This window comes from Kitasatospora sp. NPDC056184 (genome assembly GCF_042268405.1).
Lineage (GTDB): Bacteria > Actinomycetota > Actinomycetes > Streptomycetales > Streptomycetaceae > Kitasatospora.
In genome coordinates this window covers 155,960-212,732 of record NZ_JBHJUI010000003.1, presented here as the reverse complement: position 1 = coordinate 212,732, position 56,773 = coordinate 155,960, and the positions used below count along the sequence as shown (strand labels likewise).

General features: G+C 73.3%; 49 protein-coding genes and 1 tRNA gene (1 of these 50 only partly in view). 25 read left to right on the top strand and 25 right to left on the bottom strand.

Annotated features, from left to right (window positions below; translation table 11 throughout):
* A protein-coding gene (locus tag ACFC0B_RS08650) for a LuxR C-terminal-related transcriptional regulator (RefSeq protein WP_376084377.1) crosses the window boundary here: on the bottom strand, positions 1-333 show its 5' portion. The gene continues 285 nt to the left of window position 1, outside the view; the window shows 333 of its 618 coding nt (coding positions 1-333); the start codon lies at positions 331-333; its stop codon lies beyond the left edge, outside the window.
* A gap of 707 nt (positions 334-1,040) precedes the next feature.
* Between ACFC0B_RS08650 and ACFC0B_RS08645 the strand changes: the two genes are divergently transcribed.
* Positions 1,041-4,181: an AAA family ATPase gene (locus tag ACFC0B_RS08645; RefSeq protein WP_376083932.1), complete on the top strand. Its 3,141-nt coding sequence runs from the start codon at positions 1,041-1,043 to the stop codon at positions 4,179-4,181.
* A 92-nt stretch (positions 4,182-4,273) separates the two neighbouring features.
* Here the strand turns inward: ACFC0B_RS08645 and ACFC0B_RS08640 are convergent, their stop codons facing one another.
* Genes ACFC0B_RS08640 through ACFC0B_RS08630 form a run of 3 tightly spaced genes read right to left on the bottom strand, consistent with a single transcriptional unit; the run spans position 4,274 to position 7,699 of the window.
* The gene (locus ACFC0B_RS08640) at positions 4,274-4,906 is read right to left on the bottom strand and encodes a hypothetical protein (RefSeq protein ID WP_376083930.1); all 633 of its coding nucleotides are present in this window, start codon (positions 4,904-4,906) and stop codon (positions 4,274-4,276) included.
* Positions 4,893-6,542, bottom strand: a complete 1,650-nt coding sequence (locus ACFC0B_RS08635) for an extracellular solute-binding protein (RefSeq protein ID WP_376083928.1) — start codon at positions 6,540-6,542, stop codon at positions 4,893-4,895. The genes ACFC0B_RS08640 and ACFC0B_RS08635 overlap by 14 nt, the downstream gene beginning before the upstream one ends.
* Positions 6,543-6,580: 38 nt before the next feature.
* On the bottom strand, positions 6,581-7,699 hold the full coding sequence (locus ACFC0B_RS08630; RefSeq protein WP_376083926.1) for a hypothetical protein: 1,119 nt from the start codon (positions 7,697-7,699) through the stop codon (positions 6,581-6,583).
* A 295-nt stretch (positions 7,700-7,994) separates the two neighbouring features.
* On the opposite strand from ACFC0B_RS08630, the gene pyk reads away from it, so the two are divergent.
* Entirely contained in the window at positions 7,995-9,422 is a 1,428-nt protein-coding gene (gene pyk / locus ACFC0B_RS08625; protein WP_376083924.1) for a pyruvate kinase, read from the top strand.
* Between the two features lie 46 nt (positions 9,423-9,468).
* Here the strand turns inward: pyk and ACFC0B_RS08620 are convergent, their stop codons facing one another.
* Positions 9,469-10,254 carry a transposase gene (locus tag ACFC0B_RS08620; protein WP_376083922.1) on the bottom strand — a complete coding sequence of 262 codons (786 nt, stop codon included), beginning with the start codon at positions 10,252-10,254 and terminating at the stop codon, positions 9,469-9,471.
* A gap of 102 nt (positions 10,255-10,356) precedes the next feature.
* A tRNA-Leu gene (locus ACFC0B_RS08615) sits at positions 10,357-10,439 on the bottom strand.
* A gap of 91 nt (positions 10,440-10,530) precedes the next feature.
* Between ACFC0B_RS08615 and ACFC0B_RS08610 the strand changes: the two genes are divergently transcribed.
* On the top strand, positions 10,531-11,208 hold the full coding sequence (locus ACFC0B_RS08610; RefSeq protein WP_376083920.1) for an ANTAR domain-containing response regulator: 678 nt from the start codon (positions 10,531-10,533) through the stop codon (positions 11,206-11,208).
* 51 nt (positions 11,209-11,259) lie between these two features.
* Here the strand turns inward: ACFC0B_RS08610 and ACFC0B_RS08605 are convergent, their stop codons facing one another.
* The 6 genes from ACFC0B_RS08605 to ACFC0B_RS08580 form a co-directional block, all read right to left on the bottom strand.
* Positions 11,260-11,976, bottom strand: coding sequence for an ABC transporter ATP-binding protein (locus ACFC0B_RS08605; RefSeq protein WP_376083918.1), 717 nt, complete (start codon positions 11,974-11,976; stop codon positions 11,260-11,262).
* A complete protein-coding gene (locus ACFC0B_RS08600) occupies positions 11,973-12,815 on the bottom strand; it encodes an ABC transporter ATP-binding protein (protein ID WP_376083916.1) in 843 nt (280 codons plus the stop codon). Before ACFC0B_RS08600 ends, ACFC0B_RS08605 begins: the two co-directional genes overlap by 4 nt.
* A 7-nt stretch (positions 12,816-12,822) precedes the next feature.
* Positions 12,823-14,754, bottom strand: a complete 1,932-nt coding sequence (locus ACFC0B_RS08595) for a branched-chain amino acid ABC transporter permease (RefSeq protein ID WP_376084376.1) — start codon at positions 14,752-14,754, stop codon at positions 12,823-12,825.
* A 5-nt stretch (positions 14,755-14,759) separates the two neighbouring features.
* Positions 14,760-15,689: a branched-chain amino acid ABC transporter permease gene (locus ACFC0B_RS08590; RefSeq protein ID WP_376083914.1), complete on the bottom strand. Its 930-nt coding sequence runs from the start codon at positions 15,687-15,689 to the stop codon at positions 14,760-14,762.
* A gap of 131 nt (positions 15,690-15,820) precedes the next feature.
* Positions 15,821-17,056, bottom strand: coding sequence for a branched-chain amino acid ABC transporter substrate-binding protein (locus tag ACFC0B_RS08585; RefSeq protein WP_376083912.1), 1,236 nt, complete (start codon positions 17,054-17,056; stop codon positions 15,821-15,823).
* 544 nt (positions 17,057-17,600) lie between these two features.
* On the bottom strand, positions 17,601-18,014 hold the full coding sequence (locus ACFC0B_RS08580) for a PaaI family thioesterase (protein ID WP_376084374.1): 414 nt from the start codon (positions 18,012-18,014) through the stop codon (positions 17,601-17,603).
* 386 nt (positions 18,015-18,400) lie between these two features.
* Here ACFC0B_RS08580 and polA point away from each other — a divergent pair, with 386 nt between their 5' ends.
* The 5 genes from polA to ACFC0B_RS08555 all read left to right on the top strand — a co-directional run bounded on the left by polA (position 18,401) and on the right by ACFC0B_RS08555 (position 24,914).
* The gene (gene polA, locus ACFC0B_RS08575) at positions 18,401-21,082 is read left to right on the top strand and encodes a DNA polymerase I (RefSeq protein ID WP_376084373.1); all 2,682 of its coding nucleotides are present in this window, start codon (positions 18,401-18,403) and stop codon (positions 21,080-21,082) included.
* 88 nt (positions 21,083-21,170) lie between these two features.
* Positions 21,171-21,860 carry a hypothetical protein gene (locus ACFC0B_RS08570; RefSeq protein WP_376083910.1) on the top strand — a complete coding sequence of 230 codons (690 nt, stop codon included), beginning with the start codon at positions 21,171-21,173 and terminating at the stop codon, positions 21,858-21,860.
* Between the two features lie 107 nt (positions 21,861-21,967).
* Positions 21,968-22,705, top strand: coding sequence for a hypothetical protein (locus tag ACFC0B_RS08565; protein ID WP_376083908.1), 738 nt, complete (start codon positions 21,968-21,970; stop codon positions 22,703-22,705).
* A gap of 200 nt (positions 22,706-22,905) precedes the next feature.
* Positions 22,906-24,048: a DUF3103 family protein gene (locus tag ACFC0B_RS08560; RefSeq protein ID WP_376083906.1), complete on the top strand. Its 1,143-nt coding sequence runs from the start codon at positions 22,906-22,908 to the stop codon at positions 24,046-24,048.
* A gap of 104 nt (positions 24,049-24,152) precedes the next feature.
* Complete coding sequence (locus tag ACFC0B_RS08555) at positions 24,153-24,914, top strand: GNAT family N-acetyltransferase (RefSeq protein WP_376083904.1); 762 nt, start codon at positions 24,153-24,155, stop codon at positions 24,912-24,914.
* Positions 24,915-25,042: 128 nt separating this feature from the next.
* On the opposite strand, the gene ACFC0B_RS08550 is transcribed toward ACFC0B_RS08555, so the two are convergent.
* Positions 25,043-25,210 carry a hypothetical protein gene (locus ACFC0B_RS08550; protein ID WP_376083902.1) on the bottom strand — a complete coding sequence of 56 codons (168 nt, stop codon included), beginning with the start codon at positions 25,208-25,210 and terminating at the stop codon, positions 25,043-25,045.
* A 64-nt stretch (positions 25,211-25,274) separates the two neighbouring features.
* Between ACFC0B_RS08550 and ACFC0B_RS08545 the strand changes: the two genes are divergently transcribed.
* Entirely contained in the window at positions 25,275-25,742 is a 468-nt protein-coding gene (locus ACFC0B_RS08545) for an NUDIX domain-containing protein (RefSeq protein ID WP_376083900.1), read from the top strand.
* A gap of 204 nt (positions 25,743-25,946) precedes the next feature.
* Complete coding sequence (locus tag ACFC0B_RS08540; RefSeq protein WP_376083898.1) at positions 25,947-27,134, top strand: glycosyltransferase; 1,188 nt, start codon at positions 25,947-25,949, stop codon at positions 27,132-27,134.
* A gap of 50 nt (positions 27,135-27,184) precedes the next feature.
* On the opposite strand, the gene ACFC0B_RS08535 is transcribed toward ACFC0B_RS08540, so the two are convergent.
* The 4 genes from ACFC0B_RS08535 to ACFC0B_RS08520 are packed head-to-tail and all read right to left on the bottom strand — an operon-like array spanning position 27,185 to position 30,477.
* Positions 27,185-27,844 carry a formyltransferase family protein gene (locus tag ACFC0B_RS08535; RefSeq protein WP_376083896.1) on the bottom strand — a complete coding sequence of 220 codons (660 nt, stop codon included), beginning with the start codon at positions 27,842-27,844 and terminating at the stop codon, positions 27,185-27,187.
* Positions 27,841-28,965 carry a DegT/DnrJ/EryC1/StrS family aminotransferase gene (locus ACFC0B_RS08530; RefSeq protein WP_376083894.1) on the bottom strand — a complete coding sequence of 375 codons (1,125 nt, stop codon included), beginning with the start codon at positions 28,963-28,965 and terminating at the stop codon, positions 27,841-27,843. Before ACFC0B_RS08530 ends, ACFC0B_RS08535 begins: the two co-directional genes overlap by 4 nt.
* Before the next feature lie 34 nt (positions 28,966-28,999).
* Entirely contained in the window at positions 29,000-29,998 is a 999-nt protein-coding gene (gene rfbB, locus ACFC0B_RS08525) for a dTDP-glucose 4,6-dehydratase (RefSeq protein ID WP_376083892.1), read from the bottom strand.
* Entirely contained in the window at positions 29,995-30,477 is a 483-nt protein-coding gene (locus ACFC0B_RS08520; RefSeq protein WP_376083890.1) for an ATP-binding protein, read from the bottom strand. The genes rfbB and ACFC0B_RS08520 overlap by 4 nt, the downstream gene beginning before the upstream one ends.
* 196 nt (positions 30,478-30,673) lie before the next feature.
* Between ACFC0B_RS08520 and ACFC0B_RS08515 the strand changes: the two genes are divergently transcribed.
* On the top strand, positions 30,674-31,966 hold the full coding sequence (locus ACFC0B_RS08515; RefSeq protein ID WP_376084371.1) for a tetratricopeptide repeat protein: 1,293 nt from the start codon (positions 30,674-30,676) through the stop codon (positions 31,964-31,966).
* 53 nt (positions 31,967-32,019) lie between these two features.
* Here the strand turns inward: ACFC0B_RS08515 and hrpB are convergent, their stop codons facing one another.
* Positions 32,020-34,527, bottom strand: a complete 2,508-nt coding sequence (gene hrpB / locus ACFC0B_RS08510) for an ATP-dependent helicase HrpB (RefSeq protein WP_376083888.1) — start codon at positions 34,525-34,527, stop codon at positions 32,020-32,022.
* A gap of 3 nt (positions 34,528-34,530) precedes the next feature.
* Positions 34,531-35,385 carry a class I SAM-dependent methyltransferase gene (locus ACFC0B_RS08505; protein ID WP_376083886.1) on the bottom strand — a complete coding sequence of 285 codons (855 nt, stop codon included), beginning with the start codon at positions 35,383-35,385 and terminating at the stop codon, positions 34,531-34,533.
* 417 nt (positions 35,386-35,802) lie between these two features.
* Here ACFC0B_RS08505 and rpsA point away from each other — a divergent pair, with 417 nt between their 5' ends.
* The 4 genes from rpsA (at position 35,803) to coaE (ending at position 41,085) form a co-directional block, all read left to right on the top strand.
* Positions 35,803-37,293: a 30S ribosomal protein S1 gene (rpsA, locus tag ACFC0B_RS08500; RefSeq protein ID WP_376083884.1), complete on the top strand. Its 1,491-nt coding sequence runs from the start codon at positions 35,803-35,805 to the stop codon at positions 37,291-37,293.
* A 231-nt stretch (positions 37,294-37,524) separates the two neighbouring features.
* Complete coding sequence (locus ACFC0B_RS08495) at positions 37,525-39,765, top strand: MMPL family transporter (protein ID WP_376083882.1); 2,241 nt, start codon at positions 37,525-37,527, stop codon at positions 39,763-39,765.
* Between the two features lie 24 nt (positions 39,766-39,789).
* Positions 39,790-40,431: an MBL fold metallo-hydrolase gene (locus tag ACFC0B_RS08490; RefSeq protein ID WP_376083880.1), complete on the top strand. Its 642-nt coding sequence runs from the start codon at positions 39,790-39,792 to the stop codon at positions 40,429-40,431.
* A 60-nt stretch (positions 40,432-40,491) separates the two neighbouring features.
* A complete protein-coding gene (coaE, locus tag ACFC0B_RS08485) occupies positions 40,492-41,085 on the top strand; it encodes a dephospho-CoA kinase (protein ID WP_376083878.1) in 594 nt (197 codons plus the stop codon).
* On the opposite strand, the gene ACFC0B_RS08480 is transcribed toward coaE, so the two are convergent.
* Positions 41,069-41,842, bottom strand: a complete 774-nt coding sequence (locus ACFC0B_RS08480; RefSeq protein ID WP_376083876.1) for a hypothetical protein — start codon at positions 41,840-41,842, stop codon at positions 41,069-41,071. The genes coaE and ACFC0B_RS08480 overlap by 17 nt on opposite strands.
* Positions 41,843-41,919: 77 nt before the next feature.
* Here ACFC0B_RS08480 and ACFC0B_RS08475 point away from each other — a divergent pair, with 77 nt between their 5' ends.
* Positions 41,920-42,933, top strand: a complete 1,014-nt coding sequence (locus ACFC0B_RS08475; protein ID WP_376083874.1) for a LysR family transcriptional regulator — start codon at positions 41,920-41,922, stop codon at positions 42,931-42,933.
* On the opposite strand, the gene ACFC0B_RS08470 is transcribed toward ACFC0B_RS08475, so the two are convergent.
* Positions 42,885-43,292 (bottom strand): hypothetical protein, encoded by a 408-nt coding sequence (locus ACFC0B_RS08470; RefSeq protein WP_376083872.1) that lies wholly within the window; start codon positions 43,290-43,292, stop codon positions 42,885-42,887. The genes ACFC0B_RS08475 and ACFC0B_RS08470 overlap by 49 nt on opposite strands.
* A 79-nt stretch (positions 43,293-43,371) precedes the next feature.
* Entirely contained in the window at positions 43,372-45,003 is a 1,632-nt protein-coding gene (locus ACFC0B_RS08465; RefSeq protein WP_376083870.1) for an alpha/beta hydrolase, read from the bottom strand.
* Positions 45,004-45,223: 220 nt separating this feature from the next.
* On the opposite strand from ACFC0B_RS08465, the gene ACFC0B_RS08460 reads away from it, so the two are divergent.
* Together ACFC0B_RS08460 and ACFC0B_RS08455 are read left to right on the top strand one after the other, a co-directional pair.
* Positions 45,224-45,694, top strand: a complete 471-nt coding sequence (locus ACFC0B_RS08460; protein WP_376083868.1) for an SsgA family sporulation/cell division regulator — start codon at positions 45,224-45,226, stop codon at positions 45,692-45,694.
* A 173-nt stretch (positions 45,695-45,867) separates the two neighbouring features.
* Positions 45,868-46,962: an RCC1 domain-containing protein gene (locus tag ACFC0B_RS08455; protein ID WP_376083866.1), complete on the top strand. Its 1,095-nt coding sequence runs from the start codon at positions 45,868-45,870 to the stop codon at positions 46,960-46,962.
* Between the two features lie 50 nt (positions 46,963-47,012).
* Here ACFC0B_RS08455 and ACFC0B_RS08450 read toward each other — a convergent pair whose 3' ends face one another.
* Entirely contained in the window at positions 47,013-48,029 is a 1,017-nt protein-coding gene (locus tag ACFC0B_RS08450) for a hypothetical protein (RefSeq protein WP_376083864.1), read from the bottom strand.
* An 83-nt stretch (positions 48,030-48,112) separates the two neighbouring features.
* Positions 48,113-48,847 carry a class I SAM-dependent methyltransferase gene (locus tag ACFC0B_RS08445; protein ID WP_376083862.1) on the bottom strand — a complete coding sequence of 245 codons (735 nt, stop codon included), beginning with the start codon at positions 48,845-48,847 and terminating at the stop codon, positions 48,113-48,115.
* Between the two features lie 276 nt (positions 48,848-49,123).
* Here ACFC0B_RS08445 and ACFC0B_RS08440 point away from each other — a divergent pair, with 276 nt between their 5' ends.
* Positions 49,124-49,756 carry a hypothetical protein gene (locus ACFC0B_RS08440; protein WP_376083860.1) on the top strand — a complete coding sequence of 211 codons (633 nt, stop codon included), beginning with the start codon at positions 49,124-49,126 and terminating at the stop codon, positions 49,754-49,756.
* Here the strand turns inward: ACFC0B_RS08440 and ACFC0B_RS08435 are convergent.
* On the bottom strand, positions 49,740-50,825 hold the full coding sequence (locus ACFC0B_RS08435; protein WP_376083858.1) for a DNA alkylation repair protein: 1,086 nt from the start codon (positions 50,823-50,825) through the stop codon (positions 49,740-49,742). The two genes, ACFC0B_RS08440 and ACFC0B_RS08435, sit on opposite strands and share 17 nt — an antisense overlap.
* Before the next feature lie 148 nt (positions 50,826-50,973).
* Between ACFC0B_RS08435 and ACFC0B_RS08430 the strand changes: the two genes are divergently transcribed.
* From ACFC0B_RS08430 to ACFC0B_RS08405, 6 genes are all read left to right on the top strand, one after another.
* Entirely contained in the window at positions 50,974-51,582 is a 609-nt protein-coding gene (locus tag ACFC0B_RS08430) for an HAD-IA family hydrolase (protein WP_376083856.1), read from the top strand.
* Positions 51,583-51,689: 107 nt separating this feature from the next.
* Positions 51,690-52,691, top strand: coding sequence for a DUF4129 domain-containing protein (locus ACFC0B_RS08425; protein WP_376083854.1), 1,002 nt, complete (start codon positions 51,690-51,692; stop codon positions 52,689-52,691).
* Positions 52,688-53,239: a hypothetical protein gene (locus tag ACFC0B_RS08420; protein WP_376083852.1), complete on the top strand. Its 552-nt coding sequence runs from the start codon at positions 52,688-52,690 to the stop codon at positions 53,237-53,239. The genes ACFC0B_RS08425 and ACFC0B_RS08420 overlap by 4 nt, the downstream gene beginning before the upstream one ends.
* A gap of 170 nt (positions 53,240-53,409) precedes the next feature.
* Positions 53,410-54,477: an AAA family ATPase gene (locus ACFC0B_RS08415; RefSeq protein ID WP_376083850.1), complete on the top strand. Its 1,068-nt coding sequence runs from the start codon at positions 53,410-53,412 to the stop codon at positions 54,475-54,477.
* Positions 54,474-55,817 carry a DUF58 domain-containing protein gene (locus ACFC0B_RS08410; RefSeq protein ID WP_376083848.1) on the top strand — a complete coding sequence of 448 codons (1,344 nt, stop codon included), beginning with the start codon at positions 54,474-54,476 and terminating at the stop codon, positions 55,815-55,817. Before ACFC0B_RS08415 ends, ACFC0B_RS08410 begins: the two co-directional genes overlap by 4 nt.
* A complete protein-coding gene (locus ACFC0B_RS08405) occupies positions 55,814-56,353 on the top strand; it encodes a hypothetical protein (protein WP_376083846.1) in 540 nt (179 codons plus the stop codon). Before ACFC0B_RS08410 ends, ACFC0B_RS08405 begins: the two co-directional genes overlap by 4 nt.
* Positions 56,354-56,773: the final 420 nt, after the last annotated feature.

Below are 56,773 nucleotides of genomic sequence, written 5' to 3'. Positions count from 1 at the left end.
GCCCCGGGCCGCCGCCAGCACCGCCCGGCCCAGCCGCTCCGGCGTCGCCTCCCGGCGCCACAGGATCGCCGCCACTCCGCACTCGACGGCCTCCATCAACTCGGTCTCGCGCAGCCGCTCGACCACCAGCACCACCCGCTGCCCGGCGCCGCGCACCAGCCGGCGCAGCGCCGCCGTGGCGGCCGCGTCGGCCGACTCGGCGACCAGCACGGTGACCGTGCCCGGCGCGGCCGCACCCGCAGGATCCACCACCGCGACCCCCGGGAAGCGGCGCAGCTGCGCCTCCGCACCCGCCCGGGAGAGCGGATCGGCGGCCTGGACGGCGACCGGCACCGTCGAGGTGCGGGCCGGGACGGCGGCGACCGGCCGGGCCGCCCCCGCCGCACCGCGGACGGCACCGGCGGCGGACGCCTGAGGATGGGCGGCCGCGGCCGCGGCCGGCACCTGCCCGGCGACGGCGACCGCGCGGGACGCCACCGGTCGCTGTGGCGGCACCGTACGCGCGGCGGACGCCGAAGCCCGCACCGCCGTGCCACGGCGGTCGTACTCGGTGTGCAGAACAGTCAAATCTGGCCCCCTCCTGGAGAAGCCGGCCCGGCCACCCGGAGGACCCCGAACCTCGGGGCATTGCGCCCCACCCGGGACGGCCGGCCGTTACGACGGCGATCCGGGAGCGCTGCCCGTGCCCCGGAAACTCCCACCATGCTTCCCGCCGGGGCAGCCTCCCGGCCATCGTGGTCCACCACGAGATCGGGCCCGCCGGGCAGTCCCCGCCGAAGGACGGGGGCAACGCTTCGGGCCCCGCAGGTGGTCATCAGGGCGGCGGACTGCCCGCGCAGCCGCCGGAGGGCGCCCCACCGGGCCGTTCCACCGCGACACACGGGTCCACACCGGCCCCTCACATCACGACGAGAACCGGACTCACCGGTAACGCGTGGTTAGCACGTCAAGCCGATTTCCCGGTACAACGGCGGATACTGCCCGATCGGACACCGACAGGGGGCCGGGAAGGGCAGAAGGGGAAAGAGGGGAAACCGGGGATGAGCACCACCACGTCCACCCACCTCGCGGAACGCGAACCACAGCTGCGGCAGATCGCCGACCGGGCCGCCGCCGCCCGCCGCGGCACCGGCCACGTCCTGCTGGTCACCGGCGCCACCGGCACCGGCCGCACCGCGCTGCTCGCCGAAGCCGCCCGCCGCGCCGCCGCCGAGGGCACCACCGTGCTGCGCGCCCGCTGCTCCGCCGAGGAGACCGCCACCCCCTACGCGGCCGCCCGCCAGCTCTTCGACACCGGCCCGACCCCCGCCGGCCCCTACGGACAGTCCCCCTGGGGCGCCCCGCCGGCCGCGCACCACGCCGGTGCGGGCCCCGGACCCGGCCCGGGCGGTGCCCCGCACGACACCGCCGAGACCACCCTCTGGTCCCTGCTCCGCCTGCACGGCACCCACCACCCGCTGCTGCTCGCCGTCGACGACATCCACCTCGCCGACGAGCCCTCCCGCCGCTGGCTGCGCCAGGTCGCCCGCCGCATCGACCGGCTGCCCGCCCTGCTGATCGCCACCGAACACCGGCAGGCCGCCCTCGACACCCCGCCCGGCCGCTTCACCCGCGACCTGACCCCCGACCTCGCCACCACCCTGCGGCTCGCCCCGCTCGGCACCCCCGCCGCCGTCCGGATCGCCCGGCAGCACCTCGGGCCCGGCACACCCCCCGGGCTCGCCGCCGACTGCGCCCGCGCCAGCGGCGGCAACCCGCTGCTGCTCACGGCGCTGCTCGCCGACCTCGCGGCGGACCCGGCGGACGGGGACGACGGTCCCGCCGCGCCCGTGGCGTCCGCGGCGTCCCCCACCGCCGCGCCCGTCGTGCCGCCCGCCGCCCCCGCCGCCGCGCTGCCCGCCACCCTGCCCGAGCGCTGCGGAGGCCTGCCCGGCAGCGCCTTCACCGATGCCGTCGACGCCTGGCTGCACGGCGCCGGCCACCAGGCCGTCACCGTCGCCCGCGTCCTCGCCCGGATGTCCGAACACCCCGCCGACCCCGCCCCCGGCACCCCGCCCCTCGACCCCGTCCCGCTGCTCGCCGAACTCACCGCCGCCGACCCCGGCCGACTCGCCGGCTGGCTCGCCCACCTCACCCTCCACCGGCACCTCGACACCCCCGGACCCGGCCGCTGGCCCCGCTTCGCCCACCCCCTGCTCGCCGACGCCGTCCTCACCGGCCACGCCCCCGGCCACCGCGCCGAGGTCCACCTCGCCGCCGCCGAACACCTCCACCGCACCGGCGCCCCCGACGAAACCGTCGCCGGCCACCTCCTGCTCACCCCCGCCCCCACCCCCCGCTGGGCCGCCGACACCCTGCGCCGCGCCGCCCGCCAGGCCGCCGAGGCCGACCACCCCGCCGACGCCGCCGCCCTGCTGCGCCGCGTCCTCGCCGAACCCCTCAGCGACCGCCAGCGCGGCCTGCTGCTCACCGAACTCGGCAGCCTCGAAGTCACCCTCGGCCCCGCCGAACGCACCGTCGGCCTGCGCCACCTCGCCGAGGCCGTCCACCTCCAGCAGACCGACGAAGGCGTCTTCCGCGCCGCCAACACCCTCGGCGCCGTCCTCGCCACCCGCGGCGACACCGCCGCCGCCATCGAACTCATGGACGAACTCGCCCACCGCTTCGTCGACCAGGAGGACGTCCTCCACGCCGTCCAGGCCGCCACCGCCCAGATCGCCGCCCACGACGGCCGCAGCTGGCTCCAGGTCGTCGAAGGCGTCCAACGCCTCGCCACCCGCACCCCCCAGCGCCTCGCCCCGCCCGCCTTCTCCCTGCTCACCGAATTCGACGCCACCAGCGGCCTGCTCTCCGCCACCGAGGTCGCCGAACGCATCCGCGAACTCGACGACGCCCCCGTCGACCCGCTCTGCCGCTCCTACCTGCTGGTCTCCCTCGCCACCCTCTCCCAGTGGGCCGACCTCCTCGACCAGGCCGACGAGATCGTCGCCCGCGGCTTCGCCGGCTACCGCGGCGGCCCCCTCGACCCCGGCTACCAGTGCCTGCTCAGCGTCCGCGCCGAGACCAGGATCATGCGCGGCGAGTACCAGGCCCTGCTCGACGACTACGCCCTCACCGCCCCCGGCCCCGCCCCCACCCCCGCACCCTCCGCCGCGCCACCCGCCCCCCCACTCCTCCACCCCACCCCCTGGGGCCCACCCGGACTGCCCCGCCTACGCCCCTGGGGCGCGACCGGCCTCCCCGACACCACCCCCGGACCGTCCTGGCGGACCGGCACCCCCACCGCCACCCGCCCCGCCACCGACGACACCGCACCCGGCCGCTACGCCGAACTCCTCGGCCAGCAGAACGCCCACCTGGTCGCCCAGAGCGTCATCGCCCTCATCGAAACCGGCCGGCTCTGGCAGGCCCACGGCCTCGCCCGCGCCGTCGCCGCCGACCGCGCCCAGGACTCCTGGGAATGGAACGAATACCTCTACGCCCGCGGCCTGCTCCGACTCGCCTCCGGCGAACCCGCCGAAGCCCTCGCCGACCTCCTCGAATGCGGCCGCCGCCAAGGCGAACGCCAGGTCCGCAGCCCCATCGTCACCCCCTGGCGCACCGCCGCCGCCGAATGCCACCTCCTCCTCGGCGAACCCGGCCCCGCCGTCGCCCTCGCCGAGGAGGACCTCCGCCTCGCCCGCGTCTGGGGCACCCCCCGCACCGTCGGCCGCGCCCTGCGCGCCCTCGCCGCCGCCACCGGCGGACGCCACGGCCTCGACCTCGCCACCGAGGCCGTCCACCTGCTGCGCACCGCCGAGATCGACACCGAACTCATCCCCGCCCTCATCACCCACGGCCGCCTGCTCGGCGACGGCGGCCGGCGCGGCGCCGCCCGCCGCGCCCTGCGCGAGGCCGCCGGACGCGCCGAACGCCTCGGCGCCGTCCGCCACCGCGCCGCCGCCATGGAAGCGCTGCGCACCTCCGGCGCCCGCATCGGCCGCGCCGACCACGCCGGCGCGGAGGCGCTCACCGACAGCGAACTGCGCATCTGCCGCCTCGCCGCGGCCGGACACTCCAACGCCGAGATCGCCGCGATGCTCCACCTGGCGGTCCGCACGGTCGAGACCCACCTCACCAACAGCTTCCGCAAACTGGGCGTGCGCCGCCGCCTCGAACTGCCCGGCGTACTGGAGGCCTGACCCGCACAACGGCGGAGCGGCCGGGCCCCCGGTGACCCGGGCCCGGCCGCTCCGCCGTCGCACGTGCGCGCTCCCGCCCGCCCGCCCCGCTCTCAGGACGCCGGGACCAGGGCGGCCATCTCGTCCACCGCCCGGGCCAGTTCGGCCACCGGATCCGCCCCGTCCGGCACCCACGGCTGCCAGGTCAGCGCCCGCAGATAGCCGTCCACCGCCAACGGCAGCCGACGACGGACGATCGGCTCCGTGGTCGGCCCCGGCCCGGCCGTCCGCAGCCGCACCAGCAGCCCCGGCACGTTCGCCGACGGCGGCAGCGGCGCCGACCCGACGAACGCCGCCAACTCCTCCAACTGCGGCCAGAGCCGCGGCACCGGCGGCGCGGCCGGAGGGGTGGTCGGCGTGGCGGCCGGCGGGGTGGCGGGCGGGGTGGCGGGCGGGGTGGCGGGCGCCTCGGGCCGCTCGGGCGGGTCCGCTGCCGGAACCGGCTGCGGCTGCGGCTGCGGCTGCGGCAGGCCCCTCGCCGGGTCGGGCTCCGGCCACAGCGTCACCGTCGCGATGTACGCCCCCACCGCGAGCAGCGGCGGCAGGGCCGTCGGTGCCTGGAGCACGAAGGTGGCCGCCCCGACGCCCACGCTCGCCCCGCCCGCCACGAGGTGCCGGGTGGACACCAGGTAGGCCCAGGCCCGGCTCCACCCGTCACCCCCGCCGCCACCGTTACTGGTAGCCACGGATCTCCTCGAACGCCCCGTCCAGCGAGCCCGTCCCGTCGAACAGCTTGCCGCCGGTCAGGTCCGCGATGCCCTGCAACTGCCCCTTCGCCGCGTCGCCGAACAGGATCGGGAACACCGGCAGCGCCTTCTGGGCCGGCGAGAGCCCGCCGTGGAAGGCCCGGAAGTCCTGCTCCGAGGCCCCCTCGTTGCTCTCCCCGTCCGTCATCAGCACGATCGAGGTGAAGCGGTCGTCCTTGGCCGCCGACTGCTGGCGCTCAAGGGCCCGGTACGCCTCCTCCAACGACGAGTACACCGCCGTCCCGCCCTCCGCCGTCAGCCCCTGGACGTCCCCGTCGATCGCCGCCAGCTCCTGCTGGGCCGCGCCACCGGGAGGCACCGAATGGGTCTTCGTCGACTTCACCTTGGAGGCGAAGGAGATCAAGGTGACCTCCTCGCGGTCCCGGAACCGCCGCGTCCCCCGGGTGTCGTCCGCCCCGGTCAGCCGACCCATCGCCGACTTCAGCGACGCCAGACGCGCTCCGGCCATCGAGCCCGAGGTGTCCAGCACGTACGCCGTCCGCGACGGCCGGCGCAGCTCGTTCTGGTACGCGGACAGCAGACCGTCCGCCACCGCCTTGGTGCCCGGGAACGGCAGCTCGTGCACCCGCTCCGTCGGCAGCCCGGCCGCCGGGGCCACCCCCGGGGCGATCGGACGGCGCAGCGTCAGCTCCGAGATCCGCTTCTGCACCTCCGGCTGCAGCAGGTGGGCGGTCAGCCGCTGGAAGGCTTCCCGCTCCCGCTGCTGGGTCGAACTCAGCAGGGTCAGCGGGTAGTTCGCCGAGACCACGCCGTCGGTCGGGCGGACCACGGTCAGCTTCTGGTCGGCCGGCAGCGTCTTGTCGAGCGACAGCAGCACCGACTCGTAGTTCACCAGGGCCCCGATCGAGCCCTGCTCCGCCCGGGTGTACGCCTGCGCCAGCCAGCCGGAGGAACCCGAGGTCAGCTTCTGCCCGGTGAAGAACTGCTTGAGCTGCGGCGCCGCCTTCTGCACGTCCGCGTCGGTCAGCGCCGACCCCGCCCCCGAGAACGCCGAGGCCACCGCGACCAGCGCCGAGAAGCCCGAGTTGGAGCGGGACGGGTCCGCCATGCCGTAGGACAGCTTGCCGGCGGACGCCGCCTCCGCCAGGTTGCCCCAGGTCACCTTCGACCCGTCGCCCCAGGCCAGGTCGTTGATCACCGAGGAGCGGATCCCGAAGGCGACCGGCGAAGCCATGATCGGCGTCTCCGAGAGCAGCTTCTCCTTGCTCTTGTCGTACAGGTGCAGATACTGGTTCGACGGGAACCAGATGGCGTCGTACTTGCCGTCGGTGTTGCCCGCGGCGACGGCGTCCGCGCCGTCCAGCGAACCCGTCCAGGAGAACTGCACGCTCACCCCGGTGGCTTTCTGCGCCTCCTCCAGCACGGGTGCCATGTCCTGGAGTTCGCTGCCGGCGAGGATGCGCAGCACCCCCGGCTGCGCGGTCGGCGCGGGCTGGGCGCTCGCCGTGGTCGGCGAGTCGCTCGGCGCGGGCTTCGGGTCGGCCGAGGACGTGCACGCCGTCGCGGCCAACAGGGCCAGCCCGACGGCCAGGTGCCGGGCACCGCTCTTCCTCATCCTCACCCTTCCGGTGAATGTGCTTGCCATGTTCCCCGTCACTTGGTGGCCGTGGCCTTGACCAGGCTCAGCAGAATGTCCTGCTTGGGCAGCGCGACCCTCGGCAGGTTGAGATCGGGGTCGAACGCGAAGTTGTTCTTCGTGGGACCGTTGTTCAGCTCGGCGACGTGCGCCTTGAACGGTGACTCGCCGGACGGCGGAGTGGCCGGCCGGAACCCGTGCTCGACCGCCAGCTGGCGGAGCTTCTCGTCCTTCAGGAGAACGTCCGCGAGCTTCTTCCCGCCCTCGGTGAACCCCACGATCGAATGGTCGGAGATGACCGCGGTGTCCGGGTAGAGCAGCACCGTGTCGGGCGGAAGGTCCTTCTTGGCCGCCAGTTCGAGCGCCTGGGACTCGTACGCGAGCACCAGCGGCCGGCCGGTGCCGGAGACGAAGTCCGCGAACGGCTGCTCGGTGGAGGACTGCATCCCCCCTTGCCGGTTGAACGCCTCCTTCAGGTCCTTGCCGACCTTCTGCACGGTCGCCTCGTCCTGCACCGCCTCCCTGTTGTTCAGCAGGAAGGACATCATGGCGACGTACAGCGCCCCGGACGAGGACTTGTCCGGGTCGGTGGTGGTCAGGAAGAGGGAGCCCGCGAGCTCCGGGGGCCTGTTCTCCGGAGCGAGCTGCTCCCACTTGCGGCCCTCCAGGACCGCGCTGAGGAACTTGTCCATCGTGAGCGTCCAGACCTTGGAATCGCTCTGCGCCGCCAGGCCGTTCTTCCTGAGGATCTCGGCGGTCGCCTTGCGCGTGACGACGACCAGCGGCGAGTAGAACGGCCGGACCGGCGTCCCCGTGATCTTGTGGTCCTTCTGGATCGCCTCGGCCGGCGGCAGGCTGGCCGGGAAGGCGAAGTCGGCCGTGCCGCTCTGGACGTCGTTCATCTGCCAGGAGCCGGCGCTCTGGGCGCTCACCTCCAGGCCCTGCTGCCGCAGTTCCTCCTGGACCTTGGGATCGTCGAAGAACGCTTTCTTCTCGGATCCGACCGTGCCGGTGACCTTCACGACGCCCGAACTCGTCGTCCCCCCGGGCAGGTCGTCGGGCGGGTCGTCGGGCCGTCCCACCAGCCAGAACGCCACGCCGCCGGCCATCAGCAGGAGTACCAGGACTCCGACCACACCGCGCTTCATACCGGACGCTTCCCCCTCGTTGGAACCACTTCCGGATCCCGGCATCGCACCGGGGTGAAGAGCGTCCCGCCGCACCACGTGCGGCGGTGGAAGTGACGGTGAACCAGAGGTGAACACGCCTTCACGGAATCGCATCAGGGAGCGGGTGCGGGCGACTCCGGGGTACCTCTCGCACGGGGGTCCGACGTTGTGTCAGATTGTTCAACTCTCCTTATGGCAACGGCCATCCTGTTGTCCGGACCCGCATCGTCGTTACGCGCCGGTAATGCCTACTCTCAGCAGTATGCGCCGAGCAAAAATCGTCTGTACCCTCGGGCCCGCCACCGACACCTACGACCAGATCAAGTCCCTGGTCGACGCCGGGATGGACATCGCCCGATTCAACCTGAGCCACGGCTCGCACGCCGAGCACGAGGAGCGCTACCGCCGGGTCCGCAAGGCCGCCGACGAGACCGGCCGCAGCGTCGGTGTGCTGGTCGACCTTCAAGGCCCGAAGATCCGCCTCGGCACCTTCGCCGAGGGCCCGGTACTACTCGAACGCGGCGACGAGTTCACCATCTCCATCGACAATGGCGTCGAGGGAGACCAGAACGGCTGCGGCACCACCTACCCCGGCCTCGCCGGGGACGTCACCGCCGGCGAGCTGATCCTCGTCGACGACGGGCGGGTCGCCCTGGAGGTCGTCGAGGTGGCCGGACCGCGGGTCCGCTGCACCGTCGTCGAGGGCGGCCTGGTCTCCGACCACAAGGGCCTCAACCTCCCCGGGGTCGCCGTCTCGGTGCCCGCGCTGAGCGAGAAGGACATCGCCGACCTGCGCTGGGCCCTTCGGACCGGGGCCGACCTCGTCGCGCTCTCCTTCGTCCGCAGCGGGCGGGACGTCGAGGACGTCCACCGGGTGATGGACGAGGAGGGGCGCCGGGTCCCGGTCATCGCCAAGATCGAGAAGCCGCAGGCGGTGCAGAACCTCGACTCCATCGTCGACCGCTTCGACGGCGTCATGGTGGCCCGCGGCGACCTCGGGGTGGAGATGCCGCTGGAGGACGTGCCCATGGTCCAGAAGCGGGCGGTCGCCCTCGCCCGGCGGAACGCCAAGCCGGTCATCGTGGCGACCCAGATGCTGGACTCGATGATCAACTCCTCCCGGCCCACCCGCGCCGAGGCCTCCGACGTCGCCAACGCCGTCCTCGACGGCACCGACGCGGTGATGCTCTCCGGCGAGACCTCGGTCGGGAAGTACCCCTCCGAGACGGTCCGCACGATGGGGCGGATCATCGAGGCCGCCGAGCAGGACATCCTCGCCGACGGACTGCCGCCGCTCACCCCGAGCAACAAGCCCCGCACCCAGGGCGGCGCCGTCGCCCGGGCGGCCGCGGAGATCGGCGACTTCCTGCACGCCAAGTACCTGATCGCCTTCACCCAGTCCGGCGACACCGCCCGCCGGCTGACCCGCTACCGCTCGCCGATCCCCGTCCTGGCCTTCACCTACGAACCGGCCGTCCGCAGCCAACTCGCCCTCACCTGGGGCGTGGAGACCTTCCTCGGCCCCTTCGCGCCCACCACCGACGAGATGGTCGAACAGGTCGACGCCGCCCTGCTCTCCCTCGGCCGCTGCGAGAAGGGCGACATCGTCGTCATCACCGCCGGCTCCCCGCCCGGCCTCGCCGGCTCCACCAACCTCGTCCGCGTCCACCACGTGGGGACCCTGGACTGACCCGCCCCGCCGGCGCGGCCCCCCGGGAGGGGGAGCCGCGCCGGCCTCAGTACTTGGGCCCGATGTGGGCGTCCATGAGCGCCACGGAGTCCTTGCGGGCGACGGAGACGTTGACCTGGCCGGTGGGCCGGGGGATCGAGGCCTTCCACTGCACGCCGACGGCGTCGAGCGTGTCGGTGAAGAGGCGGACGATGTCGGCCGAGGTGTTGGTGAAGAAGTAGCGCGGGTACTCGTAGCGGCGGACGACACCGTCGACCCGCTTGGTGGCCCAGTTGGTGATGCGGCAACCGTCGGAGTGGATCAGGCCGCGCAGGAAGTCCCAGGGGTGGGCGTCGACGATCTCCTGCTGCCAGGGCTCCAGGGCTATGGTGCGCTCGTGCTTCTTGCCGGGGCCGTGCTGGGGGAAGTAGCAGTACAGGTGCTTCGAGTAGAGCTTGACCACGTAGCAGCCCGTCCGCCGGATCCGGCAGGGTCTGTTGCGCGGCATCACCTGGCGCATGGCCCGATCGACGGAGTCGATGATGCCGGGCCACTTGGCGTCGCAGGTGATGAAGAGGCTGGGGCTCCGGTGCTGTTCCGGCCAGGTGATGTGGCCGTCGCCGAGGTAGAGGCCGAGGAGGTAGGCGTAGGCCGGGCGGTCGAGTGCGTCACCGAAGCAGTGCGTGCAGGTGGATCGCTTCCGGCCGGGAAGCTGTCCGCGCTTGGCGAGGTCCTGGTGCTTCCACCAGGAGACGGTGCCGGGTGGGACGTCGAACCGGCGGGCCACCTCGGTGTTGGACATGCCTCCGCGAAGGAGGTGGACAGCCTGTTCGCGCACGGAATTCGTGGTCATGTGCGCCACTCTCTTCGGGGGCGCGGGCTGCGTCAGGAGTTCTACCGGGAGCCGCTCGATGTGATGAACTTCCCACGGCCTGGGAATACGAGGAAAATCTTGTGCCGAGTGTGGGATTCGAACCCACACGCCCTTTCAGGCAATCGCTTTTGAGGCGATCGTGTCTGCCCTTCCACCAACTCGGCGAGTCGCGCCCGTGAAGGATACCCTGCGCGCAACGCCCGGCGCAGCTAGGTACCCTCGTGCATGCAGTACCCCGCCGGAACGAGGAGCCCCGTGAGCACCGCCGACGAGCAGGCTGAGCCGCTTGAGACCGATTCGCCCCAGATCACCCGGATTGTGATCGCCGAGGACGAGGCGCTGATCCGTCTCGATCTGAAGGAGATGCTGGAGGAGGAGGGGTACACCGTCGTCGGGGAGGCCGGGGACGGCGCCACGGCGGTCCGGCTGGTGCAGGAGCTGAAGCCGGACCTGGCGATCCTGGACGTGAAGATGCCGGTGCTGGACGGGTTGTCCGCGGCCGAGCAGATCCACGAGCAGCACCTGGCGCCGGTGCTGATGCTGACCGCGTTCTCGCAGCGGGAGCTGGTGGACCGGGCGCGGGACGCGGGGGCGATGGCGTACATCGTCAAGCCGTTCTCCAAGAGCGACCTGGTGCCCGCGATCGAGATGGCGGTGTCCCGGTACACGGAGATGCGGACGCTGGAGGAGGAGATCGCGGATCTCACCCAGCGGCTGGAGACCCGGAAGCTGGTGGACCGGGCGAAGAGCGTGCTGCAGACCAAGTTCGGGCTGAACGAGCCGGCCGCGTTCCGGTGGATCCAGAAGACCTCGATGGACCGCCGGATGACGATGGCGGCGGTGGCCGAGGCGGTCATCGAGGAGGGCGCCGCGCAGGACCGCAAGAAGGCCGAGGAGGCCGAGGGTCCCGCGGGTCCCGCGGAGCAGGAGTAGCGGAAGGGCCCGGCGGTGTGCGCCGGGCCCTTCGTCGTGGAGCGGGGAGGGTCAGTCCTCGCCGAGGTAGGCCTTGCGGACCGACTCGTCGTGCAGGAGGTCGGCGCCGGTGCCCTGGAGGACGATGCTGCCGGTCTCCATGACGTAGCCGCGGTCGGAGAGGGAGAGCGCGGCCTGGGCGTTCTGCTCGACGAGCAGGATGGTGGTGCCGTCGGCCTTGAGCTCGACGATGGTCGCCATGATCTTCTGCATCATCAGCGGCGAGAGGCCCATCGAGGGTTCGTCGAGCATCAGCAGCTTGGGCCGGGACATCAGCGCCCGCCCCATGGCGAGCATCTGCTGCTCGCCGCCGGAGAGGGTGCCGGCGGCCTGCTTGCGGCGCTCGCCGAGGATGGGGAAGAGGCCGTAGGCCCGTTCGACGTCCCGGGCGATGCCGTCGGTGTCGCTGCGCAGGAAGGCGCCGAGGAGGAGGTTCTCCTCGATGGTCATCCGCGGGAAGATGTGCCGGCCCTCGGGGGAGTGGGCGAGGCCGAGGGCGACGATCTTGTGGGCGGGGACGGTGGTGAGGGCCTGGCCGGCGAAGGTGATGCGGCCGGCGGTGGGCTTGAGCAGGCCGGAGAGGGTGCGCAGGGTGGTGGTCTTGCCGGCGCCGTTGGTGCCGATCAGGGTGGTGACCTCGCCCTGGTTGACGGTGAAGCTGATGCCCTTGACGGCCTCGATCTTGCCGTAGGCGACGCGGAGGTCCTGGACTTCGAGGAGTGCGGTCACTGGTCGGTCTCCGTAACGGGGGCGGTGCCTTCGAGCGGGGCGCCGAGGTAGGCGGTGATGACGCGCTCGTCGCTCTGGACGGTCTCGCGGTCGCCCTCGACGATCTTCTGGCCCTGGACGAGCACGGCGGTGCGGTCGCAGAGGTTGAAGATGAAGCGCATGTCGTGCTCGATGACGAGGACGGAGACGCCCCGGTCGCGGATGGCGAAGACGAGTTCCTCGGCGGCGCGGGTCTCCTGGGGGTTCATGCCGGCGGTGGGCTCGTCGAGGAGCAGCAGGCCGGGGTCGGAGGCGAGGGCGCGGGCGATCTCCAGCTTGCGCTGCTCGCCGTAGGGGAGGTTGCGGGCGAGGTGGTCGGCCTTGCCGGCGAGGCCGGTGAACTCCAGGAGTTCCATGGCACTCTCGCGGCTCTCGGCCTCGGAGCGGTGGAAGCCGGGGCCGCGCAGGACGGCGGAGAGCAGGCCCTGGCGCATCCGGCTGTGCCGGCCGACCTGGACGTTCTCCAGGACGGTCATGTTGGCGAAGAGCCGGATGTTCTGGAAGGTGCGGGCGATGCCGGCCTGGGTGACGAGGTGGGGCTTGGGCGGCAGGACGGCGCCCTGGTAGGTGACGGTGCCCTCGGTGGGGACGTAGAGGCCGGTGAGGCAGTTGAAGAAGGTGGTCTTGCCGGCGCCGTTGGGGCCGATGAGTCCGATGATCTCGCCGCGGCCGACGGTGAGGGAGACGTTGTTGACGGCGGTGAGGCCGCCGAAGCGCATGGTGACGCCGGAGACGTCGAGGAGGGGCCCGGCGGTGCCGGGTGCGGCGTCGGCGGCTGCGGGGGCGTTGGTGGTGGTCATCGGGGGGTCACGCCCCTGCCTTGGTGAGGGCGACGGTGTCGCCGGTGGGCTGCGCGGGGATGGCGGCCTCGTGGAACTCCAGCTGCCGGCGGCGGTTGGGGATGAGGCCCTCGGGGCGGACGCGCATGAGGACGATGAGGGCGATGCCGAAGGCGAGCAGCTGGTAGTCGGCGAGGAATTCCAGCTTCTTCGGGATGAGGAAGAGGAGGGTGGCGCCGGCGAGCGGGCCGCTGATGGTGCCCATGCCGCCGAGGATGACGGCGGCGAGCAGGAAGGCGGAGTTGGGTGGCAGGGCTTCGGCGAAGGTGTACTGGTCGGGGGTGACGGTGTAGCTGACGTGGGCCTGGACGGTGCCGGCGAGGCCGGCGAGGCAGGCGCCGAGGGCGAAGGCGAGGAGCTTGAGGCGGAAGCCGTTGATGCCCATGGCCTCGGCGGCGGTCTCGTCCTCGCGGATGGCGACCCAGGCGCGGCCGATGCGGGAGTTGCCGACGCGGGCGAAGACCAGCACCACGAGGGCGGTGACGAGCAGCATCAGCAGGTAGTAGTTGGAGAACCGGCCGAGTTCGACGCCGAAGACGGTGGTGGGCTTGCCGAGGTTCCAGCCGAGGATCTCCAGGTCGGGGATCCGGGGGATGCCGTTGGAGCCGTTGGTGACCTTGGGGCCGGTGGTGCCGTTGAGGTTGAGCATGGTGATGCGGAAGATCTCGCCGAAGCCGAGGGTGACGATGGCGAGGTAGTCGCCGCGCAGGCGCAGGGTGGGGGCGCCGATGACGACGCCGAAGAGCATGGAGACGACGGCGCCGGTGAGCACGGCGGCCCAGAAGGGGAACTGGACGTGGATCGGCGAGGCGGGGGAGCCGGAGACCAGGGCGGCGCTGTAGGCGCCGACGCCGAGGAAGGCGACGTAGCCGAGGTCGAGCAGGCCGGCGAGGCCGACGACGATGTTGAGGCCGAGGGCGACGGTGGCGAAGATCAGGATGTTGGTGGCGACCGAGGTGTACTGGTCGCTGGTCTGGGTGAAGGGGAAGCTGGCGGCGGCGGCGAAGGCGGCGCCGGTGGTGACGGCCTGGTACTTGACGGTCAGCGCGCGCAGCCGGGCGATCAGGCCGGAGCGGCCGAGTGCGGCGGCGACGGAGGCGGCGAGCAGCAGGTAGCCGGTGAAGAGTTCGCCGTACTCGGTGTCGATGCCGAAGGTGATGGCGAACAGGCCGATGGCGAAGGCGACGACGATGAGGCCGACCTCGACCCAGGAGGGCAGTTCGCGGGGGGTGGGCAGCGGGCGCTGGACGGTGCCGAGCCGCAGCCAGGTGTTGGCGAGGTGGCCGACCTGGACGAGCAGGACGCCGCCGGTGGCGAGGGCGAGGCCGCCGGCGAGGGCGGTGAGCACGGGGGCGACCGGCTTGTCCTCGGGGATGGCGTGGGTGGCGAACCAGACGGCGGGGGCGATCGGGACGAGCAGGAAGAGCCGCTGGTCGAGGAAGCGCAGCGGGACGGCGGTGCGCCGGTCCAGGGGCAGTCCGAGGGCGCCGGCGACGGCGAGCAGCGAGCCGGCGGCGAGGGTCCAGCCGCCGGGTTCGAGGTTGGCGAGGCCGCCGAGGTCGTTGGCGATGGAGAGTGCGGAGAACCAGCCGACGGCGAGGGCGCCGGTGGCGGCGAACAGGACGGCGTTGTGGCTGTGCCGGGGGGCGGCCCAGCGGAGTCCGGGGACGCCCTGGGTGGCGAGCAGCAGGAGGAGGGTGAGCAGTCCGGCGACGAGGGCGAGCCATTGGAGGCCGGCGGGGGAGCCGTAGTAGGTGAGGTCGCCGGGGTAGTCGGAGGTCCAGGTCCAGGGCGTCAGGGCGGAGGCGGTGACGGCGAGTGCGCCGAGGCCGGTGAGCAGGGCGGCGGTGCGGCCGGGCAGGGGGATGACCGGGGTGGTTTCGGTGCCGGTGGTGGTCATGGTGCTCACGCCCTGTCCGCGACGCGCTCGCCGAGCAGGCCCTGGGGCCGGACGAGCAGGACGACGATGAGGAGTACGAAGGCCCAGACGTCCTTCCAGGCGCCGCCTCCGAAGAGGTGCATGCCGGGCAGGTGCTGGATGTAGCCGGTGGCGAGGGCTTCGGCGAGGCCGAGGGTGATGCCGCCGAGCATGGCGCCGTAGATGTTGCCGATGCCGCCGAGGACGGCGGCGGTGAAGGCCTTGAGGCCGAGGAGGAAGCCCATCCGGAAGTCGACCTGGCCGCTGCGCAGGCCGTAGGCGACGGCGGCGACGGCGGCGAAGGCGGCGCCGATGGCGAAGGCCATGACGATGATCCGGTCGGTGTCGATGCCCATGAGCTTGGCGGTGTCGGGGTCCTGGCTGGTGGCCTGCATGGCGCGGCCGGAGCGGGTGCGGGTGACGAACCAGCCGAGGGCGATCATGCAGAGCGGGGCGGCGGCGATGAGGAAGAGGTCGCTGCGCTGGATGGCGACGGAGCCGAGTTCCAGGGGGTCGCCGGGGATCTTCGGGAAGACCCGGGCCTTCTTGGCGTCCGGGTAGAAGGCGAAGACCAGTTGCTGCAGGGCGATGGACAGGCCGATCGCGGTGATCAGCGGGGCGAGCCGGGGTGCCGTGCGCAGCGGCCGGTAGGCGAAGCGTTCGGCGGCGACGGCGGTGAGGGTGGAGACCAGGATGCCGGCGATCAGCATCAGCGGTAGGGCCAGCCACAGGGTGGTGCCGCCGGGGAGGGCGAGGTAGGCGGTCAGGGCGCCGAAGCCGCCGACCATGACGATCTCGCCGTGGGCGAAGTTGATGAGCTGGACGATGCCGTAGACCATCGTGTAGCCGATCGCGACGAGCCCGTAGAGGGCGCCGAGGATCAGGCCGTTGGCCAGCTGCTGCGGTAGGTCGTGCACCGCTGGGCCTCCGTTGTGCGTGTGGGGTGTCCGTGGGTGGTGGATGCGGGTGCGCGCGGGGGCACTCGTGGCGCCCCCGCGCGGGTAACTCCGGTGTGCTTCAGTTCGCCTGACGCGAGGTCAGGTTCGGGTCAGCCGTTGAAGGTGCCGGACTTCTCCACGGCCCACTTGCCGTCCTTGACGGTGTAGACGGTGAGCTGCTTGTTGGTGGTGTCGCCGAACTCGTCGAAGGAGACCTTGCCGGTGACGCCCTCGAAGGTGACCTTCTGGACGGCCTCGACGACCTTGGCGCGGGGGTTGTCGGGCAGCTTGCCGTTGTTGACGGCGGCGACGGCCTTGACGCCCTGGATGATGGCCCAGGCGCTGTCGTAGGAGTAGCCGCCGTAGGTCTCGTAGGCGTCCTTGAAGCCGGCGGCCTTGTAGTCGGCGATGAACTTGGCGGCGGTGGGGAGCTGTTCGACGGGCAGGCCGACGGCGGTGGCGAGGTCGCCCTGGCCCTTGGGGTTGAGCTTGATGAAGTCGCCGCTCTGGATGCCGTCGCCGCCCATCAGGGGGATGCTGACGCCGGCGTCCTTGAGCTGGAGGGAGAGCGGGCCGGCGGCGGGGTACTCGCCGCCGTAGTAGACGGCTTCGGCGCCGGAGGACTTGACCTTGGTGACGACGGCGGCGAAGTCGCGGTCGTCGGGGTTGACGTGCTCCTCGCCGACGATCTGGCCGCCGTTCTTGAGGAACTGGCCCTTGAAGGTGGCGGCGAGGCCGGCGCCGTAGGTCTTCTGGTCGTCGATGAGGAAGACCTTGGTCTTCTTGGCGTCCTTGACCAGGTAGTCGGCGGCGAAGGGGCCCTGGACGGCGTCGGTGGTGGCGGTGCGGAAGTAGCTCTTGAACGGGCGGGACTTCTCGCCGGTGGCCCACTTCTCGCCCTGGCTGAGGGCGACGCCGGTGTTGGCGGGGGAGACCTGGACGAGGTTGGCGTCGTTGAAGATCTGCTGCATCGACTGCGCGACGCTGGAGTTGAGCGGGCCGACGACGCCGATGACGCTCTTGTCGCCGACCAGCTGGGTGGCGTTCTGCTGGCCGGGGGCGGGCTTGCCGGTGTCGTCGAGGGCCTTGATCTCGAACTTGACGCCGGGGACCTCGTTCTTCTCGTTGGCCTGCCGGACCGCGAGGTCGACGGAGTTGCGGATGCCCAGGCCGAGGGCGGAGAGGTCGCCGGTGAGCGGGGCGTCGATGCCGATGACGACGGTGGTGGTGGAGCCGCCGCCCTTGCCGCTGTCCCCGGACTTCTTGTCGTCGCGGGAACCGCACGCGGTGAGGGTGAGGGCGCCGATCACGGCAATGCTCACGACAACTGCTGAACGATGACGCACGAGGGTCCCCTTCGGTTCAGGAGGGCGCCGCGCCTGAACGGCGGGAGCCTGGATGCGCGGTGGGCCTGGCCCATTCCGTTTGGCGCGGTGACTGGCCGTGACTCTAGATGTCGGTCGGCGGCTCGGGCAGTGGTGCGGCGAGGCTGTGATTCTCTTGTTATGAGCACACAGAGAAGGCGTCTCAGTATGTGGTCGTTCCGGCCCGATCGATCCGCCAGTGCCGGGGGCTTCTTTCCCAACTCGCCCTATGTAAGGCGTAGAAGGGCAGGTGACTCCTGGCCTCGCCGATAATCGGACATCAGTGTTCAGGGTGTTGGTGGCGGACATGGACGTCCGAATATCGGACGAAGGTGGGGCTGGCAGGCCGCTTTCGTCCGCTTCGATCTCCGGCACTGTCAGTTGCTCGGATGTCCTACTTGTTACGCAGTGTTACGTCGATGGAAAATCCCGGACATGCCGCCGCCCCCTTGTCCAGACCAACGACTGCCCAGGGCGGTCGAAGGTCAAACAAGGGGGCGGGCAAGGGATTTGACGAGAAATCAGGTCAGAGGTCGCGCAGCATGCAGGTGAGGCGGCAGCTGGTGACCCGCTTGCCGGTGTCGTCGGTGATCGCGATCTCGTAGGTGGCGGCCGTGCGCCCCTTGAAGACCGCGGTCGCCACGCCGGTGACCAGGCCGGAGGTGGCCGAGCGGTGGTGGGTGGCGTTCAGGTCCACGCCCACCGCGTACCGGCCCGGGCCGGCGTGCAGCATCGCGCCGACCGAGCCCAGGGTCTCGGCCAGCGCCGCCGAGGCGCCGCCGTGCAGCAGGCCGTACGGCTGCTGGTTGCCGTCCACCGGCATGGTGCCGACCACCCGGTCGCCGGAGGCCTCGACGATCCGGATGCCCAGCTTCTCGCCGAGCAGCCCGCCGGAGAAGGTGGCCGGGTCCACGCCCAGCTTGGCGAAGTGCTCCAGCATCTCCGGCGAGACGTCGAGGAGGAGGGGGGCCTGGGCGGTGCCGTCGGGGGTCGCGCCGGGAGCCGCGTCGGAGGCGGCGGCCGCGTCGGGGGCCGGATCGGTCATGGGGGAGCTCCTGCCGCTCGGGGGTCACGTCGTCGTGCTGCCTGTGATCGTACGACCGTCCTACTCGGCGGTAGAGGCGGTGGCGGGCGGAGGCGGGTGTGGCGCCCGGGGCGCGAGCGCACCCGAGGGGCCCCCGCCCCCGGCATGCCCCTTTTGTCGGTGGCGGGCCCTAGGATCGGTGGCCGGTAGTGGAATCGGCAGGAACGGACGTTGACGTGGCTACGCAGAGTACGGACAAGGGCGCGCCGGGTGGCGGCGGGGCCGGATCGCGGCCCCGCCTGATGCTGCTCGACGGGCACTCCATGGCCTACCGGGCGTTCTACGCGCTGCCCGTGGAGAACTTCAACACCTCCACCGGCCAGCCCACCAACGCGGTGTACGGCTTCGCCTCGATGCTGGCCAACACCGTCCGGGACGAGGCCCCCACCCACCTCGCGGTCGCCTTCGACCTCTCCCGGCAGACCTTCCGCTCGGTCGAGTTCCCCGACTACAAGGCCAACCGGGCCAAGACCCCGGACGAGTTCCGCAGCCAGGTCGGCCTGATCGGCGAGCTGCTCGACGCCATGAACGTGCCGCGGCTGACCGCCGAGGGCTTCGAGGCCGACGACATCATCGCCACCCTGGCCACCGCCGCCGAGGCGGCCGGCTTCGACGTCGACATCGTCACCGGCGACCGGGACTCCCTGCAACTGGTCACCGAGCACATCACCGTGCTCTACCCGACCAAGGGCGTCTCCGAGCTGACCCGCTACACCCCGGAGAAGGTCGCCGAGAAGTACGGCGTCACCCCCCGCCAGTACCCGGACCTGGCCGCGCTGCGCGGCGACCCGTCCGACAACCTGCCCGGCATCCCCGGCGTCGGCGAGAAGACCGCCGCCAAGTGGGTCAACCAGTTCGGCTCCTTCGAGGAACTGGTCACCCGCGCCGACGAGGTCAAGGGCAAGATCGGCGAGAAGCTGCGCGAGCACCTCGACTCGGTCAGGCGCAACCGCGTCCTCACCGAGCTGGTCCGCGACGTCGAACTCCCGCTCGGCGTCGGCGACCTGGCCCGCGCGCCGTTCGACGCGCCGGCCGTCGGCGCGCTCATGGAGTCGCTGGAGTTCCGCAACGCCAACTTCCGCGACCGCGTCTTCGGCATCGACCCGGCCGCCGCCGAGCCCGAGGCCGCCGAGCTGGCACCCGGCGTCGAGGTCGACGGCGAACTGCTCACCGACCCCGGCACCCTCGCCGCCTGGCTCCAGGAGCACGCCACCGGGAAGTCCCCGGTCGCGCTGGCCGCCGTCTACCAGTGGGCGCTCGGCAGCGGCGAGGTCACCGAGGTGGCGCTGGCCGCCGGGGAGACCGCCGCCTGGTTCGACCCGGCGCTGCTCGCCGAGGAGGACGAGCGGGCCTTCGCCGCCTGGCTGGCCGACCCGGCCGCGCCCAAGGCCCTGCACATCGCCAAGCAGGTCATGCGGGCCTTCGCCGAGCGCGGCTGGACCGTCGAGGGCGTCGTCGCCGACACCGCCCTCGCCGCCTACCTGGAGAAGCCCGGCCGCCGCACCTTCACCCTGGAGGTGCTCGCCGAGGAGTACCTGGCCCGTTCGCTCGCCCCGGCCCCCGCCGCCGAGTCCGGCCAGCTCGCCTTCGACGCCCCCGAGGAGGACCCGGCCGCGCACGCCCAGGCACTGATGCTCCAGGCCCGCGCCGTGCTCGATCTCGCCGCGCTCTTCGACACCCGCCTCGCCGAGGTCGGCGCCACCGAACTGCTGCGCGACATGGAGCTGCCGATCGCCGCCCTGCTCGCCCGCATGGAGCGCACCGGCATCGCCGCCGACCGCGACTGGCTCACCGGCCTGGAGGCCCAGTTCGCCGCCGAGATCCAGCGCGTGGTGGAGGAGGCGCACGCCGCGGCCGGCCGCGAGTTCAACCTCGGCTCGCCCAAGCAGCTCCAGGAGATCCTCTTCGGCGAGCTGGCCCTGCCGAAGACCAAGAAGATCAAGACCGGCTACACCACCGACGCCGACGCGCTCACCTGGCTCGCCACCCAGACCGACAACGAACTGCCGGTCATCCTGCTGCGCCACCGCGACCAGGCCAAGCTGCGCACCACCGTCGAGGGACTGCTCAAGACCGTCTCCCCGGCCGGGCGCATCCACACCACCTTCAACCAGATGGTCGCCGCCACCGGCCGGCTCTCCTCGCAGGACCCGAACCTGCAGAACATCCCGGTGCGCACCGAGGAGGGCCGGATGATCCGCCGCGCCTTCGTCGTCGGCGAGGGCTACGAGTCGCTGCTCACCGCCGACTACTCGCAGATCGAGCTGCGGATCATGGCCCACCTCTCCGAGGACGAGGCGCTGATCGAGGCCTTCGCCAGCGGCGAGGACCTGCACACCACCGTCGCCTCCCAGGTCTTCGAGGTGCCGGGCAGCGCCGTCGACGCCGAGATGCGCCGGAAGATCAAGGCGATGTCCTACGGCCTGGCCTACGGCCTCTCCGCCTACGGGCTCTCCCAGCAGCTCGGCATCAAGCCCGCAGAGGCCCAGGGCCTGATGGACACCTACTTCGAGCGCTTCGGCGGCGTGCGCGACTACCTGCACCGGGTCGTCGAGGAGGCCCGGGCCACCGGCTACACCGAGACCCTGCTCGGCCGCCGCCGCTACCTGCCGGACCTCAACAGCGACAACCGCCAGCGCCGCGAGATGGCCGAGCGGATGGCCCTCAACGCCCCGATCCAGGGCTCGGCCGCCGACATCGTCAAGATCGCCATGCTGCGGGTCGACGAGGCGCTGCGCGCCGCCGGCCTGACCTCCCGGATGCTGCTCCAGGTGCACGACGAAATCGTGCTGGAGCTGGCCCCCGGCGAGCGCGAGCCGGTCGAGGCGGTCGTCCGCGAGCAGATGGCCGGCGCCTACCCGCTGCGCGCCCCGCTGGACGTCTCGGTCGGCGTCGGCGCCGACTGGGAGGCCGCCGCGCACTGACGCACCGTCAACAGGCCCCGGGTGCAACCTCGCCGAGGGTACACCCGGGGCCTTTCCGGCATCGGGGAGCGGTCCTACCCTGGTGGGTATGCCCGCCGATGAGGTGCTCCGCCGCGGCCGTGACGGCACCACCGTCGACCTCGTGTTCGAGTCGGGCGGGGGCTCCTGGCCCGCCGCCACGCTCCTGGTGCTGCGCACGCTCGCCGTCCTGCTCGCCGTGGGCGTCGTGTTCCTGCCCGCCGGCATCCTGCTCGTGATGGTCGCGGTGATCGTCGGCGCCACCTTCGTGGGCGCGGTGACCTTCTGCGGGGCGCTGTGGGTGTCCGCCGCGCTGCTCCTGTGGCCGTTCGCCGCGGCCGGCGAGCTGCGGTCGGTCCGCCGGGTGCAGTTCACCCCGGCCCGGGCCCCGACCGAACTGCGTTGCGTCCGGGGTGCCCGCGCCGACGACTGGGCCCCGATCTCCGGCCTGCGGCGGATCCAACTGGACGAGGCCGTGGAGGAGCCCTACGAGGGCGACCCCGCGCCGGCCGCCCGCACCCTCACCATCACGGTGGTGACCGTGACCGGCGACGACGGCCGCTCGCACCAGGCGCCGAAGGGCACCGAGGCCGACGCGCTCCAGCACGCCCTGGAGGACCTGCTCGGCCCGGCCGGCGTCCCCGTCCTGCGCCGCACCGAACGCCGCGTCCGCCCCAAGCCCCGCCCCTCCTCCGGCGGTTGGGTCTACGGCGGCTCGGGCTCGGCCAATTCCGGCGGAGGCTTCTCCGGCGGCGGATGAGCCGGTGCGGATGAGCCGGTGCGGGCGGGTCGGGGAGCGCCCACCGGCGGTGCCGTCGGTCTTCCCGGAGGGGGTGCCCGCTCCTACGCTGAGGCGGTGGGGTGGTGATGCCGGTGAAGGCCGTGAAGAAGCCGGAGCTGAGCCTGCGCAGCACCGGGGGATCGACGATTCTGACGATCCGTCCGGGCGGTGGGCGGTGGCTCACCGCCGGGTGGATCGTCCTCTCCCGGGTGGCCCTCGGGGTCGCCCGGCAGGTGTGGTGGATCCCCGCCTACGTTCCGCTGATCCTGGTGCTCCGGTGCCTGGTGGAACTCGACCCCCGCACCAATCTGGCGATCGTCGGCGGCGTCCACCTCCTGTGCTCGCTGCTGTGGGCGACCAGGGAGATGCGGGACCCGCTCCGAGTGTTCCACCGGCTGGAGTTGCGCCCGCCCGACGCCCCCGACCGGTTCCGGATCGTCGGGCCCGGTCCGGCAGGCCGGTGGCGGCCGGCGGCGGACCTGCTGGGGGTGCGGATCGTGCACCTGGTCACCGGGCCGCCGGACGGCCGACCGGTGCCGGAGGACGACGGGTGGAAGGTCGAGGTGCGGGTGCGCGAACCCCGCCCGCTGTACTGCGTCGGCGCCGGCGACCCCCGGGCGGTGGCGGCGGAACTCGCCCGGGTGCTGGAACCCGCCGGAGTCCCGGTGGAGTTCGTCACCGCCCGGCGAACGGCGCGCAGACTCCCCGCGCCGGCGGTCCGCCCACCGGCCGGTGCCCGACCCGGCGGGGCCGTGCCCGCCGATGCTGTGCCCGCCCCTGCCGACGCTGTGCCCGCCGACGCCCCGCCGGAGCGGCGGTCCTGAGCGCCGGCGGCAGGGCGCGGACCGCCGTGCCGCCGGAATCCGGGGGACCGGCCAGGAGCCTGCGGTCCATTGCGGTGGCCCCGGGGGGTTGATCCGGGGTCAGGGAACCCCTTCACTTGTCATGGCGCCGTCGCTCTTGATCGCGACGCCGGTCCGCACCAACGCTCCGACGCCTCACCCGACGAGCCTGGAGAACCCTCATGTCCCACTCCCGCGTACGACGTGCCGTCGTCGCGCTCACGGCCCTGCCCCTGCTCGCGCTCGGCGCGGGCCAGGCGGTGGCCGCCCCGGCCGCCCCTCCGGCCGCCCCGGCGCCCTCGGCGTCCGCGTCCCGGGTCACCGCGATCGAGGACGAGGTCGCCCGCACCCTGGCCGCCTCCCTCACCGACCCCACCCTGCGCGAGCGGCTGCGCTCGGCGACCGCCGCCGCGCCCGGCGGCGCCGCGCTCGCCCCGCTGGCCGCCGAGGCCCCGGGAACCGCCGCCCGCGGACTCGCCGCCGCCACCACCCGCGCGGACCTCGGCATAGCCGCCGCCAAGGGCCTCGGCGCCGACCTCGGCCCGCTGCTGCGCGTCCAGCTCGCCGACCCCTCGATGCGGGCCGCGCTCGACGCGGGCGCCGCGCCGCTGGTGGCCACCGCCGGCACCGACGAGCACGCCCGCACCGTCCGCGCCTACGACACCGCCGGGCGGACCCACGGCCTCGACGCCGCCACCCTGCCCGCCCGCCCGGTCTACCTGGTCGACATCGACGGGGCCAAGGCGACCGAGGCCGGGACCGCCGTGCTCCAGCGGGAGTTGGCCGCCCGCGGCATCGCTCCTGCGGCCCAGGCCCCCACCGCCGCGCAGGCCGCCGGCTGGTGGGGCACCAAGATCACCTCCGTCGAGGTGAAGGACGACGAGGAGCCCTGGTTCAAGGGCGCCGCCGAGATGTTCAGCCTGGTGTCCGGCTTCGGCCTGGACGGCAAGGTCCGGGTCGACTCGGTCGCCATGCCGTACCTCCAGTACGACGGCACGACGTACTACCCCAACCAGATCCTGGTGAACTGGTCGAACTACAAGTACAACCTGGCCGACGTCGTCCTGATGGAGGACGACGGCGACACCAACTACCTGGCGCTCGCCCAGGCCGTCGCCGCCGTCCTGCTCACCATCGCCGACCAGGGCGCCTACATCCCGCTGGTCAACGCCGTCCTGGCGGCGCTGCCGACGTCCTGGTGGACCGACGACCCGGACTACGTCGAGTCCTGGTACACCCTGGCCCGCACCAGCACCGGCCGCCTCAACGGCGCCCGGGGCAACGGCTGGATGACCGTCGAGCCGTACTGGGTCAGCCAGCTCTGACCGTCCCCGCTGCCGGCGGGTCGGCGTCGCGCGTCGCCGCGCTTCGTCGGCCCGCAGTTGATCAACCCGTGTCACGGAGTCAATTTCGTACTACCGTGGGCCCGATGACTACGGAATCCAGGTCGACCGACCGCCGCGCGCTCCTGGCCGAGGCGCCGACGCTCCAGGCCCGCAACTCCGCTTCCTTCTGGACCGCCACCGGCGCGTCCCGGGGGCACGAGGTGATCCGGCACCGCGGGTTCCTCGCCGTCGACGGCGACGAGCGTGCGGGCCTGCGGATCCTGGTCCAGGAACCCGACCTCGACCCGGGCGAAGCGGCCGAGGTGGGCGAGCTGGTCCGCCGGGCCGCAGGTTCGGTGATCGTCGAGGATCCGTTCAGCTCGATGGACCTCAGCCACCTGGGCCTGCGCACCTGGCAGATGCCGGTCATGCTGCGCCTGCCCGGGCCCGTCGGTGCCCCGGCCCCGGACGTGACCCGGGTGCGGCGGCCCGAGGACCTCTGGGCGGCCGAGCGGATCGTGATCGAGGGCTTCGAACTCGACAGATTCGAGCCCCACCGCGCCGGCGAACTCTTCCCGGCGGCGCTGATCGAACAGCCGGGCGTGGACGTGTTCGTCGCCTCGGTCGACGGCGTGCCCGCAGGCGCCGGCGTGAGCGTCGTGGCCGACGGCATCGCCAGCCACTACTGGATCGCCACCTCGTCCGCCTTCCGCTCCCGCGGCGTCGGCCGGGCCGTCATGCTCGGCGCCCTCGCCCACGTGACGGACCTCCCCGCCACCCTCACCGCCTCCAAGCTGGGCCGCCCGCTCTACGAGTCCCTGGGCTACACAGCCGCGTCCCCCGCGACCTGGTGGGCCTCCTCCTGAGCCACGGCGTCGCGCGCGGGAAGCGGGCGGCGGGCGGCGCCCGAAGAACGGGGTTGCGCAGGAAGTCGGGTGGATCGACTTCCTGCGCAGCACTGGTGGTCGAGGGCGGGTGTTCAGGCGGCGAGGGCTCAGACGAACTTGCCGACCCCGCCCGCGCGGGGGCGGCAGCCCCAGCGCTCGGCGAGCTCGTTGCCGAGGAAGAGGGAGCTGGAGGGGGATGTCCCGCTGAGCCTTTCGAGCCGGAGCACTTCAGGCGGGCCCAGGACGACGGTGTGTTCGATCCCTTCGCAGGCCACGTCGAGGACTTGTGGGAGAGGGGCCGGAACGTGTGGACTGTCCCGGTGACGGAGGTGGTGGATCATGCCCAGGCGTGACTACGAGGACGACCCCAACGCCCCCGAGGCCAACTCCCTGGTCCCGGCCGCGTCCGTGGTCGTGGTCGACGACGCGGGCCGGGTTCTTCTCCAGCGACGTACCGACAACGGGATGTGGGCGCTGCCCGGCGGCAGGATGGACATCGGCGAGTCGCTCGCCGGGTGCGGGGTGCGCGAGACGCGCGAGGAGACCGGCATCGATATCGAGATCACCGGGATCGTCGGCACCTACACCGACCCCCGGCACGTGTTCGCCTACGACGACGGCGAGGTCCGGCAGGAGTTTTCGATCTGCCTCCTCGGACGCCCGCTCGGCGGGGAGTTGCGGGTGTCCGACGAGTCCCACGAGGTGGCGTGGTTCACCCCGGCCGAAACGGATGGACTGCCGATGGTGTCGAACATCCGCAGGCGGCTGGCCGACTGGCGCTCCGGGGCGATCCCGGTGGTGCGCTAGCCACCGGTCGTCGTCCGGCTCCTGGCGTTGGTGCGATCGCCCGTGTTCGGGCTGCCGAGGGAGGTGTCGCGGACGTGCCCTCGATGGGGTGAAGCTGACTGCGGCATTGCACAGTTCGCGCGCCGATGGCGAGGAAGGTGTCCTGCTATCGTCCGCAGTGTTCGGACGCCGCTTTCCAGGCATGAACGGATGGGGAGTTCCTCTGTGATCAGCGATGCCGTCGGCCGCCACCCGGAGCGAGCCTTCCGGCTGATCGTGACGGGCGGCGGAACCGGCGGTCACACTTACCCGGCGCTCACCGCGGTGCGCACCGCGCGGGCGAGGCTCGCCGCTGCCGGCCGGGCGCTGGATGTGCTGTGGGTCGGCACGGCGGACAGTTTGGAGTCCCGTGTCGCGGCGGGTGAGGGAATCGAGTTCACCGAGGTCGCCACGGGGAAGATCCGGCGCCACCGGAACCCGATCAAGATGGTCTCCCCTGCGAACGTGCGGGACATGGCGCGTGTGCCGCTCGGTGTCGCCCAGGCCCGCGCAGTGGTCTCCCGGTTCCGCCCGGACGTGGTGCTGGCCACGGGCGGATACGTCGCGGTTCCGGTGGGCATCGCCGCTTCGCTGTGTCGTCGCCCGCTGGTCGTCCATGAGCAGACGGTGCGCCTGGGCCTGGCCAACCGAACGCTCGCAGGACGGGCGGCACGCATCGCGGTGTCGTCCGAGTCCACGCTGCCGCTGCTGCCCGAGGCGGTCCGCTCGCTTGCGGTCGTCACCGGCAATCCAGTGCGGCCCGAGGTGCTGACCGGTGATGCGGACAAGGCGATCCAGGCTCTTGGGCTGCACGGCTTCCGCCGTGACCTGCCGACGGTGTACGTCACCGGCGGCGCGCAGGGCTCGGAGCAGATCAACGGACTGGTGGCCGACGTCCTGCCCTGGTTGCTGGCCAGTGCCAACGTGATCCACCAGTGCGGCCCGGCGAACGTCGAAGCCCTGCGGGCCCGCGCCGCGGCTCTTCCCCCGCATCTGGTGTCCCGGTATCTGCTCACCGGGTTCGTCGGCCCCGAGCTGCCCGATGTCCTCGCACTGGCCGATGTGGTGGTCTCCCGCAGCGGGGCGGGCACGATCGCGGAGCTGACGGCGCTGGGCAAGGCCTCGGTTCTCGTTCCCCTCGCCAGCTCGGCCGGCAACGAGCAGGCCCACAACGCCGGCCACCTGCACGATGCCGGGGCGGCGGTCGCGCTGCTCGGTGATGTGACGGCGGAGCGCCTCCGTGTGGCGGTCGATCCGCTGCTGACCGACGCCCACCACCGTGCGGGCATGGCCGAGCGCGCGCGCTCCTACGGCCGGCCGGACGCCGCCGACCGGCTGGTGGACCTGGTCCTGGCGGCTGCCGTCGCGCACTGACGGCCGGTCACTGGAGCCCGGGGCGAGCTTCGCCCCGGGCTCCAGCGCTCTCAGACGCCGTGGACGCTGCTCCCGCCTGTGGATTCCGCCCGTGTCCAGTTGCTGCGTTCGCCGAGTCCGGCGTTGTCACGGCTGAAGTGGGTGACCGCCGCAGATGTCTCCTGCGGCCGGGGCACGATACGCTCCAGCTTGGGCAGCGTGTCCGAGATGAGCAGCCGCCCGTGTTCCATGGCCCGCCGCCACACGTCCTTGACCTCGTCCACGTCCGGCCAGATGGAGAAGACCGCTTCGGCGAGGATCGGCCCGGAGTCGATCCCGGAGTCGATGACGTGGATCGTGATGCCATGCAGGTGCTCGCGATTGCGCAGCGCCCAGTTGACCGGCCGCACGCCCCGGTAGCTGGGCAGACGGCCAGGATGGCAGTTGATGATGTGCTCGGTGGCGTCGATCAGCTCAGGGCCGATGAGTTTGTCATAGAGAACGCTGAACACCAGGTCGCAGCGGCCCGGCTCCAGGTCCCGCCAGTCGCCCGAGCGTAGGACGCGGGTGGCCGGCCAGCGCTCGATGACGTAGTCGGACAGCCGCATGTCCCAGTCCGGCTCGACCGCGTTCGGGATCACCGTATCCAGTGTGGTGCCGGTCAGAGCGGCGATCGTCTCGCACGCGTGCGCGGCGAGGGCCCCCTTCCCGAGGACGGCCGCGCGCCTCACCGTCCGTTCCCGGTGGCGCGCTTGAGGGTGGCGGCGACGTGGTGGATGTCGTCCTCGGTCATGTGCTGGTGGAACGGCAGCGACAGGATCTCCCTCCCGAGCTGTTCGGTGACCGGAAGGCTTCGCCGCCACTGAGCGAAGGCGGGCTGGAGGTGGTTGGGCGGGTAGTGGACGCCGACTGCGATTCCTGCGGCGAGCATCCGTCGGAAGACCACTTCCCGGTCGGCGACCCGCACCACGAACAGGTGCGGCACCGTGTGGTCCACGTCCACGTCCACCAGGGTGACGCCCTTGGCGCCGTGCAGGGCCGTACGGTAGGCCCGCCACAGCCGCTGACGTTTGACCTCGGTGGTCTTGAACCCGGGGAGCTGGGCCAGCCCGATCGCCGCGTTGATCGAGGACAGTTGGTAGCGCAGGCCGAATGCCTCCACATGGTAGGACGTGGCGGCCTGCCGTTCGGCCTGCGAGGCGACGACACCGAGCAGCCGCAGCCTGCGGATCGTGGCGGCTTCCTCGGGGGTACGGGGGACGACCATCCCGCCCTGGCCGCACGTCAGGTTCTTGACCGGACCGAAGGAGAAGCACGTCAGATCTCCGGTGCCGCCGACCCGGGCAGGACCGCTGTAGGAGCCGAAGGCGTGGGCTGCGTCCTCGATGACGGCGATGCCCTGCCGGTCGAGCGCGCTCCGAATGCCGGAGAGGTCAATGGCCCGGCCGCCGAACAGAACGGGCATCACGGCCCGGGTGGCGGGGGTGATCGCCTCCGCCACCGCGTCCGGCTCGACGCACAGGGTGTGGGGGGCGACCTCGATGAAGCGAGGTGCGGCACCGCAGGCCAGGATCGCCTGGATGGTCGCGCAGAACGTCAGCGAGGGGACAACCACCTCGTGCCCGGGGCCGATGCCCGCCGCCAGGAGTGCGGTGTGCATCGCGGCGGTGCCGGAGGTGACGGCAACCGCGTCCGGCACGCCGAGGAACGCGGCGACCTTCCGCTCGAATTCCTCGGTGACCTCGGTGTGTCCGTACTGGCCAGCCGCAAGCACGCGGGACACCGTCTCGGTCTCCTGGCCGTGGAGGAAGGGGGTCGCGTTTCGCCGGTACTCGGGGGTGCTGCTGTTCAAGGCATTGTCCGTTCCGTTGTCGCGAGCGGGGAGTTCACACGGGATGGTGGAAGGGCTTGGGGGCCTCGGTGGGGGTGCGCAAGAGCGGCGCCCACCGGTCGGGGTTGTTCCGGTACCAGTCGGCGGTCTCCACGAGGCCGTTCACCAGGTCCTTGCCGGGCTGGTAGCCGAGGGCAGCGGTCTTGGACCAGTCCATGGCGTAGCGCAGGTCGTTGGCGGCCCGGTCAGGGATGTAACGCACCTGGTCCCAGTCCGCGCCGAACATCTGCAGAAGGATGCCGGTCAACTCCTTGCTGGACAGGTCGGTGCCGCCGCCGATGTTGTAGACCTCGCCGGGGGTGCCGTCGCGGAGCACGAGTTCGATGCCGTGGCAGTTGTCCTCGACGTGGAGCCAGTTGCGCACGTGCTGGCCGCTTCCGTGGAGGGTGAGTTCCTGACCCTTGAGGAGGCGGGTGATGAAAAGCGGGATGATCTTTTCGGGGTGCTGGCGCGGTCCGTAGTTGTTGGAGGAGCGGGTCACGCATACCGGTACGCCGAACGTCTGGAAGTAGGACAGCGCCACGAGGTCGCTGGCAGCCTTCGACGCGGCGTACGGCACGCTCGGCCGCACCGGGTCCGCTTCAACGGCTTGACCTGTCGTCAGCGGCCCGTAGACCTCGTCGGTGGATACGTGGACGAAGCGGCGGATGTGGGTCTTCCTGGCGGCCTCCAGGAGCGTGTATGTGCCCAGGACGTTGGTGGAGAGGAAGTTCCCCGTGTCGAAGAAGGACCGGTCCACGTGCGACTCGGCGGCGAAGTGGACGATTGCGGTGTGCTCCTGGGCGAGCCGTTCGACCAGCAGGGTGTCGAGGATGTTGCCGGGGACGAACGCGAGTTTGGGCGACAACATCGCCTCGCCCAGGTTCTCCACGCTCCCGGCGTAGGTGAGGGCGTCGAGCACGGTCACCTGGGCCACATCGTCACACCGCAGCAGCCGCCTGGCGAAGTGCGAGCCGATGAAGCCCGCACCTCCGGTGATCAGCACCTTGTTCATGCCTGGACCTTTCGCTCGTGGTGGTCTCGGGGGCCGGGGGTGGTGGATAGGAGTTCGCCGGCGGTGGTGAGGGAAGGCGCGATGAGGACCCAGATGAACTTGCCGATGCCACCGGCTCGCGGGCAGCAACCCCAGCGTTCGGCGAGCTCGTTGACGAGGAAGAGGCCGCGTCCGTGCTCGTCGTCGGGGGAGGGGGAGCGCAGGGACGGGCGGCCGCTGCCGGCGTCGTGGACTTCGAGGCGCAGGCGGTGATTGATGAGGGCGATGCGGATCTCGACGAGGCGGTCGATAGGGGCGTCGCAGTGCTGGACGGCATTGGCGAACAGCTCGCTGAGGAGGAGTTCGGCGATGCCGGAGTAGTGGTCGCCGGTCGGGAGGGCGGCGAGGTAGGCGCGGAGCAAATGCCTGGCGAGCTGGTTGGATTCGGTTCGCGAGTCGAGGCGGGCGGCGAACGTGCGGGGGTGGCGGGAAATGAGCATGGGGTACCTCGAAAGAACAAGGGAGGGGCAAGTCGCACTACTGCTGGTGATTGACTGGTAACGAAAAGTCAACAAGCTCGACCTGTCGTCGGCTATGGTCGAGATGAGCCGGGAAGTTGAAACCCTTGAAACCCGCTTGCAAGGGGGAACTGTCGTGCGAACCGACCGTGTGCCGAACCGCAAGCTCGCCTCGTTGATGATCGAAGCCACTTGGGGGAATGGGGAGTTGGCGCGGGCCGTCAACCGGACCGGCACTGAGACTGGGCAACGGCTCAAGTACGACGCCTCGGCCGTCTCTCACTGGCTCGCCGGCACCTCGCCTGCGGTGAGGGCCCTGCCGGTGGTCCTGGAGGCGCTGGCGCGGAGGCTCAAACGGCCGATCACAGCCTTCGAGGCCGGATTCTCCGACAAATCGGCCACCGCCGAGCAGTCGACGGATACGGTGTCGGGACTGATCGACTTGGGGAGTGCGGACATGGACCCATCGCGGCGGGGAGTCCTCACGGCGAGCCTGTACTCGGTGGCCCTCGGCATCCCCGGTTGGCCCGACCTGGTCGGCCGGTTCGAGTTGCTGCGGACCAACCCGCACACGCGGATCGGTATGGCGGAGGTCCGCTCGGTCATGGCGATGACCGAGCGGATCAGCGATCTGGACGACCAGTTCGGCGGCCGGATGGCCCGTCCGATGGCCGCCTCGTTCCTGGTGAACACCATCGCCCCGTACCTACAGGCGGACGCCACCGAGGATGTTCGTAAGGCGATGCTGTCGGCCGCAGCCGACCACTGCTACCTGACCGGCTACATGGCCATGGATGAACGCCACGATGCCCTGGCGCAGCGCTACTACATGAAGGCCCTGGAGCTGGCAGGGCACGCGGGCGACCACCTCACGTACTGCACCACCCTGCGCGGCATGAGCGTTCAGGCCGTCGATCTCGGCCACGGCAGTACCGCCATGCGGTTCGCGGACGCCGCCTCAGCCGCCTCACCGCAGGCCGGCCCTCGGATGCGGGCCTTCCTCGCCGGGCAGCAGGCCCATTCCGCGGCCCAGACCGGCGACAAGGCCGGAGCCCTGTACCACCTGGGGTTAGCGGAGGTCGCGATGGAGCGGGCCGAGTCCAAGGCCAAGGCGTTCGGCTCCTACGACCCGTCCTCCCTGGCGTACCACGAGGCCAAGGTCCGGTGGGAACTCGGTGACAAGACCGGCGCCATCACCGCCATGGAGTCGTCGGACCGCCTGCGGTACTCCGTCTATGTCCGCAACCGGGTGCGGATGACCGGCATGCTCGCGGAGTGGAAGTTGCAGGCCGGCCGACTCGAAGAAGCCTGCGTGGACTGGCACCGGGCTCTCGACGACTACCCGGCCATCCAGTCCGGTCGGGCCGACGATCGCTTCCGCTCGATGATGGCCGTGATCAAGCCCTACCAGGGAAATCGGTACGCGCGTGACCTGTATGACCGTGCTCGGCCGATGGCGAAGGCGGCCTGACCCTTGTCGGAGGCTCCGCTACCCGATCGACGGGTAGCGGAGCCTTTCGCTTACTACTTCCGGGCGTTGGTGCGCTTGGTGGGCTCTGCCGCCGTCGGGTCTTCGGGCCAGGGGTGGCGGGGGTAGCGGCCCCTGAGGTCTGCGCGGACGGCGGGGTAGCCGTTGTGCCAGAAGGACGCCAGATCGCCTGTGATGGCGGCGGGGCGGCCGGCGGGGGAGAGGAGGTGGATGGTGAGGGGGATTCTTCCGGCGGCCAGCATGGGGGCCGCCTTCCAGCCGAAGAGTTCCTGCAACTTCACCGCCAGCACCGGGCGTTCGGTGGTGTAGTCGATTCGGATCTTCGATCCTGACGGCACGGTGATGCGCTCGGGGGCGAGTTCGTCCAAGCGGCCTGCCTCGCCGGTGGACCAGGGGAGGAGGCGTTGGAGGGCGGTTGTCGTATCAATGCGGGCCAGGTCGGCGCGGCGGCGGGCGCGGGAGAGTTCGGGCTCCAGCCACTCTTCGGCGCGATCGAGGAGCGCCTCGTCGGAGACGTCGGGCCAGGGGGCGCCGATTGCGGTGTGGAGGAAGGCCAGGCGTTCGCGGAGGTTGGACGGGAAACTCAGGAGGGTGCTGACGCCCTCGCGGGTGAGGCCTTCCAGGAGGGCGGCGTGGACGAGGGACCGGTCGGGGTTGGTGAGGGGCTTCTCGGCGAGTTCGATGGCGCCTAGGGAATCGACCCGGCGGGAGACGACCTCGCTGCGCCGGGTGTCCCAGTGGACTTCGGCGCGGTCTGTCAGCAGCGCCGCGCCGGCTCGGCGGGCGGTGTCCTCGTCGAGCGCGGCGGCGTTCAGGATCCGGGCGGAGGGGGAGCCGGCCGGGCGGTCAGCCGTCGCGACGGCGAGCCAGGGCAGGGCACCGAGCGTGGTCCCGGGGGCGAGTTCGGCGGCGGTGCCCGAAGCCATCAGGTACGGGCTGCGCTCGCCGGGGGCGGGCCGTTCCACCCGGGCGCGGGCGATGCGTTCGGGGAAGGCGAGGGCGACGACGAGGCCGACGGCGGTGGTGTCGGGGAGCTGAGTGACGGGTTCGGATCCCGTGGCTCGCAGGAGGCGGCGGACTTCCTCGCGCCAGCGGCCCGCGTACGGGTCCCGCGCGGTGCGGACGGTGCGCAGGACGGCGGTGAGGTCGTCCCCCAACGCACGCGGCGGTTCCTCGGAGAGCAACGCGACCACCTCGGCGGCCCGGTCGGCGCCGACCACGGGCGCGCCGTCGACGAGGGCGCGGGCGAGGCGGGGGTGCAGGCCGGTGCGGGCGAGGCGGACGCCGCGCTTCGTCGCCCGGCCGTCCGCGTCCACCGCCCCGAGGGCGAGCAGGGTCTCCCGGGCGGCGGCCATCGCGCCCGCCGGGGGCCGGTCGGGCAGGGCGAGCCCGGTGGCGTCCGGATCGCCCCAGCAGGCGGCCTGGAGGGCGAACGACGTCAGGTCGGCGAGGGCGATCTCCGGGGTGGGGAAGCGGGCGGCGCGGGCGTCCTCGGCCTCGTGCCAGCAGCGGTAGACGGTGCCCGGCGCCTCGCGTCCGGCGCGGCCGGCGCGCTGGCGGGCGGCGGCGAGCGAGGCGCGGACGGTGACCAGGGCGGCGAGGCCGCGGGCGTGGTCGGTGCGCGGCTCCCGGGCCAGCCCGGCGTCGACCACGATCCGCACGCCGGGCACGGTGAGCGAGGACTCGGCGACCGCGGTGGCCAGGACGACGCGGCGGGAGGTGGACGGCGTGAGCGCCGCGTCCTGGACGGTCTGCGGGGCGCGGCCGTGCAGTTGGAGCACCTCGGCGGGCACGCCGGACAGCTGTCCGGCGACGCGGGCGATCTCGCCGACGCCGGGCAGGAAGCAGAGCACGTCCCCGTCCCGCTCGCTCAGAGCCCGCCGGACGGTGGCCGCGACGTGGTCGAGCAGCGCGAAGTCCACCCGGGTGCCGTGCGCGGGCCGGACGGCGCGCGGCGGCGGCGCCCACACCACCTCGACCGGGTGCGAGACGCCGTGCGCCTCGACCACCGGCGCGCCGCCGAGGAGTTCGGCCCAGGCCGCGGTGTCGGAGGTGGCGGAGGCGCAGACGATCCGCAGCTCGGGTCGCAGGGCGGCGCGCACGTCGAGCAGGAAGGCGAGCGCGGTGTCGGCGTCCAGGTGGCGTTCGTGGCACTCGTCGAGGACGACGACGTCGACGCCGGGCAGCTCCTGGTCGCGCTGGAGGCGTTGCAGCAGCACGCCGGTGGTGACGACCTCGACGACGGTGTCCGGCCCGACGCGCCGCTCGCCGCGCACGGTGTAGCCGACCTCGCGGCCCACGGACGAGCCGAGCAGCCAGGCCATCCGCCGGGCGGCGGCCCGGACGGCGAGCCGCCGGGGTTCGGCGACCAGGACGCGGCGGACGGGTCCGGAACCGAGCAGCCCGGCCAGGGCGAGCGGCACCAGGGTGGTCTTGCCGGTGCCGGGCGGCGCGGCGAGGACGGCGGTGCCGGGCCCGTCCAGCGCCTCGTGCAGCGCGGGCAGGGCGGTGCGGACGGGCAGCTCGCGCCAGGAAGGGTGCACGCGTCAGTCCCGCTCGGTGACGAAGATCGCGGTGCCGGGGATGAGCCGCCCGCGCAGCGGCGACCAGCCGCCCCAGTCCTGCTCGTGCCCCTCCGGCCACTCGGGCTCGACGAGGTCGAGCAGCCGGAAGCCGGCGGCGACGAGTTCGCGGACCCGGTCGCCGAGGGTGCGGTGGTGCTCGACGTAGGTGGCGCGGCCCCGCTCGTCCTGCTCGACGTAGGGGGTGCGGTCGAAGTAGGAGGCGACGGCGGTGAGCCCTTCGACGCCGGGCTCGTCGGGGAAGGCCCAGCGGATCGGGTGGGTGACCGAGAAGACCCAGCGCCCGCCGGGCCGCAGCACCCGGTGGACCTCGCGCATCAGGGCGTCGGTGTCGGCGCTGAACGGGACGGCGCCGTAGGCGGAGCAGGCGAGGTCGAAGGAGGCGTCGGCGAAGGGCAGGACGGCGGCGTCGGCCTGGACGACCGGGACGGGCGCGGTGCCGCGGGCGTGGTCGATCCGCAGCGAGTGCTGGAGCTGGCGGTGCGAGATGTCGAGGGCGACCGGGCGGGCGCCGCGGCCGGCCAGCCAGCGCGAGCACTGGGCGGCGCCGGCGCCGATCTCCAGGACGGTGCGGCCGGCGATCTCGCCGAGCAGTCGGGCGTCCGCCTCGTCGAGGCCCTCGGGGCACCAGGTGAACCGGTCGTCGCCGAGGAACTCGCCGTGCTCGTCCTGGTACTCGTCGGCGTTGCGGTCCCACCAGTGGCGGCTGGCGCGGCTGCTCTCGCCGGTGCCGGCGGAGCGCCTTACCGCGTCGTCGCCGTCCTCGTCAAGATCAATGGGGTCGGGGAGGGGGGTGCCGGTCACGGTGAGAAGGCCCATCGCGTAGGGTGTCGTCTGCGGAAGCGCCGCTGCCGCGAACCGGTCCGAAAGGTCCGGTGTCCCGGCGGTGGCATCCGGGGAAGGTCCTTCCAGCGGCCGCCACCCGTTGAGGTGCGCAATCGGAGGATATGGCCTGTTCCATACCGGGCTCCACCGTCTTGCCGTTTCTGGCGTTGACCGTGCCTGGCCGTCCCCGTATGCTACAAGTTGCGCTGCGGGCCTGCGCGCCTCGGACGGAGCAGGTCGCGCTCGCATCTGTCGAAGACCCCACGGTCGCAAGACGGACGCCGATCTCCCGTTGTCACGGGAATCCCGGTGCTCCGTGTTCTTGGCTGTCCGGCTTTCGGTGGGAGCGATACGGGCCCTCCGCGTGGCATTACCTACGACTTTCATGTCCGTACCGGAGCCCTTTTCCTAATGACGAGCCCCACCGACTCCTCCCTCAGCACCACCCCGCAGGTCGCGCTCAACGACATCGGCGACGCCGAGGCGTTCCTGGCCGCGATTGACGAGACCATCAAGTACTTCAACGATGGCGACATCGTCGAGGGCGTCATCGTGAAGGTCGACCGTGACGAGGTCCTCCTCGACATCGGTTACAAGACCGAGGGCGTCATCCCGTCCCGCGAGCTGTCGATCAAGCACGACGTCGACCCGCACGAGGTCGTCGCCGTCGGCGACAACATCGAGGCCCTGGTTCTCCAGAAGGAGGACAAGGAGGGTCGTCTCATCCTGTCCAAGAAGCGCGCTCAGTACGAGCGTGCCTGGGGCACGATCGAGAAGATCAAGGAAGAGGACGGCATCGTCACCGGTACCGTCATCGAGGTCGTCAAGGGTGGTCTCATCCTCGACATCGGCCTCCGTGGCTTCCTCCCGGCGTCGCTGGTCGAGATGCGTCGCGTCCGCGACCTCCAGCCCTACGTGGGCAAGGAGCTCGAGGCCAAGATCATCGAGCTGGACAAGAACCGCAACAACGTGGTCCTGTCCCGCCGTGCCTGGCTCGAGCAGACCCAGAGCGAGGTCCGCCAGACCTTCCTCACCACCCTGCAGAAGGGCCAGGTGCGCTCCGGCGTCGTCTCCTCGATCGTCAACTTCGGTGCCTTCGTGGACCTGGGTGGCGTCGACGGCCTGGTGCACGTCTCCGAGCTGTCCTGGAAGCACATCGACCACCCGTCCGAGGTTGTCGAGGTCGGCCAGGAGGTCACCGTCGAGGTTCTCGACGTGGACATGGACCGCGAGCGCGTCTCCCTGTCGCTGAAGGCGACCCAGGAGGACCCGTGGCAGCAGTTCGCCCGTACCCACCAGATCGGCCAGGTCGTTCCGGGTAAGGTCACCAAGCTGGTTCCGTTCGGTGCGTTCGTCCGCGTGGACGAGGGCATCGAGGGTCTGGTCCACATCTCCGAGCTGGCCGAGCGCCACGTCGAGATCCCGGAGCAGGTCGTCCAGGTCGGCGACGAGATCTTCGTCAAGGTCATCGACATCGACCTCGAGCGTCGTCGCATCAGCCTCTCGCTGAAGCAGGCCAACGAGGCGCTGGGTGCCAACCCGGCCGAGGTCGAGTTCGACCCGACCCTGTACGGCATGGCGGCGTCCTACGACGACCAGGGCAACTACATCTACCCGGAGGGCTTCGACCCCGAGGCGAACGACTGGCTGGCCGGCTACGAGAAGCAGCGTGAGGAGTGGGAGCGGCAGTACGCCGAGGCCCAGTCCCGCTTCGAGCAGCACCAGGCCCAGGTCATCAAGAGCCGCGAGGCCGACGCGGAGGCCGCTGCGGAGGGTGGCGACGCCGTCGCCGCCGCCGCGGGTGGCTCCTACTCGTCCAGCAGCGACGAGGGCTCCGGCGCCCTGGCCTCGGACGAGGCCCTGGCCGCCCTGCGCGAGAAGCTGGCCGGCGGCCAGAGCTGAGGCTCTGCCCCGCTGGTGCGTGACTAGCGCATAGCGTCACCGATGAACCCCGCTCGGTTTCCGAGCGGGGTTCATTGTTTTTCGACCTTCATTATGTGTTTCTTATGTGAAGGATTTTTGTGATGAGGGGCTCATTGCCCGTCTATGGGTGATTCGGGAATTCACGCCTACCTTGGGAGGAGTTGCCCGATGGGCCGCTCACCCGGCCCCGCACGCTAGGCACCCCCGCACATGAGCCGTCGCTCCGCCGTGTCCTCTGCCGCCCCCCACCAGTCCGCCGAACCGCAGGTCGGCGGGCGCCTCGCCGCCCTCGGCCGGTTCTGCTACCGGCAGCGTCGCTGGGTGCTCGGCTTCTGGGCGGTCGTGCTGGTGATAGGCGTGCTGATCGGCGGGCGGGTCTTCGAGGGCTCGGTGGCCGGCGCCTCCTCCTCCGCCTCCGAGGCGGACCGCGGCAGCGCCGTCGTCGCCGCCGCCGACCCGGCCATGGGCACCGTCACCGCCGTGGTGGACGGCCGGCCGGTGGACGACGCCGGAGTCCGGGACGCCGTCACCCGCGCCACCGCCGAGATCGCGGCCCTCCCCGGGGTCTCCTCGGCCACCGACGCCTACGGCCCCGGCCCGGGCGCCGCCGCGCTCCGCTCGGCCGACGGCACCGCGAGCCTGGTCTCGGTGCGGATGTCCGACACCAGCACCTCCGCCCAGACCGCCGCCGTGAACCAGCGACTTTCGGCCATTTCCGGGGAGGCCGGCGCGAATGGCGCGAAGGTGACCGTCGGCGGGGACCTGGTGCTCCAGGACGAGGTCAAGAAGCAGACCGAGAAGGACACCCGCTTCGGCGAGATGGTCACCCTGCCGCTCACCCTGATCGTCATGGTGCTGGTCTTCGGCGGCCTGGCCGCCGCGAGCCTGCCGGTGATCGGCGCCGTGGCCTCGGTCGGCGGCGCGCTGCTGGCCATGTTCGGCTTCAGCCGGATCATGGACATCGACACCAGCGTGCTGCCGATCGCCACCGTGCTGGGCCTCGGCCTGTCCATCGACTACGCGCTGCTCATGGTGAACCGTTTCCGCGAGGAACGCGGCCACGGCGCCCCGATCGCCGCCGCCGTCGAGCGGACCGCCGCCACGGCCGGGCGCACCGTCGCCTTCTCCGGGCTGACCGTCGCCGTCGCGCTCTCCGGCCTGTTCGTCTTCACCAGCCCGGTGCTCGCCGCCGTCTCGGCGGCCGGGGTCAGCGTCGTGGTGATCGCGGTCGCCGCCGCGCTGACCCTCGTTCCCGCCCTGCTCGGCTTCGCCGGCGGCCGGATCAAGACGCCCACCGCGCCCGTCCCCGACGAGGGCTTCTTCAGCCGGACCGTGCGCCGGGTCGGCAAGCGGGCGGTGCCCGTGGCGCTGGTCTGCACCGCGCTGCTGATGGCGGCCGGCGCGCCGTTCCTGCACGCCGAGATGCGCAACTCCGGTGCCTCCGTGCTGCCCGCCTCCTCGGCCGGCCGGCAGGTCGCCGAGACGATCGACCAGCGCTTCCCGCAGGCCTCCGCGGCCCCGATCACGGTCGTCGTGGAGAGCGGCGCCACCGTCGCCCAGGCGTACGCGGACGACGTGGTGGCCAAGCTGCCGGGCGTCAGCGGCGTGCGCGCCGTCACCCCGGTGAGCGACACCGTCTCCACCATCGACGTCCTGGTGCACGGCGACCCGCAGGGCGGGCAGGCCAAGCAGGTGGTCAAGGAACTGCGCGCGGACCGCGGCGGGCTCACCACCCAGGTGACCGGCGGAGCGGCCTCGGTGGTCGACTTCCAGGACGAACTGCGCACCCGGGGGCCGATCGCCCTCGGCCTGGTCGCCCTCGGCACGCTGGTCCTGCTCTTCCTGATGACCGGCTCGGTGGTGATGCCGGTCAAGGCCCTGCTGATGAACCTGCTCTCGCTGGGCGCCTCGCTCGGCGCGCTCACCCTGGTCTTCCAGGACGGCTGGTTCAGCGGACTGCTCGGCTTCAGCCCGACCGGCGGCCTGGAGACCTTCATCCCGGTGCTGGTGTTCGCCTTCGCCTTCGGGTTGTCGATGGACTACGAGGTGTTCCTGCTCGCCCGGATCAAGGAACTGCGGGACAAGGGCCACAGCTGCACCCGGGCGGTGGAGCTGGGCGTCCAGCGCAGTGGGCGGATCATCACCTCGGCGGCGCTGCTGATGGTGATCGTCTTCGCCGGCTTCGCCCTCGGCGACATGCTGATGGTCAAGCAGATGGGCATCGCGCTGGCCGTCGCCGTGGCGGTCGACGCGACCCTGGTGCGCTGCCTGCTGGTGCCCGCCGCGATGAGCCTGTTCGGCGAGTTCAACTGGTGGGCGCCGGCCCCGCTGCGCAGGCTGCACGACCGGTTCGGGCTCAGCGAGCACGTCGAGCTGCCGGAGATCGATCCGGCGGTGCTGCCGGCCCAGCGGCCCGCCGCCCCGAAGGAGCTGGCCGCCACCGCGCCGTAACGGTCCGGGAGTACCGTGCCAGGCATGCGGATCACCAAGTTCGGACATGCCTGCGTACGCCTGGAGCACGCGGGGACGACCGTCGTCGTCGACCCCGGGATGTTCACCGATCCCGCCGCGCTGGCGGGCGCGGACGCCGTCCTGATCACCCACGAGCACGCCGACCACTTCGACGAGGCCCCGCTGCGGGCCGCGCTGGAGGCCGACCCGGCGCTGCGGGTGTGGACCAACCCGGACGTCGCCCGGGCGCTCGCGGGCGTCGGCCGGCGGGTGACCGCGGTCGGCGAGGACGATGCCTTCGACCTCGGCGGGATCGGCGTCACGGTGCACGGCGAGTGGCACGCGGTGATCCACCCGGACATCCCGCGGGTGCGCAACATCGGGTTCCTCTTCGACGGGCGGCTCTTCCACCCCGGTGACGCGCTGACCGTCCCGCCGGGGCCGGTGGACACCCTGCTGCTGCCGATCGCCGCGCCGTGGACCAAGGTCGGCGAGCTGATCGACTACGTCCGCGAGGCCGGGCCGCGGCAGGCCGTCCCGGTGCACGACGCGGTGCTCAGCCCGGTCGGCCTCGCCGTGCACACCCGCCTGGTCGGCCCCGGTGGCCCGGGCACCGGCGCGGAGCTGCGCACCCTGGGCCCGGGCGAGAGCCTCGATCTGGGGTGACGGGGCGGTTCTTGTCAGCTGACAAGCTGTAGTTGTCGGCTGACAAGCTAGCCTGGCGCCATGCTGAAGATCGGACTGACGGGCGGCATCGGCGCGGGCAAGAGCGAGGTGTCGCGGCTGCTCGCGGCGCACGGCGCGGTGATCGTGGACTCGGACGTGATCGCCCGCGAGGTGGTCGCCCCCGGCACGCCGGGCCTCAAGGCCGTGGTCGAGGAGTTCGGCGCGGGCGTGCTCGCGGCGGACGGCTCGCTGGACCGGCCGGCGCTCGGCGCGATCGTCTTCGCCGACCCGGCGCGGCTGCGGGCGCTGAACGCGATCGTCCACCCGCTGGTCCGGGCGCGGTCCGCCGAGCTGGAGGCGGCGGCCGCGCCGGACGCGGTGGTGGTGCACGACGTCCCGCTGCTCGCCGAGAACGGGCTCGGGCCGCTCTACGACCGGGTGGTCGTGGTCGACGCGGCGGACGAGGTGCGGGTCGAGCGGCTGGTCCGGCTGCGCGGCATGACCGAGGAGGAGGCCCGGGCCCGGATGGCCGCCCAGGCGAGCCGGGCCGACCGGTTGGCGATCGCCGATCTGGTGATCGACAACAGCGGCCGGCTGGAGGAGCTCGCGCCCCGCGTCGCCGAGGTGTGGGAGCGGCTCACCGCCCGCCGCTGACGCCGGCGGTCGCCGCCGCGGTGTGGGCTGCCGCCGCGGCGGCGAGGGCTCGGATCATCGGGTGGGCCCGGGTGCCGTCCCCGGCCAGCTCCGGCTGGAACAGCGAGGCCAGGAAGAACGGGTGCGCCTCGGAAGGCAGTTCCAGGATCCGCAGCTGCCCGGAGTCGTCCGCGCCGCTGAACCGCAGGCCGCCCGCGCGCAGCCGCTCCAGGTAGGCGTCGTTCAGCCCGTACGCGCAGTGGTAGCGCTCCACCGTGCGCGGCGCGCCGAGCACGCGTTCGGCCAGCGAGCCGGGCGTCAGGCGCACGGCTCCCTCGTGGCCCACCAGGGAGCAGCTGAGCGGGACGATCACCAGGTCCGCCTCGCCGGGCCGGTCCCCGCCGGGCTGGTTCCCGCCGGGCCGGTTCTCGCTGTGCGCGGCGGTGCCGATGCCGCAGACGTGGCGGGCGTACTCCAGCACCGCGTGCTGGAAGCCGGCGCAGGTGCCGAGAAAGGGGATCCGCCGCTCGCGGGCGGTGCGGACGGCGGCCACCGCGCCGTCCTCGCTGCGGTACGGGCTGCCGGGGAGCAGCCAGACGGCGTCGAAGCCGTCCAGCGCGCCGGGGGCGGCGGCGTCCCCGGTGGGGATCCAGTAGGCGTCCAGGACGAGCTGGTCGCGGTCGGCGAGCGCGTCCAGCAGGGCGGGGATGCGGGTGTGCGAGCGGACGGCGGCCGAGCGGTCGCCGACCAGGGCGAGGCGGGGAACGGGATGCGTCATGCGGCTATCCTGACCGGCGGCGCGGGATCAGCGCCAACGATGATTCCTTACTCCTCGATCAGTGGAGGTGATGGCGCGTGGAGCCGCAGCAGCTGCGCACCTTCGTCACCGTGGTCCGGCTGGGTTCGTTCTCCGAGGCGGCCCGCGCGCTCGGCTACACCCAGTCCGCGGTCTCCCAGCAGATCGCCGCGCTGGAGACGGACCTCGGTACGGCGGTGCTGCACCGCCGTCCGGTCGGTCCGACCGAGGCGGGCGCGCGGCTGGTGGAGCACGCCTCCGCCCTGCTGCTGCGGATCGACGCGGCGCGCGCCGACATCGCCCGCCTGGCGGGTGCCCCCAGCTCCTGCCTCACCGTCGGGGCCACGCCGCTGGCGCTCGGGGCGGAGGTGGGGCGTGCGCTCGCCGAGGTGCGCCGGGTGTATCCGGCGGTGGATCTGACGCTCAGGGTGCTGGGCCAGGACGTCCTGCCCGCCGAGGTCGCCACCGGCGCCGTCGACCTCGCGCTGGTGGACGGTCCGGCAGCCCCCTCCGATCCGCTGCCGCTGCCCGACGTGGGCCCGCTCGTCACCGTCGCGGTCGCGGAGCAGCCGCTCGCCGTCGCCGTGCCGGCCGGCCATCCGCTCGCCGGGCGCCGCGGGCAGGCGCTCGCCGACCTGTCCGCCGCCCGCTGGCTGGACGCCCCCGGCCTCGCCCCGACGGGGGCGCGGCTGCGCGCCGCCACCGCCGTCGACGGCTACCGCCCGGCCGTCCGCTACCTGGGCACCGACGTCCGCGGGCTGCTCGTCCTGGTGGCCGCCGGTCACGGGCTGGCCCTGCTGCCCGCCGCCGTGCTGGCCGACGCACCGGGCGTGGCGGCCGTCCCGGTCCGTGAGCCCCGGCTGGTGCACCGCACCGAACTCGTCCACGGCGCCCTGCCGGAGGGGCCGGCCGCGCTGCTGGCCCGCCTGCTGACGGGGGATCGGGCGGGGGAGCGGGCGGAAGATCGGGCGGGAGATCGGGCGGGGGAGGCGGTCGGTGGCGTGGACGGCGTGCCGCCCGGCGCTCAGCCGACGATGCGCGCGTCCGGGCAGCAGGGGCCGTCGACCCGGTAGCAGACGTAGCGCAGGCAGCCCAGACAGATCGAGATGTTCTCCAGCCGCCAACTCTGGCCGTGGCAGGTGCAGTCGGCCCGCTCGCGCAGCAGCGCGTCCCAGCCGTCGGTGCCCCCGTTGGCGGCGAAGGCCGCGGCGACGTACGCCGTGGTGGCCGGGTCGCCGTCGGCGGTGCCGCGCCGGGTGGCGTCCAGGTGCCAGCAGTAGAGGGCGAGCAACGCCCGCCCGTCGACCAGGCGGTAGCCGGCCCGGCCGTCGTCCTCCCAGTCCCGGACCAGCCGGGCGACCCGTTCGGTGAACGGGTGCGCGGGGTCGAGGAGACGGCGGTTGCCCTGCAGCGGTGGCGGGTTGGCGGTCATGTGGTCCCCTTTCCGGGGCCCACGGTAGGGCGTCGCGCGGTGAAGTCCCCGACCGGGGTGTGAGGTTGGTGACGGCTTGTTACGTACACGTGGTGTCGTCGGGCGGCACCACGCCGTCCAGCAGATACCGGTCGACGGTCTGCTTGAGGCAGGCGTTGCCGGTGTCGTAGCCGCCGTGGCCCTGCCCGCGCAGGGTGACGGTGACGCCGACGCCCGCGCCGAGCTGCCGCGCCATCGCGCGGGCCCCCTCGTACGGGGTGGCCGGGTCGCCGGTGTTGCCGATGACCACGATCGGTGCCGCGCCGGGGGCGCTGACCTCGGGGTGGTCGGTCCGGCCGGCCACCGGCCAGCCGGAGCAGGCGGTCAGCCCCCAGGCGGCGAAGTCGCCGAAGACCGGGGAGGCCTGGCGGAACGCCGGCAACTGCTCCCGCACCTCGGCCTCCGTGTAGCGCTGCCGGTCGTCGACGCAGGTGATGGCCCGGTTGGCGGCGGACAGGTTGCTGTAGCGGCCCTGCGCGTCGCGGCCCAGGTAGGCGTCGGCGAGTGCGAGCAGGGTGGTGCCGGTGCCGCCCTGCATCGCCTCCTGGAGGCCGACGGCGAGGGCGTTCCAGCTCGCCTCGCTGTAGAGCGCGGCGGCGATGCCGGTGACGGCGAGGTCCTGGGTGAGCGTGCGGCCGCCGTCGGCGGGCAGCGGGGCGGCGTCCAGGCCCCGCAGGAGGGTGGCGATCCGCTCGGTGCCCTGCGCGCCGCCCGATCCGGTCGGGCAGCCGGCGCCCGCCTGCTCGGCGCAGGCCGTCATGAAGTTCTCCAGCGCGAGCTGGAAGCCCTTGGTCTGGCCGAGCGCGCTCTGCACCGGGTCCTGGGTCGGGTCGACGACCGCGTCCATCACCAGGCGGCCGACGTTCTGCGGGTACAGGTGGGCGTAGACGCCGCCGAGTTCGGTGCCGTAGGAGAGGCCGAAGTAGTGCAGCCTGTCGTCCCCGAGCACCTGGCGCAGCAGGTCGAGGTCGCGGGCGGTCGAGACGGTGTCGACGTAGGGCAGGACGTCGCCCGAGTTGTTCCGGCAGGCGGTGGCGTACGCGGCGACGGCCTCGCCGAGCGCCCGCACCTCGGCCGTGTCGTCGGGCGAGCCGTCGACGGCGGCCGAGGCGTCGGTGGCGGCGTCGTCCAGGCAGCGCACGCCCGCGCTGTCGCCCACCCCGCGGGGGTCGAAGCCCACCAGGTCGTAGCGGGCGTTGAGGTCGGCGTAGTCCTGGGCGAGGGCGGGCAGGGTGACGACGCCGGAGGCGCCCGGGCCGCCGAAGTTGTAGATCAGCGAGCCGATCCTCGGCTCGCCGCCGGCGGCCCGCATCCGGATCAGCGCGAGGTCGACGGTCCGGCCGGTCGGCGCGGCGTGGTCCAGCGGGGTCTTCAGGGTGGCGCACTCCCACGGCGTGCCCGGGGCCGGGCCGCCGCCCTGGGCGGCCGACGGCGCGGGGCAGGCCTGCCAGGCGAGCTGCTGGCCGGTGAGCGCGGCGGGCAGCGCCGGGACGGTCGCGGCGGAGGCCGTGGTGGTGGTCGGTGCGGCGGTGGTGGTCGCGGGGGTGGTCGGGTCGACCTTGGCGGAGCTCGCCGGGGAACCGCTGCGGCACGCGGTGAGGCCGCCGGTCAGTGCCACGGCCAGCGTCACGGCCAGGCCCAGGGCTCCGGCGCCGCGTACGACAGGGTGCATGGGGGTTCCGTTCCGAGGCCGCCGGGGGTGGTTCCGTTCCGGAGCCTAGGCCGGGGCCCGGCGCGTCGCCCGCCGGACTGGTCCGTCCCGGCGTCGCGCGGGTGATCGGCCGGCGGCGCGGGTTGCCGAACCCGCGGTGGCTCGTTGTTCCTGCCGTGAGCCCTGACCTTGCCGCCCGTGGCGGTTGTGAAGAAACGATTCTGCGCGCCCGGGGGCGGTCATGACGGAGGAGACCCCGCGCGTCCCCGCCCAGCGCGCCGCCGACGAGGGCTGCGCGGTCGCGCTCGACCTCCGGGTCGTCGTCCACCCCGGCCTGACCCTCGCCGTCCCCGCCCGGCTGCGCTACCGCACCGCCGACCCGTACGCCGTCTTCCTGGACAGCCACACCGACCTCGCCACGCCGATCACCTGGGTGTTCGCCCGGGAGCTGTTGGCCTCGGGCCTGCGCGGGCGGTCCGGCCTGGGCAGCGTCCGCGTCCGGCCCGGCGCCGGCGCCCGCGCCGGGTCCGTCCTCATCACCCTCACCGGCGAGGACGGCAGCGTCGACCTGCACGCCCCGGCCGACCGGGTCCGCGACTTCCTGGCCCGCACCGAGAGCCTGGTGCCGACCGGCCGCGAGCGCACCCGCCTCGACCTGGACGGGCTCCTGCGCCGGCTGCGCGACGGCGGCGCCGCCTCGCCGGGGCCGTGAGGGGGCCGGGGCGGGCCGGCTTCTTTCACCTGTCCGTGTGCCGGAGGGTCCTTGGCCCGCCGTAGGCGAACGAATACCGTGGGTACCCGTTTGGCTACGCGCGGGAGCCGATGCCCCCGCCGACATCCGTGAGCGCGGCGCTGCGGCCGCGCACCGACATGCCGGGAGACGAAGTGGCGGACAAGCGGCTCAAGGCCTGGGGCAACAACCGGGCCGGCCAGCTGGGCGACGGCTCCTGGGCGGCCCTGCACACCAGGGCCACCACCGTGCTCGGCCTGACCGGCGTCGACGTGGTCAGGACCGCCGCCGGCGGGGCCGGCCCGGCCACGGGGCACGGGCTGGCGCTGCTGGGCGACGGCAGCGTGCGGTCCTGGGGCGCCAACGGCTCCGGCCAGCTCGGCGACGGCTCGCTCTCCGGCCGCGGCGCGCCCGACTGGGTCGTCAACCTGGGCGACGCCACCGAGATCGCCGCCGGCGGCACGCACAGCCTGGCGCTGTGCGAGGACGGCACCGTGCTCGCCTGGGGCCAGAACACCTACGGGCAGCTCGGCACCGGCGGCACCGCCGACAGCAGCGTCCCGGCCCGGGTCAGGCGCCTCGACGAGGTGATCGCGATCGCCGCCGGCCTCAACCACAGCCTGGCGCTGCGCGCGGACGGCACCGTGTGGGCCTGGGGCCACAACGCCAACGGCCAGCTCGGCGACGGGACCTCGACCGGCCGGAACACGCCGGTCCGGGTGGCCGGCCTGGACGCGGCCACCCGGATCGCGGCGGGTGCCAACCACAGCCTCGCCGTGACCGGCGGGTCCGCGGTGAAGGCCTGGGGCTTCAACGCTGCCGGCCAGCTCGGCGACAACACCACGATCAACCGCTACACCCCGGTCCACACCCGGGGCGGCTGGTCCGGCGGGGTCGCGTGGATCGCGGCCGGCAGCCACCACAGCCTGGCCGTCACCGGGGGCGACCACCGGCTCAGGGCCTGGGGGCAGAACACCTCGGGCCAACTCGGCGACGGCACCACGACCTTCCGGGTCACGCCCGTGGCGGTCCCGGGCCTGGCCGGGGTGCGGCAGGTGGCCGGCGGCCGCGAGCACAGCGTCGTCCTGCTGGCCGACGGCGAGGTCCACTCCTGGGGGGCCAACGGCTCCGGGCAGCTCGGCGACGGCGGCACGATCGACAGCAGCGTCCCGGTGCGGACCTTCACCGACCTGGTCGCCGCCGACACGATCGCCGCACCGGTCGGCGGTGACTTCAGCCTCGCCGACTGACCCGCCCCGCCGACTGACCTGCCCCGCCGTCCGGCCCGCCCCGCCGTCGGTCAGCGCGCCGGCGGTGTCTCGGGGCGCAGGGCGCGGACGGCGAACAGCGTGGTGAGGTGCGGCGAGCCGAAGTACAGCGGCGCGTCCCCGAGGCGGAGGTATCCGGCGGCGGGCCAGGAGCCGTCCGGGAGTTGGGCGTCGGCGAGGCGCCGGCGCAGCCCGGGCAGGTCCACGTCGGCGCCCGTGTACTCGGCGGCGAGCACCAGCAGCGCGAGTTCGACCGCGGTGTCGGCGAACTGGGTGGTCCCGCGCTCGACCGCCCGCCGGGTCGGTGCGGCGAGTGCGGGTACGAGGGTGGACGCCCGGGCGGCGGCGTGCAGGAAGGCCTCGGGGGAGGCGTAGTACCGGGTGCCGGTGCGCGGGCCGGTCAGGTGCTGCTGGACGTACCGGAGCGTCGCCTCGGCCGCCGGGTGCGGCAACCGGCCCGCCGGGACCGGGAGGTGGAGCGCGGACAGGACGTCGGCGGCGATGACGGCGTCGTAGCGGCGGCCGTGCGAGGAGGTGTGGTCGGAGTCCTCCCAGGAGGCCGGTATCGGGCCGTTGTCCGGCCCGATCTGGGTGTCCAGCAGCTCACGGGCGACCGCGTCCTGCTGGTCCGGTGCGATCAGGCCGTGCCGGGCGAGCCCGGACAGCGCGAGCGCGGTGCTGCCGGTGTCGGCGGCGAACGGCACGCCGGGCGGGAAGAGGCGGTACCGCGGTCGCCACGGGTGGCCGTACCTCTCGACCTGCCGGGCCAGCACGGCCACCAGTTCGCGCTCCTCGGGCCGTTGGCCGTCGGGCCGCAGCAGGGCGAGGCCCCACAGCGCGGAGAGGCCCTCGTGGTCGGGGTCGAACCCGAGGTCCACCCCGTGCGTGACGAGCAGGTGCCGGCGGGCTTCGGCGCCGGTGAGCGGCGCGCGCAGCTCCGGGTCGGTGCCGGGTCGTGCGGACGGCAGCCCGTCGGGCCCCAACGACCCGTGCAGGAAGGCCAGTCCGCGCCCGGCGGCGGCGTCCCACGGTGTTGCGTCGGCGGACATCGCGTCCCGTCCCCTCTTGTCGCCCTGCTCCACGGGCCGGTACGGCCGGCCGCCCCTCCTCCTACCCCGCGCCGGTGCGACTCTCACCCGGCGGGCGGCCTGCGGAACAGCGCGGTGAGCAGGACGGGCAGGCCGAACAGCGGCGCGCCGGGCTCCTGCGGCACCATCGGGCGGAGCTCCACCTCGGTGAAGTCGCCGAAGATCCAGCGGAGTTCGTCCGGGGTGAAGGCGAGCCCGCCGTCCAGCCGCCCGGTGCGGTACAGCTCGGCGTCGGGCAGCTCCGAGCCCATCGCGCCGGCCGCGAAGCAGGTGAGGCCGAGGTGCCCGCCGGGTGCCAGGACGCGCTCCAGCAGTGCGAGGTAGCTGATCCGGCGGTGCGGCGGCAGATGGTGCAGGCAGCCCGAGTCGTAGACCAGGTCGTACTGGGGGAGGGGGAGTTCGACGGTGAAGATGTTGCCGTGGTGGAACCGCGGTGCGACGTCCGCCGCCCGCGCCCGCTCGTGCGCCCAGGCGAGGGCGGTGGCGGAGAGGTCGACGGCGTCCACCTCGAAGCCGCGCGCGGCGAGGTGGTCGGCGTTGCGGCCGGCTCCGCAGCCGAGGTCCAGCACCCGTGCGCCGGGGGCGAGCAGGCCGCGGTCGAGGTGGGCGACGAGGTTCTCGTCCGGGGCGTCGACGAAGAACGGCCGCCCCGAGGAACGGTCGGCGTAGAAGTCGTCCCACCAGTCGGCGGCCCGGTCGGTCCAGCGGTCGGCGGCGGGCGCGAAGAGCTCGTCGAGCAGGGTGAGGACGTCGTCGGTGGAGCGGACGGAGCGGTTCAAGGGCGGTCCTTCCGGCGGGGGTTCGGTACCGTCGAGCCTAGGAGTTCGGGGGCGTACGTTCACCCCCGGTCCGGCGGCCGCGAAAGGCCCGCGAGGGTGGTTCCGGGTACGGTTGCGGGCGGTCCGACGCCGTCCCCCGCGGGTGGGGGTCGCGCGGCGGCGGCGCCGTCGCGTGTGGCCGGGAAGGGGCCTCCTGGCGGCGCGGCGAGGGCGCCGGAACGGGCGGTCGAGGTCAAGGTTCGGTCTCGATCCACGGAGACGAGGAGAGTCGGCGGCATGGCGGACGAGGTGTTGCGGGTGGTGCTGATCGGGGGGACGTCGAACACCGGCAAGTCGACCGTCGCCCGGCTGGTGGCGGAGCGGCTCGGCTTCGAGTGCCGGTCGACGGACGCACTGGCGCGCCACCCGGGCCGGCCGTGGCCGGTGCCGGGGTGGGAGGTGCCGCCGCACGTCGCCGAGCACTACCGCACGTTGTCGGTGGACGAGTTGATCGCCTCGGTGCTCGGCCACTACGCGCGGCTGCGGCCCCGGATCGAGGAGCTGGTCACGCGCCGGGTGGCGGAGGGCGGCGGGCCCGGCCTCGTCCTGGAGGGCTCGGCCCTGTGGCCCGCCGCCGTGGCAGGGCTGGTCGGGCCGGACACCGCCGCGCTGTGGCTCACCGCCGACGAGGCGGTGATCCGGGAGCGGATCCGGCGCGACGGGCGGTACGCGGAGGCGACCGGGGACGGGCGGTACCTGATGGACGCGTTCCTGGCCCGCAGCGTCCGCTACCAGGAGTTGATGGCGGCCGAGCTGGACCGGCTCGGGCTGGTGGGGCTGGACGCCGGGGACGGCCGGTCCGCCCGCGAACTCGCGGACGCCGTCCTGGCGGTGGCCGCGGAGCGGCGGCCCGTCACAGGTGCAGGGTGAACGAACCCTCCCCGTGGCGGCGGCCGTTGACCTGGAGCTCCAGGAGGTGCACGCCCGCGTGGTAGCGCCGGGTGCTGATCGGCTTGACGGCGTGCCGGCGGGTGGCCCGCCAGGTCTCGCCGGGCGCGAGCGAGCGGGTGGTGAGCTTGAAGACCTTGGGCGTCCGGCCGCCGTTGGCCTTGACGTGGTGGACGACGTAGTCGATGACCAGGCTGGCGCTCTCGTCGTGGGTGTTGGTCACCGCGTACTCGAACACCAGCTCCTCGCCGAGCGTGATCTCGGCGGTGCGCACGTGCGGTCCCTCGACGGCGACCGGGACGTCGGGCCGGTGGCCGAGCAGGGCGAGCGCCTCGGGGCGGCCGGCCTTGATCAGGGTGCGCAGGCCGTGCCGGACCAGCGGGAGGGTGGTCGGCGCCGGGTCGGCGAGCCAGCGGGCGGCGGTCCCGACGGCGGTGGCGGGGTGGTCGCGGCTGATGTCGTTGAGGTGGTTGGCGACCGAGCGGCGGACGTACTCCGAGGTGTCCCGGTACAGCGCGTCGAGGACCGGCAGGGCGGGCGCCGGATCGGCGATCAGCGCCGGGAGTTGCGCCGCCCAGGGCAGCCGCGGCCGGGTGCCCTCGCCGGCGAGGCGGCGGACGTGCGGGTCCGGGTCGGCCGTCCACCGCCGTACGACGGCGAGCGCGCGCCCCTGGTCGGCGCGCAGGAACGGGCGGACGGCGCTCTCGCAGGTCAGCCGCGGGGTGAGCGCGGCGAGCAGGGCGAGGGCCGGTTCGAAGGCGTCCAGGCCGCGGACGGCGACGGCCTCGCCGACGGGGAAGGTCATCCAGCCGGTGAACTCCCCGTCGTCCAGGGCCGCGCGCAGCACCCGTTCGAACGCGGGGTAGTCGGGCGGGAGGTCGGCGAGCACGGCGTCGCGGACCGCGGCGACGCGCTCGCTGAAGCCGAGTCCGTCCAGCGCCGCGCCGCACCGGTCGAGGGCGTCCGTGGCGGCGCCGCGGCCGGCCCGGGCCAGGCAGCGGGCGAGCCCGGCGACGGTGTCGGGGGCGATCATCTCGGCGGCTGAGGGCACGGCGGCGGTCTCCCTGGCGATCGGTGGCGGCGGCCGGGGACGCCACCCGCTCGCCCCGGCCCGTGTAGCGTGGCACACCCCACCGACAACGGGCGGCCCGCCCGGTGGCGCGGTGGATTCGGGCGGACGGCCGGAAGGGGTGGGGACGGTGGCGTACCGGGGCCTGATCGTCGACTTCGCGGGCGTGCTGACCACCCCGCTCGGGGACGCCGTGCGCGGCTGGTGCGCGCGCAGCGGCCTCGCGCCGGACGCCTGGCGGCGCGCCCTGGTGGACGACCCGGTCGGGCGGGCGCTGTACGGGGAACTGGAGCTGGGCCGGATCACCCAGCGCGAGTGGAACCGCCGTACCGCCGCGCTGATCGGCGTCGACCCGGATGACCTGATGGGCCGGGCGCACGCGGAGGTGCGGGTCGTCCCCGCGATGGTGGAACTGGTGCGGGCGGCCCGCGCGGCGGGCCTCGCCGTCGCCCTGCTCTCCAACTCCTACGGCTTCGACCCCTACAACCCGTACACCGCCACCGGGGTCCGGGACCTCTTCGACGTCCGGGTGATCAGCGGGGAGGAGGGCCTGGCCAAGCCGGACCCGGAGATCTACCGCCTCACCCTGGAGCGGCTCGGCCTGCCCGGCGAGGCCTGCGTCTTCGTCGACGACCGCGCCGTGAACCTCGGCCCGGCCGAGGCGCTGGGCATCACCGCCGTCCACGCGGACGGCCCCGGCACGGCGGGCGCGGTGGCCCGGCTGCTGGGCCTGCCGTAGCGCCCGGAGCCCGCGGCCCACCCGCTGGAACAGGGGTGACAGCGGGACCGTGGGTGTGCGACGCTTCGCGCACCTGCTCGAACGCGTGCGCGGGGACCGGGGGTTGCATGGCCGAGAATGTGTCACCGGACAGGCTCCGGCACCGCCCGACGGGCGGGGGAGCCGCCGGCGGTCGGACGGTACCGCTGCTGCTGGTCGGCGGTGGACTGCTGCTCGCCGCCGCGGCGCTGCGCCCGGGCGGCGGCGTCCTGGGGACGCCCGGAGACCCGGTGGTGGGCTCGACCGGCCTCGTGGTGCTGATCGCCCTCGGCTGGGCCGGGCTCGTCGGATGGTTCGCGGCGCGCTTCCGCGAGGAGGTCCGCTCCCTGGCCGGGCCGACGCCCTGGGCCGAACGCCTGCGCGAGGCCGCCGTGCTGCTGCTGGCCGGTGCCACCGCGCTGGTCCCGCTGCTGGCGCTGCTCCTCCACAGCCGGGTGCGGAAGCCGGACGGACCCGAGGAGCGGAGGGGCGTGCCCCCGCCGGAGGCGGCCCCGACGGAACCTCCGCAGGTCGGCCCGCCGGCCGATGACGGCAACCTGCTCGCCCCGCTGCTGTACGTGCTCGCCGTGCTTGCCGCGGTCCTCCTGCTCGCGGCGCTGGTCCGGATGCTGCTGACCCGGTACCGCGTCCCGTGGCGGGTGCGCTCGCTCCCCGGCGTCGTCATCGGCGGCGCCGCCGAGGACGACGCCCTCGCGGCCGCCGTCGCCACCGGCCGGCGCTCGCTGCACGGCGCCGACGCGCGGGCCGCCGTGATCGCCTGCTACGCCGCGATGGAGGCCTCGCTGGCCGCCTCCGGGCTGGAGCGGCAGGTCAGCGACAACCCGGCGGAGCTGTTGGAGCGGGCGGTGGCGGACGACCGGGTCGACCGGGCCTCCGCGTACGCGCTCACCGAGCTGTTCCGGGAGGCCCGGTACTCCTCCCACCCGATGGACGACGGCCATGTGCGCCGGGCCCGCGCGGCCCTGGACGCCATCGCCGCCCGGCTGGCCGCGGCCGGGGAGCCGTCCGCGGCCGACCGGGCCGGGCAGACCGCGTCCGACCGTGTCGCCGCGCCCCGGAGCCACCGATGAGCCGTGCCCCCGCCCGCCGCACCGCCCGCCGCCCCGCCGGGACCTCCGAGGAGGGCCGGAAGCCGGCCTGGCCCGGCTCCGTCCGGCACAGCCTGCTCGAACTGGCCGTCGTCGCCGTGCTGGCCGAGGTGGTGTTCGGCCTGGTCGGCGGTCGGTCGGCGGCCGTCGCCGGAGCGGTCCTGCTCGGGGTCGCCGCCCTGCTCACCGGCCGCTACGTCGCCGGCGCCGGGGCCCTGGACGTGGGCCTGCGCCGCCGGCCGCGGCTGATGGACTCGCACGAGCCCGGCCTCGCCGACTGGCGCTGGACCGTGCGGCAGGGGCTGGCGCCGGACGGGGACGCCCAGCTGTTGCGCGGCCGGCTGCAACGGCTGTACGCCGCCCGGCTGTCGGAGGCCCACCACGTCTCGCTCGCGGCCGACCGGGAACGGGCGGCGGAGCTGGTCGGCGCCCGCCTCTGGCCCTGGATCGACCCGGTCGGCGAGCCTCCGGCCCGGGCCGTTCCGCCGGACGTCCTGCGGGCCCTCGTCGACCGGCTGGAGTCCCTGTAGCCGGCCGGCCGGCCGGCCGATCCGCCTACGGCTCGTCGGATCATCGGCTCACCGGCCTTGTCGGCCGGGGCCGTCCGGTCGAGCGTCCTTCCGGCGCCGTTCCTTCGGCAAGTCCACCGCCGGGCCGCCCGCGCTCACCCGGCCCGACCGTCCCCGTCAGGAGATTCCCCATGACCTCCGTCCCGCAGGCCCCCGCCGACCCGGGCACCGACCCGGCCGCCCCGGGCGGGCCCGGTGCGCTGACACCCCAGCAGGCCGGGGAGCGCGCCCGCGCGGTGCTGAAGGAGATCGAACGCGCCGTCGTCGGCAAGCCCGACGCGCTGCGCCTGGTGATGCTGGGCATCGTCGCCGGCGGCCACGTGCTGATCGAGGACCTGCCGGGCCTCGGCAAGACGCTGCTGGCCCGCTCGTTCGCGACCACCCTCGGGCTGGACTTCCGCCGGATCCAGTTCACGCCCGACCTGCTGCCCTCGGACGTCACCGGCGCGCCGTTCTACGACCAGCGCAGCGGCGAGATGGTGTTCCGCCCCGGCCCGCTCTTCACCCAGCTGCTGCTGGCCGACGAGATCAACCGCACCCCGCCGAAGACCCAGGCCGCGCTGCTGGAGGCGATGGCCGAGGGCCAGGTCTCGGTCGACGGCGCCACCCGCCGGCTCCCGCAGCCCTTCGCGGTGATCGCCACCGCCAACCCGATCGAGTACGAGGGCACCTACTCCCTCCCCGAGGCCCAACTGGACCGCTTCCTGCTCCGGGTGCGGATGGGGTACCTGTCCACCGGCCTGGAGGCCGCGATGCTGCGGGCCCGCCTGGACCGCTCCGCCCCCGAGGCGGCCCTCGACGCCGTCAGCAGTCCCGCCGAACTGCTCGCCGTGCGGGCCGCGGTCGAGCGGGTGGAGGTCGAGGACGACCTCGTCGACTACGTCATCGCGCTGGTCGACGCCACCCGCAACGATCCGCAGATCCAGGTCGGCGCCTCGCCGCGCGGCGGCCTCGCGCTGGTGCAACTCGCCCGCGCGCACGCGATGCTGGAGGGCCGCGACTACCTGATCCCGGAGGACGTCAAGGCGCTCGCCGTCCCCGCGCTGGCCCACCGCGTCACACTGAAGCCGGAGTTGTGGGTGCGCCAGGTCGAGGCGGACGAGGTGCTGGCCCGGGTGGTCGCCGGGGTTCCGGCGCCGCAGACCGTGCCGCGCTCCGTCGCGGCCCCCGCGGGGGCGCCCGAGGGTGCCGCGCGGTGACCGCTCCGCCTCCCGCCGACCCGGCGACCGCCCGGATCATCGTCCGCAGCGCCCGGGCCACCGCGGACGGCCTGCCCAGCACCCCGCCCTCGCCGCACTGGCGGGCCGCCGAGCGGACCCTGCGGCTGCTCTCCGTCGCCACCGTGGCCGCCGCGGCGGCCCTGGTCACCGGCCACGGCTGGCTGCTCGCCCTGGCCGCCGCCCCGGCCGCGCTGCTGGCCCTGGCCGCCCCGGGCGGCAGCCGGCCCACCGACCTGGACACCACCGCGACCGTGGAGCCGCGCCGCTGCTTCGAGGGCGAGCGCATCACCGTCCGCATCGAGATCCGGCACGACGGTCGGATCGGCCCGCTCGACCCCACCATCGCCCTGGGCCCCGGCGTCGCGCTGGAAGGGCTGACCGTGCGCCCCACCGGCGTGGACCTCGCCCTGCGCGCCGACAGCTGGGGCCGCTGGAGCCTGGGCGCCGTCGACATCGACGTCCACGACGCGGGCGCGCTGGCACGCCGCACCGTACGGACCGACCTCGGGACGGCGGACGTCTTCCCGGTGCCCGCCACGGCCCGCCTCACCCCGATCCCGGTCCGGCTGCCCGAACGGCTCGGCGAGCACACCACCCGCCACGACGGCACCGGCGTCGAGGTGGTCGGCGTCCGCCCGTACGTCCACGGCGAGCGTCAGCGGCGCATCCACTGGCCCTCCACCACCCGCCGCGGCAGCATCCAGATCAACCAGTTCGCCGCCGAACGCGCCTCCGACGCCGTCGTCCTGCTCGACACCTTCGACGACGTCCACGACCCGGCCACCGGGCTGTCCAGCCTCGACGAGAGCCTGCGCGCCGCCGCCGGACTGACCCGCGCCTACCTGCGCCGGCACGACCGGGTCGGCCTGATCGCGGTCGGCGGGCAACTGCGCTGGCTCACCGCCGGGAGCGGCGACCGCCAGCTCCACCGGATGGTCGAGAGCGTGTTGGAGGTCCGCCAGGACCGCGCCCACCGCGGGCCCGCGCTGCCCCGGCTGCCGCTGCCCGCCCTGCCGGGCCACGCCCTGGTCTACGCGTTCACGCCGCTCACCGACCAGCGGATCCTGGGCGTACTCGGCCGCGTCGGCGACCACGGCAACCCGCTGGTCGTGGTGGAGATCCCGGTCGGCGAGCCCGTGGTCGAAGCGGACGACGAGACGGGCGCGCTGGCGCTGCGGCTCTGGCACGCCGAACGGGAGGCGATGCGCGCGGCCCTGCGCGCCCGCGGCGTCCCCGTCGCCCGGTACACCCCCGGCGAGGCCCTCGACCTCGCCCTCGCGCCGCTGCTGCGCCGCCGGATCGGAGGAGGTTCCCGATGACGGACCCCGCGCTGCCGTGGGCCCCGAGGCTGGAACGGGCCCTGCTCCGCCTCGTCGCCGATGCCCTGTTGCTGGCCTCCGCCGGGGTGGGCGCCGAGGACGGCGCGGCCGCCCGGGTCGGGCCGATCGGGGTGGTGGCCCTGCTCGCCCTGGCGACCTGGGCGGCCCCGCCGTCGCCCGAACCGCCGCGCCGCCCCACCACCTGGCCGGCCCGCCTGGCCACCCGGCGCACCACCCTGCTGGCGACCGGCTGCGTCCTGCTCGCCGCGGTCGGCGAGCCCGCCGTCTGGCGGGGCGCGGCCGTCGCCGTCCTGCTGACCGGCTATCTGCTCCTCCTCGACGCCTTCGGCCCGGACCGCCGCCGCCCGCGGCCCGCCCACGCGCTCGCCGCCGTGGCGGCCTCGGCGCTCGTCCTCCCGGCGGCCTTCGCCGACACCGGGGCGGGGGAGTGGTCACGCCCGGTGGCCCTGCTCGGCGTGCTGGTGGCGGCCGTCGGCGTCGGCCTCGCCCTGCGCCCCCGTCGACGGGAGAACTGATCGCCCGCGCCTGATCCGGCCAAGTTCCCGGGCGGGGGCTCCGGCCCGCCCGGTGCGCGTTATGGTCCTTTCCTCCTGCTTGCCTTCCTCTTGTCATGACATCTGCCGATATGAGTGATCTGTCCAGCAGTGATCGGGAGAATTCCGGGCCGCGCCGCCCGAGAAACCGGCAGGAATTGTTCCATTCATGTCCGATATATCCGGATGGGTCAATTCCAAGTGGCCGAACCCGGATATATCCGGAGAGCCGGAAACGCGGCGCAAGGGACTCCTTGGATAAGTTCGGTGTGGGCCCGGGGGGGGGGCCGGGGGCACCCGGGGGGAAATAGAATAAGAAACGAAGTGTGTTATAAAAAAAAAAAGCAGCCCACCACAAAAAAAAAGTAGAAATAAGTGGTGGGCGGGTAAAAAAAAAAAAGG

Bases quoted from the DNA above. Each gene is read 5' to 3' on its own strand.
- ACFC0B_RS08415 (WP_376083850.1), top strand. From the start codon at position 53,410: ATGACCTCCGTCCCGCAGGCCCCCGCCGACCCGGGCACCGACCCGGCC.
- ACFC0B_RS08405 (WP_376083846.1), top strand. From the start codon at position 55,814: ATGACGGACCCCGCGCTGCCGTGGGCCCCGAGGCTGGAACGGGCCCTG.
- ACFC0B_RS08580 (WP_376084374.1), bottom strand. From the start codon at position 18,014: ATGCTGGAGCACTTCGCCAAGCTGGGCGTGGACCCGGCCACCTTCTCC.
- ACFC0B_RS08450 (WP_376083864.1), bottom strand. From the start codon at position 48,029: ATGTCCGCCGACGCAACACCGTGGGACGCCGCCGCCGGGCGCGGACTG.
- ACFC0B_RS08515 (WP_376084371.1), top strand. From the start codon at position 30,674: ATGATCGAAGCCACTTGGGGGAATGGGGAGTTGGCGCGGGCCGTCAAC.
- ACFC0B_RS08645 (WP_376083932.1), top strand. From the start codon at position 1,041: ATGAGCACCACCACGTCCACCCACCTCGCGGAACGCGAACCACAGCTG.
- ACFC0B_RS08560 (WP_376083906.1), top strand. From the start codon at position 22,906: ATGTCCCACTCCCGCGTACGACGTGCCGTCGTCGCGCTCACGGCCCTG.
- rpsA (WP_376083884.1), top strand. From the start codon at position 35,803: ATGACGAGCCCCACCGACTCCTCCCTCAGCACCACCCCGCAGGTCGCG.
- ACFC0B_RS08620 (WP_376083922.1), bottom strand. From the start codon at position 10,254: ATGACCACGAATTCCGTGCGCGAACAGGCTGTCCACCTCCTTCGCGGA.
- ACFC0B_RS08600 (WP_376083916.1), bottom strand. From the start codon at position 12,815: ATGACCACCACCAACGCCCCCGCAGCCGCCGACGCCGCACCCGGCACC.
- polA (WP_376084373.1), top strand. From the start codon at position 18,401: ATGCTGCTCGACGGGCACTCCATGGCCTACCGGGCGTTCTACGCGCTG.
- ACFC0B_RS08440 (WP_376083860.1), top strand. From the start codon at position 49,124: ATGGCGGACGAGGTGTTGCGGGTGGTGCTGATCGGGGGGACGTCGAAC.
- ACFC0B_RS08490 (WP_376083880.1), top strand. From the start codon at position 39,790: ATGCGGATCACCAAGTTCGGACATGCCTGCGTACGCCTGGAGCACGCG.
- ACFC0B_RS08595 (WP_376084376.1), bottom strand. From the start codon at position 14,754: ATGACCACCACCGGCACCGAAACCACCCCGGTCATCCCCCTGCCCGGC.
- ACFC0B_RS08570 (WP_376083910.1), top strand. From the start codon at position 21,171: ATGCCCGCCGATGAGGTGCTCCGCCGCGGCCGTGACGGCACCACCGTC.
- ACFC0B_RS08505 (WP_376083886.1), bottom strand. From the start codon at position 35,385: ATGGGCCTTCTCACCGTGACCGGCACCCCCCTCCCCGACCCCATTGAT.
- ACFC0B_RS08545 (WP_376083900.1), top strand. From the start codon at position 25,275: ATGCCCAGGCGTGACTACGAGGACGACCCCAACGCCCCCGAGGCCAAC.
- ACFC0B_RS08425 (WP_376083854.1), top strand. From the start codon at position 51,690: ATGGCCGAGAATGTGTCACCGGACAGGCTCCGGCACCGCCCGACGGGC.
- pyk (WP_376083924.1), top strand. From the start codon at position 7,995: ATGCGCCGAGCAAAAATCGTCTGTACCCTCGGGCCCGCCACCGACACC.
- ACFC0B_RS08495 (WP_376083882.1), top strand. From the start codon at position 37,525: ATGAGCCGTCGCTCCGCCGTGTCCTCTGCCGCCCCCCACCAGTCCGCC.
- ACFC0B_RS08470 (WP_376083872.1), bottom strand. From the start codon at position 43,292: ATGACCGCCAACCCGCCACCGCTGCAGGGCAACCGCCGTCTCCTCGAC.
- ACFC0B_RS08635 (WP_376083928.1), bottom strand. From the start codon at position 6,542: ATGAGGAAGAGCGGTGCCCGGCACCTGGCCGTCGGGCTGGCCCTGTTG.
- ACFC0B_RS08420 (WP_376083852.1), top strand. From the start codon at position 52,688: ATGAGCCGTGCCCCCGCCCGCCGCACCGCCCGCCGCCCCGCCGGGACC.
- ACFC0B_RS08520 (WP_376083890.1), bottom strand. From the start codon at position 30,477: ATGCTCATTTCCCGCCACCCCCGCACGTTCGCCGCCCGCCTCGACTCG.
- coaE (WP_376083878.1), top strand. From the start codon at position 40,492: ATGCTGAAGATCGGACTGACGGGCGGCATCGGCGCGGGCAAGAGCGAG.
- ACFC0B_RS08565 (WP_376083908.1), top strand. From the start codon at position 21,968: ATGCCGGTGAAGGCCGTGAAGAAGCCGGAGCTGAGCCTGCGCAGCACC.
- ACFC0B_RS08555 (WP_376083904.1), top strand. From the start codon at position 24,153: ATGACTACGGAATCCAGGTCGACCGACCGCCGCGCGCTCCTGGCCGAG.
- ACFC0B_RS08465 (WP_376083870.1), bottom strand. From the start codon at position 45,003: ATGCACCCTGTCGTACGCGGCGCCGGAGCCCTGGGCCTGGCCGTGACG.
- rfbB (WP_376083892.1), bottom strand. From the start codon at position 29,998: ATGAACAAGGTGCTGATCACCGGAGGTGCGGGCTTCATCGGCTCGCAC.
- ACFC0B_RS08480 (WP_376083876.1), bottom strand. From the start codon at position 41,842: ATGACGCATCCCGTTCCCCGCCTCGCCCTGGTCGGCGACCGCTCGGCC.
- ACFC0B_RS08460 (WP_376083868.1), top strand. From the start codon at position 45,224: ATGACGGAGGAGACCCCGCGCGTCCCCGCCCAGCGCGCCGCCGACGAG.